At 38.2% G+C, this 57,671-nt stretch carries 52 protein-coding genes, 3 pseudogenes and 2 riboswitches (2 of these 57 only partly in view); of the genes and pseudogenes, 51 read left to right on the top strand and 4 right to left on the bottom strand.

What is annotated here, in order from left to right:
• Positions 1-789 carry the 5' portion of a YdcF family protein gene (locus IGJ63_RS06680; protein ID WP_002382358.1) on the bottom strand. It extends 246 nt beyond the left edge of the window, so 789 of the gene's 1,035 nt are visible here — the first part of the coding sequence; it begins with the start codon at positions 787-789; its stop codon lies beyond the left edge, outside the window.
• Positions 790-1,071: 282 nt separating this feature from the next.
• On the opposite strand from IGJ63_RS06680, the gene ptb reads away from it, so the two are divergent.
• The 8 genes and pseudogenes from ptb (at position 1,072) to IGJ63_RS06640 (ending at position 8,933) form a co-directional block, all read left to right on the top strand.
• Positions 1,072-1,893, top strand: coding sequence for a branched-chain phosphotransacylase (ptb, locus tag IGJ63_RS06675; protein WP_002360223.1), 822 nt, complete (start codon positions 1,072-1,074; stop codon positions 1,891-1,893).
• 18 nt (positions 1,894-1,911) lie between these two features.
• Entirely contained in the window at positions 1,912-2,994 is a 1,083-nt protein-coding gene (gene buk / locus IGJ63_RS06670; RefSeq protein ID WP_002369343.1) for a butyrate kinase, read from the top strand.
• A 5-nt stretch (positions 2,995-2,999) separates the two neighbouring features.
• Positions 3,000-4,404: pseudogene (gene lpdA, locus IGJ63_RS06665) on the top strand (dihydrolipoyl dehydrogenase).
• Positions 4,405-4,414: 10 nt separating this feature from the next.
• Positions 4,415-5,407 carry a thiamine pyrophosphate-dependent dehydrogenase E1 component subunit alpha gene (locus IGJ63_RS06660; protein WP_438746133.1) on the top strand — a complete coding sequence of 331 codons (993 nt, stop codon included), beginning with the start codon at positions 4,415-4,417 and terminating at the stop codon, positions 5,405-5,407.
• A 21-nt stretch (positions 5,408-5,428) separates the two neighbouring features.
• The gene (locus tag IGJ63_RS06655; protein WP_002357475.1) at positions 5,429-6,415 is read left to right on the top strand and encodes an alpha-ketoacid dehydrogenase subunit beta; all 987 of its coding nucleotides are present in this window, start codon (positions 5,429-5,431) and stop codon (positions 6,413-6,415) included.
• A 23-nt stretch (positions 6,416-6,438) separates the two neighbouring features.
• Positions 6,439-6,609 (top strand): annotated as a pseudogene (locus tag IGJ63_RS06650) (biotin/lipoyl-containing protein); the annotation flags it as partial.
• Positions 6,610-6,804: 195 nt separating this feature from the next.
• Positions 6,805-7,737, top strand: a pseudogene (locus IGJ63_RS06645) (dihydrolipoamide acetyltransferase family protein); the annotation flags it as partial.
• 143 nt (positions 7,738-7,880) lie between these two features.
• Positions 7,881-8,933, top strand: coding sequence for a PTS sugar transporter subunit IIC (locus tag IGJ63_RS06640; protein ID WP_002384478.1), 1,053 nt, complete (start codon positions 7,881-7,883; stop codon positions 8,931-8,933).
• 8 nt (positions 8,934-8,941) lie between these two features.
• Here the strand turns inward: IGJ63_RS06640 and IGJ63_RS06635 are convergent, their stop codons facing one another.
• Positions 8,942-9,832: a LysR family transcriptional regulator gene (locus IGJ63_RS06635; RefSeq protein ID WP_002357478.1), complete on the bottom strand. Its 891-nt coding sequence runs from the start codon at positions 9,830-9,832 to the stop codon at positions 8,942-8,944.
• A gap of 176 nt (positions 9,833-10,008) precedes the next feature.
• Between IGJ63_RS06635 and IGJ63_RS06630 the strand changes: the two genes are divergently transcribed.
• The 12 genes from IGJ63_RS06630 to IGJ63_RS06575 all read left to right on the top strand — a co-directional run bounded on the left by IGJ63_RS06630 (position 10,009) and on the right by IGJ63_RS06575 (position 23,010).
• Positions 10,009-10,950, top strand: a complete 942-nt coding sequence (locus tag IGJ63_RS06630) for a 2-dehydropantoate 2-reductase (RefSeq protein ID WP_002369351.1) — start codon at positions 10,009-10,011, stop codon at positions 10,948-10,950.
• Between the two features lie 275 nt (positions 10,951-11,225).
• Positions 11,226-12,077 carry a ribosome biogenesis GTPase YlqF gene (ylqF, locus tag IGJ63_RS06625; RefSeq protein ID WP_002357480.1) on the top strand — a complete coding sequence of 284 codons (852 nt, stop codon included), beginning with the start codon at positions 11,226-11,228 and terminating at the stop codon, positions 12,075-12,077.
• 1 nt (position 12,078) lies between these two features.
• A complete protein-coding gene (locus IGJ63_RS06620; RefSeq protein WP_438746131.1) occupies positions 12,079-12,846 on the top strand; it encodes a ribonuclease HII in 768 nt (255 codons plus the stop codon).
• Between the two features lie 60 nt (positions 12,847-12,906).
• Positions 12,907-13,770 (top strand): DNA-processing protein DprA, encoded by an 864-nt coding sequence (gene dprA, locus IGJ63_RS06615; RefSeq protein WP_002382350.1) that lies wholly within the window; start codon positions 12,907-12,909, stop codon positions 13,768-13,770.
• A 90-nt stretch (positions 13,771-13,860) separates the two neighbouring features.
• A complete protein-coding gene (locus tag IGJ63_RS06610) occupies positions 13,861-14,514 on the top strand; it encodes a CPBP family intramembrane glutamic endopeptidase (protein ID WP_002369353.1) in 654 nt (217 codons plus the stop codon).
• Between the two features lie 184 nt (positions 14,515-14,698).
• Positions 14,699-16,777, top strand: coding sequence for a type I DNA topoisomerase (topA, locus tag IGJ63_RS06605; RefSeq protein WP_002357484.1), 2,079 nt, complete (start codon positions 14,699-14,701; stop codon positions 16,775-16,777).
• A gap of 107 nt (positions 16,778-16,884) precedes the next feature.
• Positions 16,885-18,192: an FADH(2)-oxidizing methylenetetrahydrofolate--tRNA-(uracil(54)-C(5))-methyltransferase TrmFO gene (gene trmFO, locus IGJ63_RS06600; RefSeq protein ID WP_016633228.1), complete on the top strand. Its 1,308-nt coding sequence runs from the start codon at positions 16,885-16,887 to the stop codon at positions 18,190-18,192.
• A gap of 211 nt (positions 18,193-18,403) precedes the next feature.
• The gene (gene xerC / locus IGJ63_RS06595; RefSeq protein WP_163327331.1) at positions 18,404-19,303 is read left to right on the top strand and encodes a tyrosine recombinase XerC; all 900 of its coding nucleotides are present in this window, start codon (positions 18,404-18,406) and stop codon (positions 19,301-19,303) included.
• Positions 19,304-19,331: 28 nt separating this feature from the next.
• Positions 19,332-19,880, top strand: coding sequence for an HslVU peptidase proteolytic subunit (gene hslV, locus IGJ63_RS06590; RefSeq protein WP_002357489.1), 549 nt, complete (start codon positions 19,332-19,334; stop codon positions 19,878-19,880).
• A gap of 14 nt (positions 19,881-19,894) precedes the next feature.
• Complete coding sequence (gene hslU, locus IGJ63_RS06585; protein ID WP_002396306.1) at positions 19,895-21,298, top strand: ATP-dependent protease ATPase subunit HslU; 1,404 nt, start codon at positions 19,895-19,897, stop codon at positions 21,296-21,298.
• Between the two features lie 20 nt (positions 21,299-21,318).
• A complete protein-coding gene (codY, locus tag IGJ63_RS06580; protein ID WP_002357492.1) occupies positions 21,319-22,101 on the top strand; it encodes a GTP-sensing pleiotropic transcriptional regulator CodY in 783 nt (260 codons plus the stop codon).
• A 33-nt stretch (positions 22,102-22,134) separates the two neighbouring features.
• A complete protein-coding gene (locus tag IGJ63_RS06575; protein ID WP_002363997.1) occupies positions 22,135-23,010 on the top strand; it encodes an aldose 1-epimerase family protein in 876 nt (291 codons plus the stop codon).
• A gap of 41 nt (positions 23,011-23,051) precedes the next feature.
• Here the strand turns inward: IGJ63_RS06575 and plsY are convergent, their stop codons facing one another.
• Positions 23,052-23,681, bottom strand: coding sequence for a glycerol-3-phosphate 1-O-acyltransferase PlsY (gene plsY / locus IGJ63_RS06570; protein ID WP_002360243.1), 630 nt, complete (start codon positions 23,679-23,681; stop codon positions 23,052-23,054).
• Between the two features lie 205 nt (positions 23,682-23,886).
• Positions 23,887-24,046: riboswitch (cobalamin riboswitch) on the top strand.
• 186 nt (positions 24,047-24,232) lie between these two features.
• Between plsY and IGJ63_RS06565 the strand changes: the two genes are divergently transcribed.
• From IGJ63_RS06565 to IGJ63_RS06425, 29 genes are all read left to right on the top strand, one after another.
• Positions 24,233-25,192: an ABC transporter substrate-binding protein gene (locus tag IGJ63_RS06565; RefSeq protein ID WP_002414499.1), complete on the top strand. Its 960-nt coding sequence runs from the start codon at positions 24,233-24,235 to the stop codon at positions 25,190-25,192.
• Entirely contained in the window at positions 25,185-26,192 is a 1,008-nt protein-coding gene (locus IGJ63_RS06560) for a FecCD family ABC transporter permease (RefSeq protein WP_438746127.1), read from the top strand. Before IGJ63_RS06565 ends, IGJ63_RS06560 begins: the two co-directional genes overlap by 8 nt.
• Positions 26,189-26,956 (top strand): ABC transporter ATP-binding protein, encoded by a 768-nt coding sequence (locus IGJ63_RS06555; RefSeq protein ID WP_002357498.1) that lies wholly within the window; start codon positions 26,189-26,191, stop codon positions 26,954-26,956. Before IGJ63_RS06560 ends, IGJ63_RS06555 begins: the two co-directional genes overlap by 4 nt.
• Before the next feature lie 141 nt (positions 26,957-27,097).
• Positions 27,098-27,541, top strand: a complete 444-nt coding sequence (locus tag IGJ63_RS06550; RefSeq protein WP_002363995.1) for a EutP/PduV family microcompartment system protein — start codon at positions 27,098-27,100, stop codon at positions 27,539-27,541.
• A complete protein-coding gene (locus IGJ63_RS06545; RefSeq protein WP_002408470.1) occupies positions 27,538-28,119 on the top strand; it encodes a cob(I)yrinic acid a,c-diamide adenosyltransferase in 582 nt (193 codons plus the stop codon). The genes IGJ63_RS06550 and IGJ63_RS06545 overlap by 4 nt, the downstream gene beginning before the upstream one ends.
• 44 nt (positions 28,120-28,163) lie before the next feature.
• Positions 28,164-28,313: riboswitch (adenosylcobalamin (AdoCbl) riboswitch) on the top strand.
• A 292-nt stretch (positions 28,314-28,605) separates the two neighbouring features.
• Complete coding sequence (locus tag IGJ63_RS06540; RefSeq protein ID WP_438746125.1) at positions 28,606-29,736, top strand: 1-propanol dehydrogenase PduQ; 1,131 nt, start codon at positions 28,606-28,608, stop codon at positions 29,734-29,736.
• 159 nt (positions 29,737-29,895) lie between these two features.
• Positions 29,896-30,243 (top strand): ethanolamine utilization microcompartment protein EutS, encoded by a 348-nt coding sequence (gene eutS / locus IGJ63_RS06535; protein ID WP_002345864.1) that lies wholly within the window; start codon positions 29,896-29,898, stop codon positions 30,241-30,243.
• Between the two features lie 27 nt (positions 30,244-30,270).
• Positions 30,271-30,843, top strand: coding sequence for an ANTAR domain-containing response regulator (locus IGJ63_RS06530; RefSeq protein ID WP_002357503.1), 573 nt, complete (start codon positions 30,271-30,273; stop codon positions 30,841-30,843).
• Positions 30,844-32,277 carry a sensor histidine kinase gene (locus IGJ63_RS06525; RefSeq protein WP_016626659.1) on the top strand — a complete coding sequence of 478 codons (1,434 nt, stop codon included), beginning with the start codon at positions 30,844-30,846 and terminating at the stop codon, positions 32,275-32,277.
• A gap of 66 nt (positions 32,278-32,343) precedes the next feature.
• Positions 32,344-33,792: an ethanolamine ammonia-lyase reactivating factor EutA gene (eutA, locus tag IGJ63_RS06520; protein ID WP_016626660.1), complete on the top strand. Its 1,449-nt coding sequence runs from the start codon at positions 32,344-32,346 to the stop codon at positions 33,790-33,792.
• A gap of 17 nt (positions 33,793-33,809) precedes the next feature.
• Positions 33,810-35,174, top strand: coding sequence for an ethanolamine ammonia-lyase subunit EutB (locus tag IGJ63_RS06515; protein WP_002357506.1), 1,365 nt, complete (start codon positions 33,810-33,812; stop codon positions 35,172-35,174).
• Between the two features lie 17 nt (positions 35,175-35,191).
• On the top strand, positions 35,192-36,103 hold the full coding sequence (eutC, locus tag IGJ63_RS06510; RefSeq protein ID WP_438746123.1) for an ethanolamine ammonia-lyase subunit EutC: 912 nt from the start codon (positions 35,192-35,194) through the stop codon (positions 36,101-36,103).
• Between the two features lie 13 nt (positions 36,104-36,116).
• Complete coding sequence (eutL, locus tag IGJ63_RS06505; RefSeq protein ID WP_002357509.1) at positions 36,117-36,770, top strand: ethanolamine utilization microcompartment protein EutL; 654 nt, start codon at positions 36,117-36,119, stop codon at positions 36,768-36,770.
• A gap of 13 nt (positions 36,771-36,783) precedes the next feature.
• Positions 36,784-37,302, top strand: coding sequence for a BMC domain-containing protein (locus tag IGJ63_RS06500; RefSeq protein WP_438746121.1), 519 nt, complete (start codon positions 36,784-36,786; stop codon positions 37,300-37,302).
• Positions 37,293-38,771, top strand: a complete 1,479-nt coding sequence (locus tag IGJ63_RS06495) for an acetaldehyde dehydrogenase (acetylating) (RefSeq protein ID WP_002357511.1) — start codon at positions 37,293-37,295, stop codon at positions 38,769-38,771. The genes IGJ63_RS06500 and IGJ63_RS06495 overlap by 10 nt, the downstream gene beginning before the upstream one ends.
• A 123-nt stretch (positions 38,772-38,894) precedes the next feature.
• Positions 38,895-39,185: a BMC domain-containing protein gene (locus IGJ63_RS06490; protein WP_002357513.1), complete on the top strand. Its 291-nt coding sequence runs from the start codon at positions 38,895-38,897 to the stop codon at positions 39,183-39,185.
• A 67-nt stretch (positions 39,186-39,252) separates the two neighbouring features.
• A complete protein-coding gene (locus tag IGJ63_RS06485; protein ID WP_438746119.1) occupies positions 39,253-39,819 on the top strand; it encodes a hypothetical protein in 567 nt (188 codons plus the stop codon).
• Between the two features lie 3 nt (positions 39,820-39,822).
• Positions 39,823-40,458 carry an ethanolamine utilization phosphate acetyltransferase EutD gene (gene eutD / locus IGJ63_RS06480; RefSeq protein WP_002357516.1) on the top strand — a complete coding sequence of 212 codons (636 nt, stop codon included), beginning with the start codon at positions 39,823-39,825 and terminating at the stop codon, positions 40,456-40,458.
• Positions 40,459-40,472: 14 nt separating this feature from the next.
• Positions 40,473-41,072 carry a TIGR02536 family ethanolamine utilization protein gene (locus IGJ63_RS06475; RefSeq protein WP_156248437.1) on the top strand — a complete coding sequence of 200 codons (600 nt, stop codon included), beginning with the start codon at positions 40,473-40,475 and terminating at the stop codon, positions 41,070-41,072.
• 12 nt (positions 41,073-41,084) lie between these two features.
• On the top strand, positions 41,085-41,348 hold the full coding sequence (locus IGJ63_RS06470) for a EutN/CcmL family microcompartment protein (protein ID WP_002357519.1): 264 nt from the start codon (positions 41,085-41,087) through the stop codon (positions 41,346-41,348).
• Between the two features lie 12 nt (positions 41,349-41,360).
• Positions 41,361-42,461, top strand: coding sequence for an ethanolamine utilization protein EutH (gene eutH, locus IGJ63_RS06465; RefSeq protein WP_002357520.1), 1,101 nt, complete (start codon positions 41,361-41,363; stop codon positions 42,459-42,461).
• 12 nt (positions 42,462-42,473) lie between these two features.
• A complete protein-coding gene (locus IGJ63_RS06460; protein ID WP_002357522.1) occupies positions 42,474-42,917 on the top strand; it encodes an ethanolamine utilization protein EutQ in 444 nt (147 codons plus the stop codon).
• Positions 42,918-43,005: 88 nt separating this feature from the next.
• The gene (locus IGJ63_RS06455) at positions 43,006-43,434 is read left to right on the top strand and encodes a CoA-binding protein (RefSeq protein ID WP_002360261.1); all 429 of its coding nucleotides are present in this window, start codon (positions 43,006-43,008) and stop codon (positions 43,432-43,434) included.
• Positions 43,435-43,638: 204 nt separating this feature from the next.
• A complete protein-coding gene (gene parE, locus IGJ63_RS06450) occupies positions 43,639-45,696 on the top strand; it encodes a DNA topoisomerase IV subunit B (RefSeq protein WP_002381887.1) in 2,058 nt (685 codons plus the stop codon).
• Between the two features lie 12 nt (positions 45,697-45,708).
• Positions 45,709-48,171, top strand: coding sequence for a DNA topoisomerase IV subunit A (parC, locus tag IGJ63_RS06445; protein WP_002357527.1), 2,463 nt, complete (start codon positions 45,709-45,711; stop codon positions 48,169-48,171).
• A 289-nt stretch (positions 48,172-48,460) separates the two neighbouring features.
• A complete protein-coding gene (gene pflB / locus IGJ63_RS06440; protein WP_002357529.1) occupies positions 48,461-50,707 on the top strand; it encodes a formate C-acetyltransferase in 2,247 nt (748 codons plus the stop codon).
• A 76-nt stretch (positions 50,708-50,783) separates the two neighbouring features.
• Entirely contained in the window at positions 50,784-51,548 is a 765-nt protein-coding gene (gene pflA / locus IGJ63_RS06435) for a pyruvate formate-lyase-activating protein (RefSeq protein ID WP_002357530.1), read from the top strand.
• A gap of 95 nt (positions 51,549-51,643) precedes the next feature.
• Positions 51,644-52,570, top strand: coding sequence for a manganese-dependent inorganic pyrophosphatase (locus tag IGJ63_RS06430; RefSeq protein ID WP_002360265.1), 927 nt, complete (start codon positions 51,644-51,646; stop codon positions 52,568-52,570).
• 71 nt (positions 52,571-52,641) lie between these two features.
• Positions 52,642-53,526, top strand: a complete 885-nt coding sequence (locus IGJ63_RS06425; protein WP_173950984.1) for a DUF1803 domain-containing protein — start codon at positions 52,642-52,644, stop codon at positions 53,524-53,526.
• Positions 53,527-53,584: 58 nt separating this feature from the next.
• Here IGJ63_RS06425 and IGJ63_RS06420 read toward each other — a convergent pair whose 3' ends face one another.
• A complete protein-coding gene (locus tag IGJ63_RS06420) occupies positions 53,585-54,136 on the bottom strand; it encodes a DUF2179 domain-containing protein (RefSeq protein WP_002361848.1) in 552 nt (183 codons plus the stop codon).
• A gap of 180 nt (positions 54,137-54,316) precedes the next feature.
• Between IGJ63_RS06420 and cls the strand changes: the two genes are divergently transcribed.
• A complete protein-coding gene (gene cls / locus IGJ63_RS06415; RefSeq protein ID WP_002371124.1) occupies positions 54,317-55,777 on the top strand; it encodes a cardiolipin synthase in 1,461 nt (486 codons plus the stop codon).
• A gap of 282 nt (positions 55,778-56,059) precedes the next feature.
• A protein-coding gene (locus tag IGJ63_RS06410; RefSeq protein ID WP_438746116.1) for a beta-glucoside-specific PTS transporter subunit IIABC crosses the window boundary here: on the top strand, positions 56,060-57,671 show its 5' portion. Its footprint extends 269 nt past the window's final position; 1,612 of the gene's 1,881 nt are visible here — the first part of the coding sequence; the start codon lies at positions 56,060-56,062; its stop codon lies beyond the right edge, outside the window.

Below are 57,671 nucleotides of genomic sequence, written 5' to 3'. Positions count from 1 at the left end.
CATCTTTTGCCAATCTGCCTGAATTATTGCTTTAGAAAACAACATATTTTCATAAGTGGTTGTGGATTGGTCCTCCATCAAAATTGCTTCTGCAGGAATATTTTGTGAAAGCAAATATTTTTTCATTGCGAAAGCTTCGGCCACAGGTTCGTCAGGACCTTGACCACCGCTGACTACAAATTTAGCAGTGGGATTTTTTTCATAATATTCAATCCCTTTATCTAACCGACTCTTCAAAAGTGGAGGTACTTCCTCGCTACGAATTCCCGAACCTAAAACAATGATATAATCAACCGCTTTTTTTAAAGGAATCATTTGGTACATCCATGAATACAAGACGTAAGCAGCAAATAGAAAGGTCAGCAAAAGATCCATTAACAATAGAAAAAGTAAGAACAGAAAAAGCACATAAGGTATTTGCGCTGTGCCAACTGATAATAAATATAGAAAGGCTGGTAAAGCAATTAATAAGTTCAGCCCTAAGCCCGCCGACAATTTAGCCGTGACACTTTTGCCTTCTTTCGTTTGCATCGTACGTGAGTTAAAAATAAAGTAAAGGCAAATGCCGATAAACACAGCGGGAATTAATAGATAAGCAATGGCCAAGGTAATTAGGTCGCCATTCTTAAAATGTAAATAAATTTTGTCTAATCCGATAAATAGTAAGGTGACTAATGACAATAAGGTGCCGGAAGCCAGAGTGATACCGCCGAGGATACTGCGGTTATTAATTTTTAATATACCAAATCCTAGTAGGGCGATAAACAAAAAGAATAGTAGTAGTGCCATTTAATTCCTCCTAAAAATAAGTATCTAAAGTATAACATGCTTTAGGATCTGACATAAATAAACAGCTGTGCCGAAGCATAAGTTTTCCTTTCATTCTTAGAAAAGAAGTTTTTTCATGAAAAGTAAATTAGATAACAATTGTTTAGAGAAAGAAAAGCTTGATTTACTAAGCTTTTCCTTCTCTATAAAAAATATTAATGAGGACATAAAAATTAACAATTTGTATGCGTTTACATACTAAGGTAGATTTAAAGTGTAAAGAAGAAAAAATGAGGTGAGAAAATGATCACTGTTTCAATTGCAGGAGGTTCACAACCAGAGATTTTACAGTTAGTTAAAAAAGCACTAAAAGAAGCCGAGCAACCGTTGCAGTTTATTGTATTTGATACAAATGAAAATCTTGATACTGAAAATCTTTGGAAATATGTTCATTGCTCAGATGAGGCCGCGGTAGCACAGGAAGCTGTCAGTTTAGTTGCAACCGGTCAAGCACAAATTTTATTGAAAGGAATTATTCAGACCCACACATTACTGAAAGAAATGTTGAAAAGTGAGCATCAATTAAAAAATAAACCGATTCTTTCCCATGTAGCAATGGTGGAGCTGCCTGCGGGAAAAACCTTCTTGTTAACCGATTGTGCGATGAATATCGCCCCCACTCAAGCGACCCTCATTGAAATTGTTGAAAATGCTAAAGAAGTCGCCCAAAAATTGGGACTGCATCACCCGAAAATTGCTTTGTTAAGCGCAGCGGAAAATTTCAATCCTAAAATGCCTTCGTCTGTTTTAGCAAAAGAAGTCACGGCACATTTTAATGATCAACAAGAGGCTACGGTTTTTGGGCCACTTTCGCTTGATTTAGCGACCTCTGAAGAAGCGGTTGCGCATAAACGTTACAGCGGTCCTATCATGGGGGATGCAGATATTTTAGTGGTCCCAACTATTGATGTTGGAAATTGTTTATACAAATCATTAACCTTGTTTGGGCACGCCAAGGTGGGAGGAACGATTGTTGGCACAAAAGTCCCAGTTGTTTTAACATCTAGAAGCGATTCGACAGAAAGCAAATTCCATTCATTAAGATTTGCCATGAGACAAGTTTAAAAAAAGGAGCAGAAAACAATGGAAACAGTATTGGTTATTAATCCTGGCTCGACCTCCACGAAGTTAGCGCTTTTTGCTAATCATGATTGCTTGGCAGAAGAAACGCTTAGACATAGCGTCCAAGAATTGGCACCTTTTGAAAATGTTGTCAGTCAAACATCATTTCGAAAACAAATGATCGCGGAATTTTTAGAAACACATAACATCATACAATTAGCCGCTGTTGTAGGGCGTGGTGGTTTGCTTAAGCCTATTCCTGGCGGTACGTATCTTGTCGACCAACAAATGCTAGAAGACTTGCGGACAGAACGCTTTAATACCCATGCTTCAAATTTAGGGGCGATTTTAGCTAATGAGTTTGCAGAAAAATATCACGTGCCAGCCTTTATTGTCGATCCTGTTGTTGTAGATGAGCTACAGCCATTAGCCAGGATTTCTGGATTAAAAGGCATTCAGCGGCGTAGCGTTGGTCACGCCTTAAATCAAAAAGCGGTCGCTCGAAAAATCGCTGAGGATTTAGGGAAAACATATGAGCAAAGCAATTTTATCGTTGTTCATTTAGGTGGGGGCATTAGCTTGGGGGCGCATCAAAAAGGCCGCATGGTGGATGTGGTAAATGGGCTTGATGGTGAAGGTCCTTATACGCCAGAACGCAGTGGTGCCTTACCGCTCGTTGAATTTGCGCAATGGATACTTGAACAGGAGTTAACGATTAGCCAAGTGAAAAAGCTAATTGCGGGGAATAGCGGTCTTAAATCATACCTAGGTGAAACAGATTTACGGCATATCCAAGCACAAATAGCTGCAGGTGATCAAACAGCAAATTACTATTTAAAAGGAATGTGTTACCAAATCGCAAAAAGTATTGGCGAGATGGCCGTGGTTCTTGAAGGCACAATTGATGCAATTATTTTAACAGGGGGCGCAGCCTATTCGCAAACCGTTGTTCAAGAAATTAGTCAAAAAGTCACTTGGATTGCACCAATTAAGGTTTACCCAGGTGAAATGGAGATGGCTGCTTTATATGAAGGCGTCAATCGAGTATTAACAGGGGAAGAACAAGCTTTAAATTATAGTGAAGCAAAAATTGAGCAGGAGTGATCAAAATGGCGGAACAAACAGATTTACTGATTTTAGGTGGCGGAACAGGAGGCTATGTAGCAGCAATTCGAGCTGCACAAAAAGGGCTAAACGTCACAATTGTTGAAAAATACAAATTAGGTGGCACTTGTTTGCACAAAGGCTGTATCCCTACAAAAGCTTTATTAAGAAGCGCAGAGGTTTTTGATACCTTAAAACAAGCGGCTTCTTTTGGGATTGAAACAGAGGCAGCGTCCATTGATTTTTCTAAAATACAACAACGGAAAGAAGGAATTATTGAGTAGTTACACAAAGGTGTTGAAGGCTTATGCAAGAAAAATAAAATCAAAATTTTAGCAGGCGAAGGTTTTAGGTCCCTCCATTTTTTCACCAGTCTCTGGCGCAGTGGCAGTTACGTTTAATGATCCAACACGAGAAGAAGAAATTATCGTTCCTAAAAATGTCATTATTGCGACAGGCTCTAGTTCTAAAACGTTACCTAATTTGCCATTGGATGAAGAATTTATCTTATCTTCTGATGGGATGCTTGAATTAGAAGAGCTACCAGAATCAATTGCAATTATTGGTGGTGGCGTTATTGGTGTCGAGTGGGCTTCTTTATTAAATAGTTTAGGTGTCAACGTAACTATCATTGAATTTTTGGATCGTTTACTTATAAATGAGAGTGCAACAATTTCTAAAGAATTAAAGAAACGTTTAGAGCAACGAGGAATTAACATTTTATTAGGAAGCAAAGTCCAAGAAGCGAAAGTTACTGGACAAAAGGTTCAAGTAGAAGTTGCAGGACAAGAAACCCTCACCGTTGACAAAGTCATGGTAGCAATTGGACGTCAGCCCAATATCAATAAGTTAGGGTTACAGAATACCTCAGTGAAATATACTGACAAAGGCATTGAAGTAAATGAATTTTATCAAACCACAGAAGGACATATTTATGCGATTGGTGATTGTATCGATACACTCCAACTAGCACATGTGGCTATGAAAGAAGGAGAGTTAGCTGTTCAGCATCTTTTAGGCGAGACAGTTGAACCTTTAAATTATACAAACGTACCTCGAGGTGTTTATACAAATCCTGAAATAGCAAGTGTCGGCTATACTAGAGAAACTTTACCAGCAGAAAAAGAAGTAGTAATTGGCACCTTTAATTTTAATGGTAATGGTAAATCACTTGTTTATGGAGAAACAGATGGCTTTATAGAAGTAATTCGTGACAAGAAGACCGATGATTTATTAGGGGTTTCTATGATTGGCCCACATGTCACGGATTTAATTGCCGAAGCAAGTACTGCCATGTATTTAGATGCCGCGCCCATTGAAATTGGTGAAGCAATCCATGCGCATCCAACAATGACAGAAGTATTGCAAGAAGCAGCCTTAGATACTTATGGCTTAGCGATTCACAAATAGAGAAAGGTTGATGAAAATGAAAGCGCTTAAAAAATCAGGTTTATCAAAAGAAGAATTGATTCAGGCATATCGTGAAGTACTAAGAGGACGTCGTTTAGACGAACGGTTGTGGCAATTAACAAGGATTGGTAAGACCTCTTTCAATATTTCTGGTCAAGGGGCAGAAGTTGCACAAGTAGCGATGGCGATGGCTTTTGATCCTCAAAAAGATTATTTTTTACCGTATTATCGTGATATGACCGCGTGCTTGGTTTGGGGCATGACCTCCAAAGATATTTTAATGGGTTCTTTTGGAAAAGAAGCGGATCCTTCTTCCCATGGTCGTCAAATGCCGAATCATTATGGTTCAAAAGAGCATAATATTGTTTCCTTCTCTTCAACAGTAAGTACACAAATGCCATTAGCGACAGGTGTTGGTTATGCAGCGCAACTTCAAAAAGCTGATTTTGTTGCATTGACCACCACTGGGGAAGGCTCTGCCAATCAAGGAGAAGTCCAAGAAGCTATGAACTTTGCAGGCGTAAAAAAATTGCCAGTCATTTTTGTTGTTGAAAATAATGAATATGCGATTTCTGTCCCAATCGAAGAACAGTATGCCAATAAACGAATGGCCGATCGCGCGAAAGCTTATGGCTTTGAAGGTGTGACCGTTGATGGTAGTGATTTTACTGAAGTCTATCTAGCGTTTAAAGAAGCAGTAAAAGCGGCTCGCGGGAAAAAAGGACCAAAATTGATTGAATTAATGGTTTCTCGCTTGACTTCTCATTCCGCTGACGATGATCAATCTGTTTATCGTTCAAAAGAAGAAATTGAAGAAATGAAAAAGAACGATGCAGTGAAGCTTTTTGAAAAACAATTATTAGAAGAGGGCTATTTAACAGACGAAGACATTACCCAAATTGATGAAGAAATTCGTGCAGAAATCAATCAAGCAACGGATGAAGCAGAAGCAATGCCAGATCCTGTACCGACATCAATTTTAGAAGAAGTGTATGCAAAATAAGAGAAGAGGAGAAGAAATATAATGGCTGAGATGACTTATTTAGAAGCAATTAACTTAGGAATTTCTGAAGAAATGGCTCGTGATGAAAAAGTAGTTATTTTTGGAGAAGATGTCGGCGGCGACAAAGGCGGCGTGTTCGGTGTAACAAAGGGTTTAGCTGCTAAATACGGTGACGAGCGTTGTTTTAATACACCGTTAACAGAAGGCTTAATTGGTGGTTTAGCTGTCGGCTTAGGTTTAATGGGCTATCGCGCAATTGGTGAATTTCAATTTGCGGATTACATTTTGCCTGCAACCAATCAATTGTTATCAGAGGCTCGGACAATGCGCTATAGAACAAAAGGCGATTGGACTGCGCCAATCGTTTATCGGACCCCTTATGGCGGCGGTGTTCGTGGTGGGCTGTATCATTCTCAGTCTACAGAAAAAGTTTTTTGTGGACAACCAGGATTAAGAGTGGTGACCCCCTCTAATCCTTATGATGCAAAAGGGATGATTAAAGCAGCGATTCGTTCCGATGATCCAGTCATTTTTTACGAACATAAGCGTTTATATCGTTTACTAAAAGATGAAGTGCCTGCAGATGATTATATCGTACCAATTGACAAAGCCAATGTCGTTAGAACGGGTAGTGATTTAACCGTGATTAGTTATGGCATGACCTTGCAATTAGCTTTAGCTGCGGCGGAAAAACTAGCCGCTGAAGGAATTGATGCCGAAATCGTCGATGTTCGCTCATTATATCCTTTAGATCGCGAAACATTAGTAGCTGCAGCTAAGAAAACAGGGAAGGTCTTACTCGTAACAGAAGACAATAAAGAAGGCAGCGTGATGAGTGAAATTGCGGCAATGATTTCAGAAGATGCTCTCTTTGATTTAGATGCACCGATTCAACGACTTGCAGGACCTGATTGTCCAAGCATGCCTTATGCATTACCTTTAGAAAGAGAATTTTTAATCAATGAAGAGCAAGTATTAGCAGCAATGAAAGAATTAGCAGAATTTTAATTGAAGCAAGGAGGAAAAAATAAATGGCCACAAAAGAAATCAAAATGCCTCATCTAGGCGAAAGTGTCACAGAGGCAGCCATTGTCCAATGGTTAGTTAAACCAGGAGATTCAGTGAAACGCTATGATCCCTTAATGGAAGTCGTTTCTGATAAAGTCACCACGGAAGTCCCATCAGATTTTGATGGTGTAGTAAAAGAATTTCTGATTTCTCTAGATACAGATGTGCCCATCGGAACAGCGGTGATGACGTTAGAGACAGAAGAAACAACCGAAAAAACAGAAGAAGCTACTTTAGCACCAGTGAAAGAAGCAAGTGCGGAACAAGTGCAAGAACATGAAACGGTTGCAACAACAAGCACTGCGACGTCCCATCAAAAAAATAATGGTCGTTATTCCCCAGCAGTCCTTAAAATTGCCCAAGAAAAAAAGATTGATTTAACACAAGTTACAGGGACAGGTCGTGATGGTCGAATTACTAGAAAAGATGTCACAAACTTTACACCAACACAGGCAAGAACACCTGAGAAAACAGTGAGTCCAGGAACTAGCCCTTCAATTTCAGAGGAGCCAGTTGCTTCGCAAAATGAAAGCGCCGCAACAGCTAGTCCAACTGAAACAACCACAGATAAAATTGTCTCTGCAGATCCTGTACGTAAAGCAATTGCTAAAAAAATGGTCCAAAGTGTCAACGAAATCCCTCACGCTTGGTTAATGGTGGAAGCGGATGTGACCAACTTAGTCCAACTTAGAAATTCATTAAAAGATGAATTTAAACAACAAGAAGGCCTGTCTCTAAGCTTCTTCCCATTTTTTGCCAAAGCAGTCATTCAAGCGTTAAAGAAAAATCCAAAAATCAATACATCTTGGGATGATGGCTCAATTATTTATCATAAAGATGTTAATTTATCCATAGCTGTAACGACAGACGAGCATCTTTATGTGCCAGTGATTCAACAAGCGGATAACTATTCAATTGCAGGGCTAGCTAAAGAAATCAATCGCTTGGCACAAGAAGTCCGACAAGGAACGCTAGCAAGCAAAGAAATGCAAGGAGGGACCTTTACTCTTAATAATACTGGAACACTAGGTTCCGTCCAATCGATGGGAATTATTAACCATCCACAAGCTGCGATATTACAAGTAGAGTCAATTAATAAACGCCTTGTGCCAACCGCAGATGGAGGCTTTAAAGTGGCAGATATGGTTAATTTATGTCTTTCTATTGATCATCGAATTTTAGATGGACAACAAGCAGGTAAGTTCTTGCGAGATGTTAAAGATAATTTAGCGAAATATAATGCGGATACGGATGTATATTAAAAATCGTTCCTTGCTTTAGTTAAATAAAAAGCGCCTCAAAGAAATAAGCGCTCTTCTTTGAGGCCGCTCTTTATCTAATAGAAAGTTCAATCATTCTCAAACTTGTTCTAAAAAAACAAAAATAATCAATAGGAGTGTTGAAAATGCCCACTGATAAACTGGATGCTCAATTAACCCCAAGAATATTTTTTAACAAAGTGTTAGCTGGAACAGCTTCCGGCACCATTATCGCCTTAATTCCCAATGCTGTATTAGGAGCCATTTTAAAATATTTTGCAGAATACAAGATTATCGAAATGATTATTCATGCGGCGCAAATTTTCCAACTAGCCACCCCTTTAATTATTGGTGGACTGATTGCTTTTCAATTTGGCTTAACGCCACAGAAAATGATGATTGCTGGCGGTGCAGCATTTGCTGGTTCTGGCGTGATTAAATTTAATTCAGAAGTGAAAGGCTTTATTGGTGCAGGCACTGGTGACATCATTAATATTATGATTACCGCTTCTGTTGCAGTCTTACTTTTATTAGTCATCGATAAAAAATTCGGTTCAGTGGAAATCATTGCTTTACCGATCGTTGTTGGAGTAGGTGCAGGTTTGTTTGGCATGTTGATTTATCCATATGTGACACAGATCACGGTCGCCATCGGGAAAGTGATTAACAATTTTACTGATTTCCAGCCAATTATCATGAGTATTTTAATTGCTTGTTCATTTGCTGCACTGATTATTTCACCAATCACTACTGTGGCAATCGGTTTGGCGATTCAGTTGAATGGCTTGTCTGCAGGTGCTGCCGCAATGGGAATTGCAGCCACAACTGTTGTTCTTGTGATTAATTCTTGGAATGTCAACCAATCGGGAGTGACACTGGCTGTCTCTTTGGGCGGTATGAAAATGATGATGCCTAACTTATTTAAATACCCAATTATTTTAATTCCTTGTTTATTTACAGCGACTATTTCAGCAATTCCTGTGGTTCTATTCAACATTTCAGGAACCCCACAATCGGCTGGATTTGGCTTGGTTGGACTCGTGGGGCCACTTGCTTCATTGGATGCGGGCTTAGGGATCTTACCTTTACTCTTTTCTTGGTTTGTTGTTCCAATTGTCGCGGGTTTATTCTCAAAATTCTTATTTGAAAAAGTGTTGAAACTTTATGATAGTAAAGTCGTCTTTGCTTATCAAGGCTAGATTATCCATTAATTTTCTTTAATGATTTGGATAAAATCTCTAACATCTTCTGTCATACTAAAATCGCGGCGCAAAGCAATGCCGATGGGGAAATAGTCAAACTTATCTTTTAAAGGAATCCATTTCAGTCCCTGACTTTTTCCCACTTCATAATATTCAATCGGCAGCAAACAAATCGAATTATTTTTTTGCAAACTATAAAGAAGTACTTGTAAATCATCGTTATGCAAAATGATATTCGGCTCATAACCGAAGCTCCGAGTCCGATCTAGTAGTAGGCGACCAATCATAAAATTATCACTTAACGATGAAAATCGTTGATCTTTCAAATCTTTAAAAGTTAATTTTTCATATTGGGAGAGAGGATTTGATTCTGGAACTACGACATAAACATGGTAGCCTTTGGTAGTCGTTTCTAAAGGTTCAATATGAATAATTTCAGGTAAGGTATTTGGGAAAGAAATTAGTCCCATATCAATTTCTTTATTTGCTAACATCGTTTGTAATTTTGGCGAGCCGTCTTGCTGTAATATTAAATTCACATGTGGATGGGTTGTTAAAAATCGTGAAATTTCTTTCATAAATTGTACAGCAAATAAAGTAGTTAACCCTAAACGCAATTGCTTTTTAACTGGTTTCTGGTTCATTTCACGAATATCTGTTACCAATTGATCGAATTGAAAAACAACTTCTTGGCCATGTTCATATAAATAAACACCAGTATCGGTCAATTGAAACGGTTGATCAGAATGATCAAACAACGCTGTGCCTAACTCAGATTCCATTTTTTTCAATGCTAAAGAAAGTGTTGGTTGGGTGACAAATAAATTGCGAGCGGCCGCCGATAAACTGCGGGTATTAACAATTTCAATGAAGTACTTTAAAAGCTGAATATTCATCAGAAACTCCCTTTCTTTTTAAAAGCGCTTACACAAATGTGCTTGGATAAAAAATAACAAATAGATCACTTATAATATAACATATGTTTTGCCTTTTTATTGCTATAAAAGTAAGAGATAGAGATTTTCTTAGCAGATTTTTACCTAAAAATAAAAAATTGAACGGAGGAAAAGAAATGAAGATTATTATCGCAGGTGCTGGCGCTATGGGCAGTCGCTTTGGACTAATGTTACATCAAGCAGGAAATGATGTTATTTTTGTCGATGGTTGGCCAGAACATATTGAAGCAATAAGAAAAAACGGGTTAGTTGCTGATTTTAATGGCGAAGTGGTGACCGCTAAAATTCCTATCTATCCTCAGACAGAAGTAGCAAGCATCGATTTTACAGCAGACTTAGTTATCCTATTTACAAAAGCAATGCAACTGGCAGGAATGCTTGAAGCATTAGAACATTTCCTTAATAAAAATACGAAAGTTTTATGCTTGTTAAATGGAATTGGGCACGAAGATATTATCAAAAAATACGTGCCTTACGAAAATATTTTATTAGGAAACACAATGTGGACCGCTGGGTTAGAAGGACCGGGCAAAGTAAAATTATTTGGTAATGGTTCGATTGATTTACAAAATTTAGGGGCGCAAAGTGAACAAGCAGCAGAAGCAGTCATTAAGGTATTAAATAACGCTGGCTTAAATGCTCGTTATTCTGAGAATATTTTATCATCCATTTATAAGAAGGCCTGTGTGAATGGAACAATGAATGGTTTATGTACTTTGTTGGATTGTAATATGGCAGACTTTGGCGAAACAGAGCAAGCAGATCAAATTGTTCAACAAATAGTTAATGAATTTTTAGCAGTCGCTGAAGCGGAACAAGTTACGTTAGATAAACAAGCAGTTCTTCAACAAATCCGCTCGTGTTATAATCGAGAAACAATTGGTTTGCACCATCCATCGATGTATCAGGACTTAATAACCAATCATCGTTTAACCGAAATTGATTATATCAATGGAGCAATTGTTCGCAAAGGGAAAGTCTATGGGATTGCTACACCGTACTGTCAGTTTTTAACAGAGTTAATTCATTGTAAAGAAAATTTACTTCATGCTAAATAACAAGTAAAAACAGAAATACTCTTGAGTCGGTCTTGAGAAGAGCTTGACCTACTTCTTTCTATACTTTGCCAGTGTACAAGGCTGAGACAAAATCCAAAGTGAGTTTGGCTCAGCTTTTTTGTTTTTTAAAGAACACTGCAGAAAATAAATCAAATCCGTGAAAAATATGTTAAACTAGAGAAGGTGTTTTTTCGCAAGAATCTACGCGGAACACAGGACTCGTTGAAGAATTGAATCAAAGAAACAATGTGTTAAAGAAGGGATTTGAACAGATTATGACCATTCAATGGTTTCCCGGCCATATGGCCAAAGCAAGAAGAGAAGTTTCTGAAAAAATCAAATATGTCGATATTGTATTTGAACTAGTTGATGCGCGGTTACCGCTTTCTTCCCGTAACCCAATGATGGACCAAATTGTCCAACAAAAACCACGATTAGTCCTTTTAAATAAAGGGGACTTAGCAGATAACGACCAAAATAAAAAATGGCAACATTACTTTCAAAAGAAAGGGTACCAAACCCTAGTTATCAATGCCCAACAAAATAAAGGAATCAATAAAATTGTGCCAGCAGCCAAGGAAGCGTTAAAAGAAAAATTGGCTCGTGAACAGGCGAAAGGCTTGAAACCGCGTGCGATTCGCGCCATGTGTATTGGGATCCCCAATGTTGGTAAGTCAACCTTAATGAATCGTTTAGTCGGAAAAAAAATTGCGCAAACTGGGAACAAGCCAGGTGTGACAAAAGGACAACAATGGTTACGCTCTGGTTCCCAATTGGAATTACTGGATACACCAGGGATTCTCTGGCCAAAATTTGAAGATGAAGAAATTGGAAAAAAATTAGCTTTAACTGGCGCTATAAAAGATCAATTATTGCATCTAGATGATTTGGCGATTTATGGATTAGAATTTTTTGCACGTTTTTATCCGCAACGTTTGACGGAACGATATGGTTTAACAGAGGAAGAGCTATTTTTACCTGCCCCAGAACAGTTGATGTTAATTAGCCAAAAACGTGGTTTTAGAGATGATTATAATCGAGCCAGCGAAATGATTATTTTAGAAATTCGCAGTGGAAAATTAGGTACGTATACTTTGGACCGCTGGGAAGAACTAGGAGACGAATAACATGGCAAAAGAGTCGATTCAGGCAATCAAAGAAGCGTTGTTAACTGTCACTGATGCAACCGATGAACGATTAGCAAGCTGGCGAGAAGATGAACGTTCAGGAGTGCAACAAGCGATCAAACAATGGGAACGTCGCCAGTTAGCCAAAGAAAAAGAGTGGCAACTTTTTAAAGAAATGAGTCAATTTGAGGAAGTGGCCTATAAAAAAGGCCATCGTTTAATTGCAGGAATTGATGAAGTAGGCCGCGGACCATTAGCTGGCCCTGTTGTGACAGCTGCAGTTATTTTACCGAAAGATTGTCAGTTATTAGGCTTAAATGATTCAAAAAAACTATCTGCTAAAAAACGGGAAACGTTATATAACCAGATTCAAGAACAGGCTGTCGCTATCGGGTTAGGTATCGCTGATCAAGGAGTCATTGATCAAATTAATATTTATCAAGCAACTAAACAAGCGATGAAAATGGCAATTGACGATTTAGCTTTTACACCAGATTATTTATTAATTGATGCAATGCAGTTAGACGTTCCCCAACCACAAGAAAGTTTGATTAAAGGGGATGCACGCTCCATTTCGATTGCAGCAGCCAGTATTATTGCAAAAGTAACAAGAGATCGATTAATGGAAGAATATGATGAATTATATCCTGGATATGGATTTAAAAACAATGCAGGTTATGGAACAAAAGAACATCTTCTCGGGTTAGAAAAATACGGTGTAACGCCCATTCATCGACGTACGTTTGCGCCAATAAAAGATATGATTTAAAAATAAAACACTTTTTTTACGTATTCTTATTTTAAGAAGATGTGAAAGAGGTGTTTTTTGTTGGAAATTTTACAACGACAATTATTATTTAAATTAGCGGTATGCCAAGGAATTGGCAATTTAGGGATCTTAAAAGTGTTACAAGAAGCTATCGCACAAAAGCGTGTTGATTTTTCCAGTACAGAAATTATTAGAATTGCTGAAATCAAGAAATATCGTGAATTATTTGAACAATCTTGGTTACACCATACGATTCATAGTGAAGCGTTATATATACGACAATGCCAACACCAATTTATGACAATTTTAGATGCCGTCTATCCTAAATTATTACGAGAAATTTATAATCCACCAGCAATTCTTTTTTATAGAGGAAATTTACAATTGTTAAGTAGAAGGAAAATTGGCATCGTCGGCGCTCGCTATGCCACTTCGTATGGGTTAAGAGTGACTGAAGCTCTGGTTCCTAAAATAGTCAAAGAAGGGTTCACAATCGTCAGTGGTCTTGCCAAAGGTATCGATAGTCGTAGCCATGAGATGGCCATCCAGAACGGGGGTCAGACAATTGGAATTTTAGGCACTGGATTAGATGTATATTATCCGTATGAAAAGAAAGAATTACAGCAAACTATGAAGCAGAATCAGCTTGTTTTAACAGAATATGTGAATGGGAGTGGGCCGAAAAAATATCATTTTCCTGCACGTAATCGCATTATTGCTGGATTATCTTTAGGGGTCTGCGTGATGGAAGCTCGTAAGAATAGTGGCTCTTTAATTACTGCACAAGCGGCGATGGATTACGGGCGCGAGGTATTTGCCGTACCGGGAAGTATTTTCCAGTCTTTTTCAACAGGCTGCCATGAATTAATTCAGGACGGCGCTAAATGTGTTCAGACAATTGATGATATTTGTGAAGAATTGTGACTTTTACTAATTGTGAATTGACAACCTACGTTCACTTCGGTACTATTTAATCAGATTTTAATCTTTTGGTTGTTAGTTAGGAGTGTCTAAATGGAAACGGTTGTTAGAAAAAGATGGTTGTTTGGTATGCAGCTACTGGGCTTTTTGATTTTGGATCAAATTCCTTTGATGATGGTCTCAGTTGTTCAATTTTCTACAGAAAATTTTTGGTTTCGCTTTGTTAGTGGATTAGTGGCTGTTGGACTTGGTGCCTATTTCGTCTATCTATTTGTTGCTTTTTTGAAAAAGAAAAAGCTCATAATTTGGACTTTTTTAGGAATCAAAGAAACCTTGCCAGTGGTCTTGTTAGGTTTGGTGATAATCTTTTGTGTGGGAATATTTGGTGATTTCTTATTACGTCTGGAAGGATTAGAGACGACCTCTAACCAACAAAGTGTTGAAGAAATTGTCCAATCTATTCCTAAAGGGCTTATACTTATTTTTGCAGGTGTGATTGGGCCAATTTTCGAAGAGGGAATTTTTCGTGTCGGGATTCAAGCGTTTTTCAAGCCAGCTTCAAAAATAGGCATACTCGTTTCTTCTATTTTATTTGCACTTGTGCACACGCCGACAGATATAGGTAGTTTTGTTATTTATTGGGGCATGGGTTTAGCTTTAAGTTGGGTCTATCTACGCACGGGTCGCTTTGAAGCTGCTGTCTTGACTCATTTTATTTGGAATGTTTTGGGTATTTTAATGCTTTAGGATAAAATCTATAAATCATAGGCATTTTTTATTTATAAATTCGGACAGTCAAACAGAAATGACAGAAATGTTAGAAAGCCTAGTCTTGACAAACCTATTCTATATAGCATATGATGTATTACGATTTGTGCGTTTTTTACATATATTATATAGTAGGAAAGCGAACGCGAAAGGAGCTAATTGAATGGCCTATAAGTATCTCGTGATTGTAGAATCACCTGCCAAAGCCAAAACAATTGAAAAATATCTAGGAAGAAACTACAAGGTGGTTGCCAGTGTTGGTCACATTCGCGATTTACCAAAAAGTAAAATGGGGATTGATATTGAAAATAATTATGAACCTCATTATATTTCGATTCGCGGAAAAGGCGATGTCATCAAAAGTTTAAAAGCGGCTGCAAAAAAAGCTGAAAAAGTCTATCTCGCAGCCGATCCGGACCGAGAAGGTGAAGCAATTGCTTGGCATTTAGCTTATCTTCTTGGCCTTGATTTAAAAGATAAAAACCGTGTGGTATTCAATGAGATCACTAAAGAAGCGGTAAAAGCGGCATTTAAAGAACCTAGAACCATCAACGTTGATTTAGTTGATGCACAACAAGCACGGCGCATTTTAGACCGTTTAGTTGGATATTCGATTAGTCCTATTTTATGGCGTAAAGTCAAAAAAGGTTTGAGTGCTGGTCGTGTGCAATCTGTTGCTTTAAAAATGATTATTGATCGAGAAAATGAAATTCGAGAATTTAAACCTGAAGAATATTGGAGCATTGATGGGAATTTCCAAAAAGGTCGCAAGAAATTCAAAGCAAATTTCTGGGGCGTAGATGGTAAAAAGAAAAAATTACCAAATGCAGAAGCGGTGAAAGAAATCACTTCTCGGATTGACGGTAAAGATTACGATGTTACAAAAGTTGAGAAAAAAGAACGGAAACGTAATCCTGCATTACCTTTTACAACCAGTAGTTTACAACAAGAAGCGGCACGTAAATTAAATTTCCGTACCCGTAAAACCATGATGGTTGCGCAACAATTGTATGAGGGAATTGCTTTAGGGAAACAAGGCACTGTGGGGCTGATTACCTACATGCGTACAGACTCAACCAGAATTGCTGATTCCGCCAAAGCAGAAGCTGCTGAATTCATTGAAAAGACCTACGGAGATGAGTTCTCAGCACATGGCGGCCGCAAAGCAAAAAATACGCAAGGTGCACAAGATGCCCATGAAGCGGTTCGTCCGTCAAGCGTTTTAAGAACACCCGATGAAATGAAGAAGTATTTAGATAAAGATCAATTAAAATTATATACTCTTATTTGGTCGCGCTTTGTAGCTAGTCAAATGACACCAGCGATTTTAGATACCATGAAGGTCACGCTTCAACAAAACGGCGTAACGTTTATTGCCAATGGCTCCAAAGTGAAATTTAAAGGGTTTATGCAAGTATATGTTGAAGGACGCGATGATGGTAAAGAAGACAAGGAAAATATTTTACCTGAATTAGTGGAAGGTGACGTTGTTAAATCGGTCGATATCGAACCGAAACAACACTTTACTCAACCACCGGCTCGTTTTAGTGAAGCCACGTTAATCCGGACTTTAGAAGAAAATGGTGTGGGCCGACCATCAACGTATGCGCCAACATTAGAAACCATTCAACGGCGTTATTACGTGAAGCTAACCAATAAACGGTTTGAACCAACGGAATTAGGTGAAATTGTGAATTCTCTAGTTTCAGAGTTTTTCCCACAAATTGTCGATACACATTTTACAGCGACAATGGAAACGGACCTAGATAAAGTCGGTGAAGGCCAAGAAAAATGGGTTGAAGTTGTCGATCGCTTCTACAAGCCCTTCGAAAAAGAATTAACAAATGCCGAAGAAAAGATTGAAAAAATCCAAATTAAAGATGAACCAGCAGGCTTTGACTGCGAACTATGTGGACATCCAATGGTGATTAAACTGGGTCGCTACGGAAAATTTTATGCATGTAGTAATTTCCCAGATTGTCGGAATACAAAAGCGATCGTTAAAGAAATTGGCGTGACGTGTCCTGTGTGTCACGAAGGACAAGTTATCGAACGCAAATCAAAGAAAAATCGGATTTTCTATGGCTGTAGTCGGTACCCAGAGTGTGACTTCACTTCTTGGGACAAACCAGTAGGCCGGCCATGTCCAAAATGTGGGCAATATTTAGTAGAGAAAAAAGTTAAAGGCGGCAAACAAGTCGTTTGTATCAATGGCGATTATGAAGAAAACGTCCAAAAATAAGAAAAATTGAGACCGAAGAATTTACTTCGGTCTTCTCTTTTAGTAAAATGAATTGAGTTTGTAAGAGACAGCTCTTAACTTCTTGACATAGAAAGGAATTTTTATACATGACAAAAAAAGTCACAATTATTGGTGCCGGTTTAGCCGGAAGTGAAGCGGCATGGCAAGTGGCCAATGCTGGCGTACCAGTTGATTTATATGAAATGCGCCCTGTCAAAAAGACACCAGCGCATCAAACAGAAAATTTTGCAGAGTTAGTTTGTTCTAATTCATTACGTGGAAATAGTTTAACTAATGCGGTAGGTGTTTTGAAAGAAGAAATGCGCCGTTTAAATTCAATCATTATTGGTAGTGCAGATCAAACCGCTGTACCAGCTGGCGGCGCCTTAGCAGTTGACCGTGATTCTTTTTCTGAAACAATCACTGAAAAAATTAAAAGTCATCCATTAATTACAATCAAAAATGAAGAAATCACCGATATTCCGGAAGGGATTGTAATTATTGCAACGGGTCCCTTAACCTCTGAAAACTTATCTCAAAAAATTCAAGAATTTAATGGTTCTGAAGGCTTTTATTTTTACGATGCAGCAGCACCAATTATTGATAAATCAACTATTGACATGGATAAAGTTTATTTAAAATCTCGTTATAACAAGGGAGAAGCGGCTTACTTAAACTGTCCGATGACTGAAGAAGAATTCAATGCTTTTCATGAAGCACTAGTCAATGCAGAAGTGGTTCCTTTACGCACGTTTGAAAAAGAGAAGTTTTTCGAAGGCTGTATGCCCATCGAAGTAATGGCGCAACGTGGTATTAAAACCATGTTGTTTGGCCCAATGAAACCTGTCGGACTAGAAGACCCTAAAACAGGTAAACGCCCTTATGCTGTAATTCAATTACGTCAAGACAATGCTGCAGCTTCTTTATACAATATTGTTGGTTTCCAAACGCATTTAAAATGGGGTGAACAAAAACGAGTATTCCGTATGATTCCGGGATTAGAAAATGCTGAATTTGTTCGCTATGGCGTCATGCACCGTAATAGTTTTATGAATTCTCCAGAGTTGCTAAAACCAACCTACCAATCAAAAAAACGTGACGATCTGTTTTTTGCTGGACAAATGACTGGTGTTGAAGGATATGTTGAAAGCGCGGCAAGTGGTTTACTCGCAGGTATTAACGCAGCTCGTCTTGCCAAAGGGGAAGAGCCGATTGAATTCCCTCGCGAAACGACTTTAGGAAGTATGGCTTATTATATTACACATGCAGAAGGCAAACATTTCCAACCAATGAATGCAAACTTTGGGCTTTTCCCAGAGTTACCTGAACGAATTCGTGACAAAAAAGAACGCTATGAAGCAATTGCTAATCGGGCCTTAGATGTCCAAGCTCAAGTTATCCAATCTTTAGACTAAAGTAGAAAAAATATGAGAAAAGACCGAGCATCATTGCTAAGAAATGCGATGATACTCAGTCTTTTAATTTTTAGAAAAAAATAACAAAAGCTAAAGAATAGTTAAAATTGTGAACATATTTAGAAATATTGATTAAATTCTGACAACTTAATTGTCTTTTGAAAAAGGTTATGCTAAAGTTACTTTGTAATCGAATGAGGAGGGCTATCACATGGAAGAAAAGAATTGGCCTGAGTTATTTGCTCGTTATCTTATTGTCGAAAGAGGCTATTCAGAAAAAACAAAAAAAGCATATCAAGAAGATATACAACATTTTTTTTCGTTTTTAAAGACTTCAGGTAATGACAATTATTTGACTGTGGAACATTTGGATGTTCGGGCTTATTTGAGCGAATTGTACGATCAGGAATATAGCCGTAATTCGATTAGTCGAAAAATTGCCAGTTTGCGTTCTTTTTATCAATTCTTATTAAAAAATGAAGCAATCCAAGAGAATCCTTTTTCCTATGTTCATATGAAAAAGAAACAGTTACGGTTGCCCCGTTTTTTTTATGAAAAAGAAATGGATGCATTATTTGAGAGCGCACAAGGGGAGCAACCGCTTGATTTGAGAAATCAAGCGTTGCTAGAAGTTCTGTATGGGACTGGTATTCGGGTCAGTGAATGTGCGAACTTAACGGTGGACGCAGTTGACTTTCAAGCTTCTGTTTTATTGGTTCACGGAAAAGGAAATAAAGACCGCTATGTGCCTTTTGGTTCATTTGCACAAGACGCCTTAAAGGATTACTTAGAGAATGGCCGCGCGCTATTAATGACAAAATATCAACAAAAACATCCGTATGTCTTTGTTAATCATCATGGTGAACAAATCACGCCAACAGGGATTGAATATGTCTTAAACCAACTAATTAAAAAAAGTTCATTAAATGCGGAAATTCATCCCCACATGTTACGCCATACATTTGCGACACATTTATTAAATAATGGCGCCGATATGCGGACAGTTCAAGAATTATTAGGACATGCTAATTTATCAACAACTCAGATATATGCGCATGTGACAAAAGAAAGTTTACAAAAAAATTATCGAACGTTTCATCCTCGTGCATAATGGAGGTAAACGTCTAGGAGGAACAATAATGGTTGAATCACAATTTCACTCTACAACAATTTGTGCAGTCGAAAAAGATGGAAAATTTGCAATGGCTGGTGACGGCCAAGTAACAATGGGCGAATCTGTCGTTATGAAAGGTACGGCCAAAAAAGTGCGCCGTATTTACAATGATGAAGTCGTTGTCGGTTTTGCAGGAAGTGTGGCAGATGCCTTTACATTAGAAGAAAAGTTTGAAGGAAAATTAAATGAATACAACGGAAACTTAACGAGAGCTGCGGTTGAGTTAGCCCAAGAGTGGCGAACACAACAGTCTATGCAAAAATTAGAAGCTATGCTGATTGTGATGAATAAGGAAGAAATGCTCTTAGTTTCAGGAACTGGGGAAGTCATCACACCAGACGATGGTATTTTAGCAATTGGTTCTGGCGGTAATTTTGCTTTGTCCGCTGCAAGAGCCATGAAAAACTTTGGTGATAAAGAAATGCCAGCGAAAGAGATTGCTAAAAATGCCTTAAATATTGCTGCAGATATCTGTGTATTTACGAATCATAATATCATTGTAGAAGAATTATAAGCGAGGGAAAATCCATGAATGAATTAAACAAAACACCAAAAGAAATAGTCAAAGAACTAGATCAATATATTGTTGGACAGCAAGCTGCCAAAAAATCAGTGGCGGTAGCTTTACGTAACCGCTATCGTCGCTTGCAATTAGAAGAAAATATGCAACAAGATATTACGCCTAAAAACTTACTAATGATTGGACCAACAGGTGTTGGTAAAACTGAGATTGCTCGTCGTCTCGCAAAAATTGTCAATGCGCCTTTTGTAAAAGTTGAAGCAACCAAATTTACAGAAGTAGGGTATGTCGGTCGGGATGTCGAATCAATGGTTCGGGATTTAGTAGAAAATGCGATCCAAATTGTTGAAAAACAACAATACAGTCGCGTGTACGCGCAAGCGTTGAAAAAGGCCAATCAACGTTTAGTCAAAGTATTAGTGCCTGGAATTAAAAAAGAACAAAAACAGGCTGGCGGTAATCAATTTGAACAAATGATGAACATGTTTAACATGGCTCAGCAACAGCAAGAAGCACAAGAAGAAGTAACGGAAGATATTCGAACGAATCGCCGAACAATTTTGGAACAGCTGGAAAAAGGTCTATTAGATAATCGTGAAGTAACAATTGAAATTGAAGAACCGAAGAAAACGATGCCAGCTATGAACAATGGCCTAGAACAAATGGGCATCGACTTAAATGAAACGTTAGGCGCTCTGTCACCAAAGAAAAAAATCGAACGTACTGTAACGGTGAAAGAAGCACAAGAATTATTAGTGAAAGAAGAATCAGCAAAAATTGTCAATGACGCTGATATTCATAGTGAAGCGATTCGTTTAGCTGAATCAAGCGGAATTATTTTTATCGATGAGATTGATAAAATCACCTCTAAAAGTCAACAAAGTTCGGGCGAAGTCTCTCGTGAAGGAGTACAAAGAGACATTTTGCCGATTGTTGAAGGCTCTCAAGTTAACACGAAGTATGGTCCTTTACAAACGGATCACATTTTATTTATCGCTTCAGGTGCTTTTCACTTGTCAAAACCAAGTGACTTGATTCCAGAATTACAAGGCCGCTTCCCAATTCGAGTTGAATTAGATGATTTAACGGCTGATGACTTCGTAAGTATCTTAACTGAGCCAAATAATGCTTTAATTAAACAATATGTAGCATTAATCGGTACAGAAAATGTTTCAGTCATCTTTACCAAAGAAGCAATTGAACGGTTAGCACACATCGCTTATGATGTAAACCGTGATACAGATAATATTGGGGCGCGTCGTTTACACACAATTTTAGAACGTTTATTAGAAGATTTATTATATGAAGCACCAGATATGCAAATGGGTGAAATTACGATTACCGAAGCATATGTCAATGAAAAATTGAATGACATTGTTCAAAATGAAGATTTAAGTCGTTACATCTTATAAAAAAGGCTGGAGGAGAAAAGATGGCTACATTATTAGAAAAAACACGTCAAGTGAACGAGCTTTTGCAAAAAAATAATCTGTTTGACGTACAAGCAGAACTTCCGTACAACAAAATGGCAATGATTTTAGGGGATATTTTAGAAAGTAATGCGTATATTATTAGCAGTTCAGGTGATTTGTTGGGGTATACTGAAAAATTAGATGTTAATAATGCCCGTATCAAAAATATGTTTAAAGAGAAAAAATTTCCTCAAGGATACACCGAGGCCGTGGATATGCTCAAAGTAACCGAAGCAAATATTCCAATAGACAGTGATTTAACTGCATTTCCTTTTGAATCACGAGAGCTGTATCCGTTTGGTTTAACCACTATTGTGCCTTTGTACGGTGCCGGCAAACGCTTGGGTACGATTATTTTAGCGCGTGTTGAAAAATCCTTTAACGAGGATGATTTAGTGTTAGCTGAATATAGTGCGACCGTTGTCGGCATGCAAATTTTGTATCATCAATCCAGAACAATTGAAGCAGAAGTTCGCAGTGCGACTGCCGTGCAAATGGCCATCAACACTCTTTCCTATAGTGAATTAAAAGCCGTCCATGCCATTTTTGAAGCCTTAGATGGCGAAGAAGGTCGTTTAACTGCTTCAAGTATTGCAGACGAAATAGGCATTACTCGTTCCGTAATTGTGAATGCCTTAAGAAAATTAGAATCAGCTGGAATTATTGAATCACGTTCTCTTGGTATGAAAGGGACTTATTTAAAAGTATTAAATCAACAATTTATTAAAGAGTTGGAAAAATAAGCAATTGCTCGTATCAACTAGGAGGACAACGCAATGACTGTACAAATTGAAAATGAATTTCTAATCGCAACATTTGCTGAAGAAGGAGCAGAATTAGTAAGTTTACAATCAAAAGAAACCGGCATTGAATATATTTGGCAAGGAAATCCTGAATTTTGGGCCCGCCATGCGCCCGTACTTTTTCCGATTGTCGGTCGTCTAAAAGAAGATACGTATATGTACCAAAATCAAGCGTATCATTTAACTCAACATGGTTTTGCTCGTGATCAAGTATTTGATGTGATTGAAAAAGGTGGAGAAGAAGTTTCTTTTTCACTAAAATCAACAAAAGAAACCAAGAAGAAGTATCCTTTTGATTTTGAACTAGTGATTACTTATACATTAGAACATCAAGAATTGACTGTAAACTACCAAGTAGAAAACACAGGGAAAGAAGAGATGTATTTTGGGATTGGTGGTCATCCAGCCTTTAATGTACCTTTAGAATCTTCACTAACGTTTGAAGATTATTATCTAAGTTTTTCACCTAAAAAATCACGGACACAAATTCCCTTAGCAGGCCCGTTTATTGATTTAGCGAATAAAACGCTAGCCCAAACGAATACCAGCTTTGACTTAACGCATCAATTATTTGAAAATGATGCAATGATTTTTGAAACAAAAGGTCAAACAGCAATTACGATTGCCACAGACGAAAGTGACCATCAAGTCACTTTGAGTTATCCAGAAATGCCTTTTGTGGGGATTTGGTCACCGACACCGAAAGAAGCGCCTTTTGTCTGTATCGAACCTTGGTGCGGGATTGCTGATGCTGTCGACGCAACTGGCCAACTTGCTGAAAAATTTGGCATCAATAAGTTACCAGCTAACGAACTATTTAAAACACAGTATATGATTAGTGTAAAATAAAGAAAAAGGCTGTGAACATTATTTGTTCACAGCCTTTTTCTTTATTTTTTTGCACGTAAGCCAAAAGAAAGACGACTTTCTGTTCCATTTTTAATTCGCTGAATGTTTTCACGATGACGGACAAAGATAAAAGTAGTCAAAGCAATCGCAATCACGGTTAATAACCAGTTAAATGTTGGTAAAATAGCTGGGACAGTGAAAGGCAAAATAATAGTAGAAAGTGTAATTAGTACAGCGCTAATCATACTTGTTAAACTCACCATACTGGTTAGATACAGACAAATCACAAAAATAAGAGCAGAATAAATAAAAAATGTGGGGCTGTATGCTAATAACATGCCAGCGCTAGTGGCTACGGCTTTACCACCTTTGAAATTGGCAAAAATAGGGAAGGTATGCCCTAAAACAGCTGCTACCCCAAAGAAGAGCGGGTTCACGCCTTGTAAACCAAACAAATAGGGTAATGAAGTGGCTAACGTTCCTTTCAAGATATCCATTAATAATACCGTGATTCCGGCAGGTTTCCCTAAGACACGAAATGTATTGGTTGTTCCTGTATTCCCACTCCCAAATTGGCGTATATCTTTTTTAAAGAAAAGTTTACCAATCCAAACACCTGAGGGAATCGAACCTAATAAATAGGCAACAAGTAACAAAATGACGATTTTCATCAAGTTAACCTCTTTCTTATTCAAACTAGGATTTATTTTATCATGAATAGAAAAACGGAACAACGTCTAATAACTAAAACAAGAAAAGTTTTTCTTTTGCTTGAGGAAGCGTTGACAAATGATTGATAACCGTTATAATAAATGTGTGTCATTAGACAAAGACGTCTAATCACTGGTTTGAAAATTAGTTATCAACGAAGATACAATATATATGTACTTATGAAGTGTCAGGGAAAGAGGTGCGAATCCTCTACAGACCTACCTACTGTATGGTGGATGAAACCAATAAGACCACAGATTATTCTGGAAGGATTGGGAGTAAGAAGAAGCTAAGTCAGGATACCGGCTTGATAAGTCTAATCATTCTTTTGTAGGAAAAAGAAGGGGCTTTGAAGATAACTGGCTGAGTATATCATTAGCATAGTTAAGTGACTGCTTTTTTTCTATTGGAGAAAAAAGTGGTTTTTTTGTATTGTTTTGACGTTGAGACAAAGGAGGTTCATTTCAGAAAATTTTCCCCAAAATAAAATAGACGAATGCGAGGATGAAAAATGAAAAAATTTACTTTAACAATGATGACTTTAGGTTTAGTAGCAACACTTGGCTTAGCAGGGTGTGGTAAACAGGAAAAGAAAGCAACTACCTCTTCTGAAAAAACAGAAGTAACGTTACCAACCAAAGACCGTAGCGGCAAAGAAATTACTTTACCCAAAGAAGCAACCAAAATTATTTCCCTAGTGCCATCAACAACAGAAGTGATTGAAGACTTAGGTAAAACCGATCAATTAATCGCAGTTGATACTCAAAGTAGCACAATGATGACTGATTTAAAAAAATTACCACAAATGGATATGATGGCTGTCGATGCCGAAAAATTGATTGCCTTGAAACCACAAATTGTTTATGTGAATGACATCAATTTAGCTAGCTCAGAAAGTGTTTGGAAACAAGTGGAAGATGCTGGAATTACAGTCGTTAACATCCCCACTAGTACAAGTATCAAAGCAATCAAAGAAGACGTCCAATTCATCGCGGATAGCTTATCTGAACATGAAAAAGGACAAAAGTTAATCAAAACAATGGATCAAGAAATCGACGAAGTAGCCAAAATTGGGAAAACTATTAAAAAACCAAAAACTGTTTTGTTTGAAGTGGCTGCCTTACCAGACATTTATAGCTTTGGTAATGGGACATTTTTAAATGAAATGATTGAAACAATTGGGGCAAAAAATGTTTTGGCAAATGAAAAAGGCTGGTTACCAGTGACAGAAGAAGCGGCCATTGCTGCAAAACCAGAAGTCATTTTAACCAATGTTAACTATATGAAAGATCCCGCCAAAGAAATTTTAGCTCGTAAAAACTGGGAAAACGTTCCTGCAGTTCAAAACAAAGAAGTTTTCGAAATCGATAACATGTCTAGCTCTTTACCAAATAACCACATTACCAAAGCATTAAAACAAATGGCAAAAGCTGTTTATCCAGAGGAATACAAGGATTTAAAAGATGAGTAAAAAAACGTGTCTCATACTGATGCTCTTGATCAGTATGAGCATGCTCTTTTTGGGTATTAAAATTGGAAGCGTTCAGATTTCGTTAACGGATTTGCTTCAAATTTTAGTGAAAAAGACGGTTTCAGAAGACGGGATTTTAGAGGGAATCATCTGGAATGTTCGGTTACCGCGTGTCGTGATGGCCTATCTCGTGGGCGCAGGCTTAGCAGTAAGTGGCACGGTGATGCAATCACTCTTAGGTAATCCTTTAGCTTCTTCGTATACTTTGGGCGTATCAGCGGGAGCATCTTTAGGCGCTGCGTTAATCATGGTAACTGGAGTAACTGCTTCGATCTTAGGGGCATTTTTATTGCCTTTAACTGGTTTTATCTTTGGCTTAGCAACGGTCTTTTTAGTTTTGTTATTTACGCAAACAATGGATAGTCAAATGTCCAATCAAACAGTTGTTTTAGTGGGAATGATTATGACCTTGTTTGTCGGTGCTATTTTGACGTTGATTACAGCACTTTTCCAAGATTATTTGAAACAATTAGTCTTTTGGCAAATGGGTAGTTTTTCTGGCAGTAATTGGCAAAAAATTGCTATTTATTGTCCAATCTTGCTTGTCAGCAGTCTGTTTCTTTGGTTTGATGCCAACGCATTGGATGTTCTTGGCTTAGGAGAAGAACATGCGATGTTAGCGGGAGTAGAAGTCAAAACAGCAAAACTACGCATTATTCTTTTGGCTAGTTTATTAGCAGGAAGTGCGGTTTCATTTGTCGGTGTGATTGGTTTTGTTGATTTAATAGCACCACATATTGTCCGTCGCTATTTAGGGGCGACTCATCGCTGGCTGATTCCCGGTTCAGCAATCTTAGGTGGGACCATCATGGTACTAGGGGACACAATTGCCCGCACGATTTTATCACCAAGAGAAATTCCCATTGGGGCCGTAACAGCCTTGATTGGAGCGCCATTCTTCTTGTATATTTACTTTAAAAAAAGGAGAGTTGCTGCATGATTGAATTAAAAAAAACAGCTGTAACACTCCAACAAACCCCCATTTTAAAAGATATTTCCCTCGTTTTTCCGACAGGTAGTAAAACTTGTATTTTAGGTCCAAATGGTTGCGGTAAAACGACACTTTTAAAAACGATTGCCGGACTTGTCCCTTATAGTGGTTCTGTTTTAATTGATGGTCAAGAAGTTCATGGACAAAAGCGGAAGGAATTGGCAACGAAAGTAGCGATGATGAGTCAATTCACGACAGTTGCTTTTGATTATACGGTTTACGAAACAGTTTTGATGGGGGCGTATCGACAACAAGCACAACGTTTTTTACCGATTGTTTCTAAACAAGAAAAAGAACGAGTCCTTTATTATTTAGAACGCACGGGTTTATTGCCTTTAAAAGATAAAGTTGTCAATCAGCTTTCAGGAGGACAACAACAACGAGTATTTTTGGCTAAATTATTTGTACAAGATCCAGAAATTATTTTATTGGATGAACCCAATAATCATTTGGATATTCGGTATCAACAAGAATTGATTCAGCAGTTAAATGAGTGGAGTGCGCAAGAAGGGAAAACGTTAATCGGGGTGTTTCATGATATCCGTTTAGCGTTAACGCTAAGTGAAAAAATTGTGTTTATGAAGCAAGGGAAAGTGGCCGCGCAAGGTGATTTTCAAACGTTGGCTTCAAAAGAATTTTTACAAACGATTTTTGAAACAGATATTGTTTCCTATTTTCAGAAACAACATAAAGTTTGGGAAACTATTCAATAACTTTGACAAGTTTTTTGGAAACAGGTAAGATAAAGGCAAAGAATCAGAAACACAATGGCGTGTTTTAACAAATCGGCAAAGGGGCCCAAGACTAAGTACGTAATGGTACTTGCTTTGGGCTCCTTTTTTATGGAGGTAGCGATGAAACGAATCATTTTAATGGGAGCTATCGGTTGTGGCAAAACCACGTTATGTCAAGCTCTGCAAGGCAAAGAATTAATTTATGATAAAACACAGGCGGTGGAATTTCATACAGAAATGATTGATACACCAGGCGAGTTTATTTTGCATCGGCAATATTATAATGCATTAAACGTCACAGCGGCAGAAGCAGATGTGATCGGTTTGGTCCAAAGTGCTGTAGAAACACAACAAGTTTTTTCACCAGGATTTGGTAGTATTTTCCCGAAAGAAATCATTGGTATTTTAACCAAGATTGATTTAGCACAAGATTCTCAACAGTTAGAGATTGTTCGGCAACAATTAAAAAGTGCGGGTGCAACAAGAATTTTTGAAATTTCTTCTGTTGAAAAAATTGGCTTGCAAGAATTAGTAGATTATTTAGAGGAGGATGAAGCAGAATGAAAATTTATACAAAAACTGGCGATAAGGGAATGACGAAATTAGTCGGCAGCTCAACCGTCGCTAAGGATTCTGATCGAGTTGAAAGTTATGGAACAATTGATGAATTGAATTCTTGGGTCGGCTATATTATCAGCCAACTTCCACAAGAAAATCAAGAAATTAAAGAAGAACTAGAAGCTTTACAACATTTACTTTTTGATGCGGGAACAGATTTGTCAACACCGATTGAAGCACAACGACCATTTAAATTACAAAAGGAAAGTGTGCATTGGCTAGAACAGCGGATTGATTTCTACACTGCACAATCACCAGATATTGATCGTTTTATTTTACCTGGCGGAACCTCAGCAGCCAGTATGGTTCATGTTGCTCGGACGATTGCACGGCGCGCAGAACGCATCATTGTGCGTTTAAATTGGACAGCCAAAATTAACGAAGAGGTATTAATTTTTACCAATCGTTTATCAGATTATTTTTATGCGTTGGCTCGCTATTTAAATGTTCAAGCACAACGACCTGATGTTTTTTATGAACGAAGCGAAAAGGTTTTCCATAAAATTAAAGAAGATGGATTGTAAACAGTTGCTTTTCTAAAAAACTTATGGTAAATTTCAGATAGATTAAACGAATATTTTATGAAAAATATGAATGGAAGCCAGTGAGAATCTGGCACGGTCCCGCCACTGTGAAGAAGCAAGGTTGCTTTTAAGTCAGGTCTTTTCATTTTTTCATTATTGGGCATGCTGTTTCGAGGCAAAACAGGATGTTTCTTAACAACGCTTGTGTTGAAAATCCAGCCCAAGATATTTGTATTAATCCAATTAATGGCACGAGGAAGTGCTTTTGGGAATTTTGGGCTGGTCTTTCAATGTTGAAGGAGATTTCAGGTACAATGACGTACTGCTATATTCCCTTTTTTTATTGACAATTAATTAAAGGCGTTGTACTCTATGGATAAGGTTTCGTGTACAATGGCGTATACATAAGGAAGCAAAGACGCTTCAGACAGATGATTTTTCGTTTGTTTGAAGTGTCTTTTTGTATTTTATTAAGGAGGAATTGTGATGAGAACAATTCATTTCCCTACCGAACTATGGGTAGGAGAAGGCGCATTAGCCAATTTGGAAACACTTCATGATAGACGTGTTTTCATTGTCACAGATCCATTCATGGTTGATTCTGGATTTGTGAATGAAGTGACAAAGCATTTAACAAAAAGTGAATGGCAAATTTTTAGTGACATCATCCCCGATCCACCAATTGATAAGATTGCTGCGGGAATTAAGCAGTTAGCGGCATTTCAAGGAGATACGATATTAGCTTTAGGTGGGGGATCCGCTATTGATGCGGCCAAAGCAATGAAATTTTTTGGCAAACGTACTTTGCAAACTCAGATTGCTGAGTTTATTGCGGTTCCTACAACTAGTGGAACTGGTTCAGAAGTTACGAATTTTTCAGTGATTACGGTTGCTGAGACTGGCACCAAAATCCCGCTTGTAACGGATGAAATTCAACCAGAAATTGCGATTTTAGATACAAATTTAGTGATGAGTGTCCCACCAAAAATCACAGCGGATACAGGAATGGACGTCTTAACGCATGTTATTGAAGCTTATGTTTCAACAGAAGCAAATCCGATTTCAGATGCGTTGTGCGAAAAAGTCGTTCGCCTGGTATTCGACAATTTAGAAATAGCCTTTAATGATGGCAGCAACCAACAAGCCCGGGAAAATATGCATTTAGCTTCATGTATGGCAGGGATGGCGTTTAATGTTACTTCGTTAGGCTTGAATCACGGTATTGCTCATGCGGCCGGTGCGCGTTTACATGTGCCACATGGACGAATGAATGCAATGCTCTTACCTGAAGTCATTGCATATAACAGTGGCTTAGCGAATGGCAAAGTCACCAACGAACCAACAGCTAAACGTTATGCGCAGTTAGCAAATTGTCTAAATGATACACAGACAACCAATGCACGGATTGGTGTTCAACAATTTATTCGACAAATCAAGCAACTCCGTCAAAAATTAAACATGCCTGCCACTTTTAGTGACTATGGTTTACCAAAAGAAGAAGTCCAAGCTGCGATCCCAAAAATAGCTGAAGGCGCATTGATGGATGGTTGCACCAAAACAAATCCTGTCCAACCAACAGCAGCAGAAGTGACAAAAATTTTAAATTCTATCTTATAAGCGATTGACAGGATGAAATCGATAACATATAATGTGGGTAGCACAACGGCGTGCTTCAAAATTTAAGAGCAAAGAAGCTCCTTAGTAGAAAGCGAAAGTGGAACCTTTACGTTTTTTATTGAGGATTTTTTATTTGCTAAATTAAAGGAGCGAGTCTGGTTGGAAGAAAAACAACGAATGATTCAAGAATATGTTCCTGGGAAACAAGTAACGTTAGCGCACATCATTGCTAGTCCTAATAAAGAAATTTATACAAAATTAGGGTTGCCAGAAGGCACCAGCAATGCACTAGGTATTTTGACAATCACTCCGAGCGAAGCGGCAATTATCGCTGTTGATATTGCGACTAAAAGCGGAGATATCCAAATCGGTTTTATTGATCGTTTTTCTGGATCGGTAGTCATTTCTGGTGACGTAAGCTCAGTGGAAGCAGCCTTACAAGCGGTGATTGAAGGTTTACAACAGATTTTAAACTTTTCTGTAACTTGTAAAATTACCAGAACATAGCGTTGAAAGGACAAGGGCGTGAAGAAAATGGATGGACGAATTGTAATAGTCGATGATGAACCTATTACGAGACTCGATATTCGTGATATTGTGATAGAAGCAGGGTACGAAGTAGTCGGTGAAGCAGCCGATGGTTTTGAAGCAATTGAAGTATGTAAAAAAACACAACCTGACCTAGTATTAATGGACATTCAAATGCCAATTTTAGATGGTCTAAAAGCAGGTAAAAAAATTGTTCAAGACCAACTAGCCAGTAGTATAGTCTTTTTATCTGCATACAGTGACGTACAAAATACGGACAAGGCTAAAAAATTAGGCGCACTGGGTTATTTAGTTAAACCTCTAGATGAAAAATCATTAATACCTACAATTGAAATGAGCATTGAACGAGGCAAACAAACGCAGCTGTTACTAAATCAAATCGATAAATTAAGTTTAAAATTAGAAGAACGTAAAATTATCGAAAAAGCCAAAGGTATTCTTGTAAAAGAAAATCATATATCGGAAGAAGAAGCCTACCAAATGTTGCGTACGTTAAGTATGAACAAACGCGCACGTATGAGTGAAATTGCAGAATTGATTGTAATGGATGATGAATAAATGAAACGATTAGAGCAATTATGTCACCAATATACCAATCTTTCAGAATCAGACATTAAAGAATTACAACGTACAGCACGTTATCTTTCTTCGACGACACTCTATCAAAGTGCAGATGTTTTTATTGATGTGTATAAGGAAATGTCACAGCAAGCACTAGTCGTTTATCATAAGCCGCCTGCGAAGACAACTTCTTTATATAGCGGAGATGTCGTCGGGATGGAAGCTTTATTAAAAAATGAACCTGGTGTTCTGCGTACCATGCAAACTAGCTTAAATAGCATTGGTTTGTTAGCAGTGACTCAGGAAAATCGTTTGATTAAGCAAAATATCTATCCCATTCGCAATGAACATCGAACGATTGGTGTCATTATTGTCGAGATTGCGGCAGATGAAGAGATTCAAGCGGACTTACAAAAAGAGGAGCTAAATAACTGCCAGTTAGCAAAAGTAGCGAAATCAACTAGTCAAGTCGACGCGTTATTTATTGATCAATTGGCAGAAGCCGTTTTGATTTTTGATGCGGCGGGTCACTTATTAATTACCAATCACAATGCACAAGAGCTTTATCGCAAACTTGGTTATCGGGACAATATCATTGGAATGAGCTATGACAATTTGTCCATCGATTATACAACTTTTGAATATGTGTTGTATCAAATGAAATATAAAATGAGTAATCAACCAATTGAAAGCAAAACGACCTACCTTAATTATTATTTTAAGGTTCGGAAAGTGTGGTTGGCATCAGAAGAACAACTGATTATGATTATTCAAGACAATACAGAATTTAAAGAAAAAGAAGCGGAAATTATTTCCAAATCTGTTGCGATTCGTGAAATTCATCATCGTGTTAAAAATAACTTGCAATCGGTGGTTTCCTTATTGCGTATTCAAGAACGGCGAACGCAAAGCCCCGAAGCAAAGAAAGTCCTTCATGAAAGTGTCAATCGAATTATGGCGATTGCAGCCACCCATGAATTGCTGTCAAAACAAGTCAAAGATGACGTTGCTTTACGGCAAACATTGGAAGCAGTGATGTATAATTTTAGACATCTTTTTCAAGGCGCACAACCCATTGAGATGATGATGGATGTTGATCCAGCCATTATGGTTTCTAGCGAACAAATGGTCACCATTTCCCTTGTTGTCAACGAACTATTACAAAACATTTTTGATCACGCATTTGAGCCACAAACAAGTGGCGTTGTTAAACTTAGTGGAACATTAGATAATAAAATGATTACCATTACTGTTACAGATAATGGTAAAGGCTATGACATTCATCAAAGTAACGAGACCAGTTTAGGTTTGATGATTGTCAAAAGCTACGTAAAAGATAAATTAAAAGGAAAAATTACAATTGAATCCAATAAACAGGGAACTAAAACCTGTTTCTATTTCGAACAGAACACCAGTGATGTTGTTCATTGATTAAGCAAAGGCGCTTAAAGAAAAGTAGAAAGAAATTTTCTAACGATTCTTTAAGTGCCTTTTTGTATGCAAAAGGAGGCGAGTCAGGCGATGTCGAAGGAAACACTTTTAACCGTAGGGATTGATTTAGGGACGTCTACAACCCAATTAGTCTTGTCAGAATTAACTGTTGAAAATTTTGCCTCTGCGTTTACAGTACCACGTATCAGCATTTCTGATAAAAAAGTCATTTACCGAAGTGACATTATCTTTACACCCTTACTTAACCAATCAGAAATTGATGCAGAACCTATCAAAGCGTTTGTAGCGGAGCAATATCGCCAAGCAGGTATTCATAAACAAGATATTCAAATGGGTGCGGTAATTATCACAGGTGAAACTGCTCGAAAAAGCAATGCCAACAATGTTCTACGAGCACTTAGTGGCTATGCAGGTGATTTTGTCGTTGCTACGGCTGGTCCTGATTTAGAAAGTATCATTGCCGGGAAAGGCGCTGGTGCTCAAACTTATTCTGAAACGAAACGCAAACCGGTGGTTAATTTAGACATTGGTGGTGGAACGACAAATTTAGCTGTCTTTAAAGATGGCGAAGTGATTGACACGGCTTGTTTTGACATTGGCGGACGCTTAATTAAATTAGATCAACAACAAAAAATCACCTATATAGCTCCGAAGATTCAAGAAATTATAAATAAAAAAGGGCTAACCTTGCACCTTGGTGACCAAGCCACCGAACAAAACTTACTGCCAATTATTTCGGAATTAGTTGCCGTGTTAGAAAATAGCATTTGCTTGGGGACGCAAAGTCCGTTCTACCAGTTATTAGTAACCAACCATCCACTACGAAAAGGTGAGGAATTACCAATTGTAACATTTTCTGGTGGTGTGGCTGATTGCTTAAATACGACAAGTACGAATCTCTTTAAATATGGGGACATCGGCTTACTTTTAGGGAAATACTTGAGAAAGTCACTGATTTTTTCGGAAAAAGAAGTCTTAGAAAGCGCAGAAACAATCCGAGCGACGGTCGTCGGAGCAGGTTCACATACTGCTGAAATTAGCGGAAGTACGATCGCTTATCGTGAGCAAATTTTGCCGGTAAAAAATATCCCAATTCTAAAATTAGCGCAAGAGGATGAAACCCTTACTGTGACAGAATTAGGCCAGCGAATCCAAGAAAAACTCAATTGGCATCGTATTGAAGAAACACCCCAGATTGCCCTAGCAATTAGAGGCATGAGCAATCCAACATTTGCTGATATTCAACGCTATGGTCAAGGGATTGTGGAAGGATTAGCTAGTTTAGTTGCTGAACAAATTCCCATTATTGTTATGGTGGATGAAGACATGGCGAAAGCTTTAGGGCATGCCTTAAGTGCCCATCTGCCAAAAGACTATCCGTTTATCTGTCTTGACTCGGTCAAAGTAGAAAACGGTGATTATGTAGATATCGGCTTACCAGTGGCAGAAGGGGCCGTCCTTCCAGTCATTGTTAAGACCTTAGTATTTAATTAAAAAGGAGCGACACAAAGATGATTTTAAAAACCAAACTATTTGGCAAAGTCTATCAATTTACATCCGTTAAAGAAGTCTTAGCCAAAGCCAATGAAGAAAAGTCTGGCGACAAGTTAGCTGGCGTAGCTGCTAATTCAGCCGAAGAACGCGTGGCGGCGAAAGTCGTTTTATCGGAATTGTCCTTAAATGACTTGTTTAACAATCCCGTTGTTGATTATGACGAAGACGAAGTGACACGCATTATTATTGACCAAGTCAATATGCGAATTTTTGAAAGTATTAAACATTGGACAGTCGCAGAATTACGCGAATTTATCTTATCTTCGGAAACAACCGATTTTGATATCAAACGAATTTCCCGTGGACTCACTTCAGAAATGATTGCTGCTGTCTGTAAATTAATGTCCAACATGGATCTAATTGTTGGCGCAAAAAAAATCAATATTGAAAAAACCGCCAACACAACGATTGGCCGTCCCGGAACTTTTTCAAATCGTTTACAGCCGAACCATCCAACCGATAATGTCGATGGCATTATGGCTTCAGTTATGGAAGGTCTTTCTTATGGCGCCGGTGATGCCTTAATTGGTTTGAATCCTGTTGATGATTCTACAGAAAGTGTTAAACGGATCTTAAACAAATTTGAAGAGTTCCGCAGCGAATGGGAAATTCCAACACAAACTTGCGTGCTTGCTCACGTAACGACACAAATGGAAGCCATGCGTCAAGGCGCGCCAACTGGCTTAGTCTTTCAATCCATCGCTGGTTCAGAAAAAGGGAACACAGCATTTGGTTTAAATGCAGAAATTTTAGCTGAAGCACAAGATTTAGCGCTTCACAGTGGTCAAGCAGCTGGTCCTAATGTGATGTATTTTGAAACAGGTCAAGGCTCAGAACTTTCTTCTGAAGCGAACTTTGGTGCAGACCAAGTCACAATGGAAGCGCGTTGTTATGGCTTAGCCAAAAAATTTGATCCGTATATTGTAAATACCGTTGTCGGCTTTATTGGACCAGAATATCTTTACGATTCAAAACAAGTCATCCGCGCTGGTTTAGAAGATCATTTCATGGGCAAATTAACAGGAATTTCAATGGGTTGTGATGTCTGCTACACCAACCATATGAAAGCTGATCAAAATGATATGGAAAACTTAGCAATGTTATTAGCAACAGCTGGTTGTACGTATATCATGGGGATTCCTCATGGCGATGATGTCATGTTAAATTATCAAACAACTGGGTTCCATGAAACTGCGACGATTCGTGAAACATTAGGCTTACGTCCAATTAAAGAATTTGAAGAATGGATGGAAAAAATGGGCTTAATGGAAAACGGAAAATTAACAAGTCGCGCTGGCGATGCATCTGTATTTATTAAATAAACGAGGTGAGAATACAAATGAACGAAAAAGAATTAAAAGAAATGATTGCCGGAATTTTAACAGAAATGGTCGCTGACAATCAAGCGGTTTCGACTGCCACTGTGACTGCTGAAGAAAAACCAGTCACAACACACGTCACTGAAACGACAGAAATTGAAGAAGGCCTAATTCCTGACATTACTGAAGTAGATTTACGTAAACAATTACTATTGAAAAATGCCGTAGATCCTGAAGCACTATTAAAAATGAAAGCTTTCTCGCCAGCTCGTTTAGGCGTTGGTCGTGCAGGGACGCGTTATATGACTAGTTCAACATTACGTTTCCGAGCGGACCATGCGGCAGCACAAGATGCGGTCTTTTCAGACGTAAGCGAAGACTTGGTAAAAGAAATGAATTTTATTTCTACAAAAACAATCTGTAACAGTAAAGATGAATATTTAACACGTCCAGATTATGGTCGTCAATTTGATGAAGAAAATAGTGAAATCATTCGGAAAAATACGACACCAAAAGCCAAAATCCAAATGGTCGTAGGGGATGGCCTTAGTTCAGCTGCTATCGAAGCGAATATTAAAGAAGTCCTACCAGCAATTAAACAAGGATTAAACATGTACAACTTAGATTTCGACAATGTAGTTTTTGTTAAATATTGTCGTGTGCCAGCAATGGATAAAATTGGTGAAATCACTGACGCTGATGTTGTTTGCTTGCTAGTTGGCGAACGTCCTGGTTTAGTAACAGCAGAATCTATGAGTGCCTACATTGCTTACAAACCAACTGTCGGTATGCCAGAAGCCTGGCGGACAGTTATTTCAAATATTCATAAAGGTGGGACACCGGCTGTTGAAGCAGGGGCGTACATTGCCGAAATTATTAAAAAAATGTTAGACAAGAAAAAATCTGGTATTGATTTAAAAGAAGCTGAATAAAGGAGGATTTCTCATGAAAAATGATCGTCTAGGCGCAAATGTCCTAAGTATGAAAGTCATTCCCAATGTCGATCCGGCATTAGCAAAAGAATTATCATTGAAACCAGAACATCGCTCATTAGGAATTGTTACTTCCGATTGTGATGATGTCACTTATGTTGCATTAGATGAAGCAACTAAAGCCGCCGATGTTACTGTAGTTTACGGTAAAAGTATGTATGCTGGCGCAGCAAATGCTTCAACCAAATTAGCCGGTGAAGTGATTGGCATTATTGCTGGTCCGAGTCCTGCCGAAGTCAATAGTGGCTTGAGTGTCATTACGCAAGTCATTGAAGAAGAAGCCAGCTTCTATAGTGCTAACGAAGATGACAGCATTGTTTATTTTGCACATGTAGTATCAAGAACGGGTAGCTTTTTATCTGAACAAGCGAATATTCCTGAAGGTGAAGCGATTGCTTATCTGATTGCACCACCGCTAGAAGCAATGGTTGGCTTAGATGCAGCAATGAAAGCTGCCGATGTTCAAATGGGTGTCTTTTATGGCCCACCTTCTGAAACGAACTTTGGCGGCGCCTTATTGACAGGTAGTCAATCTGCATGTAAAGCTGCTTGCAGTGCGTTTGAACAAGTCATTCAAAATATCGCTGACAATCCGTTGAGTTATTAAGGATGTGACCTGAATGAAAGCATTAGGAATGGTCGAAGTCAAAGGATTTTTAGGTGCCATTAGTGTGGCCGATGCGGCATTGAAAGCCGCCGACGTTACTTTGTTAAAAGCTGAAATTATTAATGGCGGTTTAACAACTGTGGAACTGATTGGTGACGTTGCCGCGGTCCAAGCTGCCGTTGAAGTAGGCACGGAAGTAGCTAAAGAATTAAATTGTTTAATTGCTCATCATGTGATCTCACGGGTTGATGCTCAAACGGAAGTAATTTTATCAGATTCAGAACCCAAGTCAGCACCTGAACCGATGGAACAAATAGAAGTAATTGAAGAAGAGATTGAAACACCAGATTTGGAAGAACACACAGGCACACGCCAAAAATTAGAAACACAACGCGTGGTTGATTTACGCAAACAAGCCTACAAAATGAACCTAAGTAGTTTAAAGAAAAGTGAGATTAAATTTGCCAATAAAGAAGCTTTAATTCAAGCAATCATGGCTGAAATAGAAAGAAGTGAAGACGAGTGGAATTAGTAGATAAAGACTTACGTTCCATCCAAGAAACAAGAAATTTAATCAGAAAAGCCAAAGAGGCACAGCAAGTATTAGCAACATTTTCGCAAAAACAAATCGATGCGATTGTCCAAGCAGTTTCAGAGGCTACGTTTAACCAACGAGAAAAGTTAGCGAAAATGGCCAATGAAGAAACAGGATTTGGTATCTATGAAGATAAAATCATCAAAAATGCTTTCGCTTCAAAAGTAGTATATGACGAAATGAAGGACAAAGCTACAGTTGGTGTGATCCATGATGATGCTGCCAAAAAAGTCACTGAAATTGCTGTCCCAGTTGGTGTAATTGCAGGATTAATTCCTTCTACCAACCCGACATCAACAGTCATTTACAAAGCATTAATTTCATTAAAAGCTGCCAACAGCATTGTTTTTTCACCACATCCCAATGCGTTGAAATCGATTATTGAAACAGTGGAAATTATCCAAAAAGCGGCTATTGCTGCAGGGGCACCAGAAGGTTGTGTCTCGGTCATCAAAACGCCAACTATGCAAGCGACCAGCGAATTAATGAAAAATAAAGAAACAAATTTAATTTTAGCTACTGGTGGAAACGCAATGGTTAAAGCCGCGTACTCTTCTGGGACACCAGCAATCGGTGTTGGGCCTGGTAATGGACCAGCCTACATCGAACGAAGCGCAAATGTTCCTCATGCAGTGAAACAAATAATGGATTCAAAAACTTTCGATAACGGTACAATTTGTGCATCGGAACAATCAATTATTGTTGAAACTGTCAACCGTGAAGCGGTCAAAGAAGAGTTAATTAAGCAGGGAGCGTATTTCTTAAGTCCAGCCGAAGCCGACAAATTAGCTAAATTTATTTTACGACCAAACGGTACAATGAACCCGCAAATCGTGGGTCGTTCCGTTCAACATATTGCTTCATTAGTTGGTTTATCTATTCCAAAAGATCGCCGCTTAATTGTTGCCGAGGAAACACATGTAGGCTTGAAATATCCATTTTCAAGAGAAAAATTGGCACCGATTATTGCTTTCTATACAGTTGAAAACTGGGAAGCAGCTTGCGCGTTATCAATTGAAATTTTGAAAGGTGAAGGTGCGGGTCATACGATGGGTATTCACACAGAAAACAAAGAAGTCATTCGTGAATTTGGCTTAAGAAAACCCGTCTCTCGTTTGCTTGTTAACACCTCTGGTACACTTGGCGGAATTGGTGCTTCAACTAACTTAGTGCCAGCATTAACACTTGGTTGTGGCGCAGTTGGTGGCAGCTCAACTTCTGATAATATTGGGGTTGAAAATCTGTTCAATTTACGTCGTGTTGCTTATGGCGTGCGTGATTTAGAAGAGATTCGTCAAGAATTTGGTCAAACATCAACCACATCTGTGGCTACTTCTTGCGAAACAACCAATCAAGAAGAACTAGTAAATGCCGTGGTAGCCCAAGTTTTAGCTCGCTTAAACTAACAAGAAACGAGCGAGTAAGAGTAAAACAAATGAATTATTGGATTTAGGGTTTGGGACCTAAGTCAAATTGATAATTGTCCCAAATTTTTAAAAATAAAACATACATCTTAGGAGGAAATTATAATGTCAAGTACAAATGCTTTAGGAATGATCGAAACTCGTGGTTTAGTAGGTGCTGTTGAAGCAGCCGATGCAATGGTGAAAGCGGCAAACGTTACTTTAATTGGAAAAGAACAAGTCGGTGGCGGTTTAGTTACAGTAATGGTTCGCGGTGACGTTGGTGCCGTGAAAGCAGCAACAGATGCTGGTGCTGCTGCAGCAGAACGTGTTGGCGAATTATTATCTGTCCATGTAATTCCACGTCCACATACAGAAGTAGACGCTATTTTACCACACGCAACAACTGAATTATAATTTTGATTTTTTGGGGCAGAGGTAGGTTCATTACTTCTGTCCTAAACTTTCATTGAGGAGGGGTGTTATGACAGTTATTACAGAAGATATGCTTCGCATCAAAAGGCTAAAAAAAGAACTAGAAGATGGCACGGATTTTGTGTTTCCTGTAGGCAGTTTTCTGACGCCAGCCGCCAAAAGCTATCTACGCGAGCATCGGATTAATAGCAGCTTCTCTTCAACAAACCCATTGCTTTCTGAGGTTCATTCAGTGAAGGCCTCCTCACAAAAACAAAAACAAGAACATTTATCGAAAGAAACAATTTATGAGATTCGGCACTTAAGCCATCTATTGTATTTGCCTTTCTTAACGAATGAAGCGTTATCAACAGAAGGTTGGTTATATTTCGAACAACAACTGTGGTTAGAGAAATTTATTTTAGAACAGTCGCTTGTAATGGAACCAGTCATTTTGGAATCAAAGGTAACTATTCTAACTAACCAACAGAGACAATGGCGCTATTCCTCAAAAGAAATTCAATTACAACTAGATAAAATTATTCTCCAGTTAAAAGGAGAATCACAACTGTTCGGCATTTTTCAATCTTGGACTACAGAATTAATTAGCACCATGGCTGAAATATCACGAAACTAGGAGATGAACAAATTGGATTCAATGAATGAAATTGTTGAAGAAGTTGTTAAACGAATTCAGCAACAACAACAAAATACTTTTGAAGTTGAAGCATCTGGCCGACATGTTCATTTGTCTCGTCAAGAGATTGATGCATTATTTGGACCAGGATATCAACTAACAAAAGTGAAAGATTTATCACAACCTGGACAGTTCGTTTGTAAAGAACGAATTACGGTTGCTGGACCTAAAGGACTTTTTCAAAATGTGGTTATTTTAGGCCCTGAACGTAGCGAATCACAAGTCGAAGTTTCTATGACGGATACGCGTATTTTAGGAATTAATGCCCCAGTTAGAGAGAGTGGCAAGACAGAAGGGACACCAGGCGTCACGCTGATGAACGGATCAGCAGTTGTGACATTAAGTCACGGCTTAATTGTTGCCAAACGTCATATTCACATGACACCCGAAGACGCCTTGAAAAATAAAGTAAGCAATAGCCAAATTGTGCAAGTCAAAGTGGAAGGCACACGTCCGTTAATCTTTGATGATGTAGTTGTGCGAATCAGTCCGCGATTTGCAACGTACATGCACATTGACTACGATGAAGCCAACGCTTGCGGCTTAACCAAAGGAGCTCGTGGCTATATTCTTAAGTAAAAGGAGGAAGGACAATGAACGTTTCTGAAATGGAAAATTTGATTCAACAGATTACTGATCGAATTTGCCAACAATTGCTGTCGTCGTCTTATTCAGTGGCTTTAGCAGAAGCAAAAGAAGCATTTCCTGAAGAAATGTTTGTTCGTTTTCCTGATGTAAATTGGGTAACCAAGGAGCAGAAGCTAGCACGAGGTTTGGTTGTAAAGAGGCTAACGCTTTCCCAAGTAAATGCGATTGCGCATTTACAGGAAACGGATGAATTAGTCAAAAACATCTTAGCATTCTTATTTGAAGGTAAGCCGGTATTGGTTTTAACCCCAATACCTTCAGTGACTAAAAATTCACGATTGAAGTATCGTTTGAAACAAACGATTCAGGAAAACGTGGACATGTGCCAACAGTTTGGGCTGATTTTTTATCATGATTCAGAAAATTACGCTATGTTTCAGGCGGCCTGTCAAAAACAACTTCGTTCTTTGGCTGAGACCAAACGAACCTACATTACTGAAAAACAATTGATAAGAATGACAGAATCAGGTGTTTCTTTAAGTAAAAATGCCTATTTAACCCCGTTAGCGAAAGATTATGCTAGGAAACATCAATTGCTGACGTAAGGAGGAAAAACGATGCTTTTAGGAAAAGTGACTGGTAGCCTTTGGTCAACAAGAAAAGATGAAAAATTAAATGGCTGGAAATTTATGATGGTTGATATTTTGAATCAAGAGGACGAAAAGCAAGGATTTTTAATTGCTGCTGACAACGCTGGAGCTGGTGTCGGGGACAAAGTGTTAATTAGTCAAGGCAATGCTGCCCGTATTTCGGCAGAAGATCCGAATGTCCCAATTGATGCAATGATTGTTGGTGTCATTGATTCTACAGAGGAAGAATAGGGAGGACGAGACATGAGCATTAATGAAATTATTATGTATATTATGGTTCTTTTCATGATTATTGGAGGAATCGATAAATGTATTGGCAACAAACTAGGTTTAGGGGAGCAATTTGAGGAAGGGATTATGGCTATGGGTTCTCTAGCGCTTTCTATGGTAGGGATTATCACTTTAGCGCCTGTCTTAGCCAATCTTTTAAGTCCGATTGTCGTTCCTGTCTATGAATTACTAGGGGCTGATCCAGCAATGTTTGCCACAACCTTATTGGCTAATGATATGGGCGGCTTTGCGTTAGCGCAACAATTAGCCAATGATCCACAAGCTGGTTTATTTGCGGGGGCAATCTTAGGTGCAATGATGGGACCAACGTTAGTCTTTACAATTCCAGTAGCGCTTGGCATTATCCAAAAGGACGACCAGCAATTCTTAGCAACGGGTGTTTTGAGCGGGATTATTACAATTCCTTTTGGTTTATTAGCAGGTGGTTTAACAGCTGGCATGCCATTGTCATTGATTATTCCTAACTTAATTCCAATTATTATTGTTGCCGCTTTAATTATTTTAGGTTTATGGTTAGCGCCAAAAGGCATGATTAAAGGCTTCCAAATTTTTGGCCAAGGCGTAGTGATTGTCGCTATCTTTGGTTTAGTTGTGGGGGCGATTCAACTATTATTAGGAATTACAGTGATTCCTGGTATTGCACCAGTTACTGAAGGAATTGAAGTCGTTGGCGGGATTGCTTTAACTTTAGCAGGCGCTTTCTGTTTAGTAGCAGTGATTACGAAAGTCTTTAATAAACCATTGATGAAACTAGGAAAAGTTTTAGGAATGAATGAAGTAGCGGCTGCAGGAATGGTTGCTACATTAGCTAACAATATTCCCATGTTCCAAATGTTAAAAGACATGGATAATCGAGGAAAAATTATTAATATCGCTTTTGCTGTTTCGGCTTCTTTCGTTTTAGGTGACCACCTTGGTTTTACTGCAGGCGTAGCAAAAGAAATGATTTTTCCAATGATTGTTGGCAAATTAGTTGGAGGGATTACCGCCATTTTTGTGGCTATCTTTATGGCAAATCGAATGCTAGGGAAACCCGAAACAGAAGTGAAATAATGAGGTGTAAATATGACAGAATTAAATCGTGAAATGATTGAAACGCTTGTTCGACAAATTGTCACAGAAAAATTAATGCCGACTAAACAAGTGGATCCAAGTGGAATTATGTCCATCAAATTACCCGAAATCGACGTAACAGAAGACGATCGCTTAGATACAGGCAACCCGGCGGACATTGTTTACACAAAAGATCTGTTTTCTTTAGAAGAAAGCCCGCGCCTTGGTTGCGGTTTAATGGTGATGAAAGATACCACCTTCGATTGGACACTAGAATACGATGAAATTGATTATATTATTTCAGGACAATTAGATATACTGATTGACGGACGTAAAATTTCTGCAACAGCTGGTGAAATTATTTTAATCCCGAAAAGTAGCAAAATTCAATTTTCAGTGACGGGTGATGCCCGCTTTGTCTACGTGACTTATCCAGCAGATTGGCAAAGCCAATAATTATTTGACCGGTATTCAGAGAATAATTTTGCCAAAACCCTTTACTCAGCGTTATAATAGATAAGAACGAAAAAAAGGGGTTGAGTGAATGACATTTGAGAATCCAAGTCAAAATCAAATTTTTGATATTCTAAAACAAGCAAAAAATATTGCGGTGGTTGGTTTGAGTAACAAGCCCGACCGCACGAGTTACAAAATTGCGGAAATTTTACAGCAACATGGCTATCGTGTATTGCCTGTCAATCCAGTTTTAAAAGGTGAAACGGTGCTTGGCGAAACGGTTTATGGGGCATTAACAGAGATTCCTGAAAAGATTGATATTGTTGATGTCTTTCGGCGGAGTGAATTTTTGCCAGAAGTGGCCGCAGAAACATTGAAAACAGAAGCACCTGTTTTTTGGGCCCAACTAGGTTTGGAAAACGAAGAGGCAGCGAACTTGTTATTAAATGAAGGTCGGCAAGTTATTATGAACCGTTGTATTAAAATTGAATTGGCAAAAATGGCAGATGCTGAATAAACACGTGTAATTTTATAAAGAAAGAGCGTCCTGAACGGAAAGCTCTTTTTTTTTTGACCCAGATAGAGTATTATTGTAATGATGGTTTTAGAAGGAGCGAACGGAAAACGCAAGAAACCCGCTCACTCTTCTTCTAATTCTTTAAGAAATAGTTAATGTACGCTTATTAACTAAACGAGAATCTAAGTATAAGGAGTTTTTTCTTTGGCTAAAAAAATTAACAATGAGTACAATGATGCCTCTATCCAAGTCCTAGAAGGATTGGAAGCAGTGAGGAAAAGACCTGGTATGTATATCGGTTCAACCGATAGCCGTGGACTCCATCACTTAGTCTATGAAATTGTCGATAACGCAGTCGATGAAGCGTTATCTGGCTACGGGAATGAAATCAACGTAACTATCCAAAAAGATAATAGTATTTGTGTTGCAGACTCTGGCCGCGGAATGCCAACAGGGATGCATGCTTCTGGTATCCCAACAGTAGAAGTAATTTTTACTGTCTTACATGCGGGTGGTAAGTTTGGCCAAGGTGGCTATAAAACTTCAGGCGGACTCCATGGGGTAGGTGCCAGTGTTGTTAATGCCTTATCTAAGTGGTTAGAAGTTCATATTGTTCGTGATGGCGTAGAATACATGGAACGATTTGAGGACGGCGGTAAACCAGTTGGTACCTTAAAAAAAATCGGCAAAACAAAAAAACGCAACGGTACCTCCGTTACTTTTTTACCTGACGACACCATTTTCTCTACGACAAATTTTTCTTACGAAATTTTAGCAGAACGTTTGAGAGAATCAGCTTTCTTATTAAAAGGCGTCAAAATTACTTTAACAGATGAACGTGGGGAAGAACCCAAAGAAGAAGTCTTCCACTACGAAGAAGGTATTAAAGAATTTGTTGCCTATCTAAATGAAGAAAAAGATACATTAACACCCGTTGTTTATTTTTCAGGAGCCAAAGAAGGTATTGAAGTTGAATTAGCTTACCAATACAACGATGGCTATTCTGAAAATGTTTTATCTTTCGTTAACAATGTCCGCACAAAAGATGGCGGTACCCACGAAGTCGGTATGAAAACGTCAATGACAAAGGCGTACAATGAATATGCACGTAAAGTAGGACTATTAAAAGAAAAAGATAAAAATTTAGAAGGTAGCGACTTCCGTGAAGGCTTAGCAGCCGTCCTTTCTATTCGAGTACCAGAAAACTTACTACAGTTCGAGGGCCAAACCAAAGGGAAATTAGGTACACCTTTAGCAAGAACCGTTGTCGATAACGTCGTAGGCGAACAAATGGGCTTCTATTTACAAGAAAACAGTGAAATGAGTCAATCATTAATTCGGAAAGCGATTAAAGCCCGTGAAGCCCGTGAAGCGGCTCGTAAAGCCCGTGAAGAAAGCCGGAACGGTAAAAAACGGAAAAAAGGTGAATCGTTACTTTCTGGAAAATTAACCCCGGCTCAATCCAGAAATCCTAAGAAAAATGAACTATATCTTGTCGAAGGAGACTCGGCCGGTGGTTCAGCAAAACAAGGACGCGATCGGAAGTTTCAAGCCATTTTACCGCTACGAGGAAAAGTCATTAATACGGAAAAAGCGAAAATGCAAGACATCTTGAAAAATGAAGAAATCAATACTATGATCTATACGATTGGCGCAGGCGTTGGTCCTGAATTTTCAATTGAAGATTGTAATTATGATAAAATCATCATCATGACCGATGCGGATACCGATGGTGCCCATATTCAAGTGTTGCTATTAACGTTCTTCTATCGTTATATGAAACCATTAATTGAAGCTGGCAAAGTCTATATTGCCTTACCACCTCTTTATAAAGTCTCTAAAGGAACTGGAAAAAAATCAGTCATTGAGTATGCTTGGACCGATGGTGAATTGGCAGAAGTGATTGATAAAGTTGGTAAAGGCTATATGCTCCAACGCTATAAAGGTCTGGGGGAAATGAATGCAGAACAACTTTGGGAAACAACGATGGATCCTGAAACTAGAACCTTAATTCGTGTTCGGATTGATGATGCAGCTCAAGCAGAACGCCGTGTGACCACATTAATGGGCGACAAAGTCGAACCTCGTCGAAAATGGATTGAGCAACATGTTCAATTTACGTTGGAAGAAGATGGCAGTATTTTAGATCGTTCAGAAGAAGACACTTCTGCACCAACAGGAGAAAGTCTTTTAGATGCGGAAAAAACAAAAGAAGCAGAACAAACCGATGACACTGAAATCAGTTTGTTTGACATAGAGTAGGGAGTGACAATTTTGGAAAAACGCCAAGAAGTTCAAGAATTAACCCTTGAAGAAGTAATGGGCGATCGTTTTGGAAGATATTCCAAATACATCATTCAAGAACGGGCCCTACCAGATATTCGAGATGGGCTAAAACCAGTACAACGCCGCATTCTCTTTTCAATGAATAAAGACGGCAATACCTTTGATAAAGGCTTTCGTAAATCAGCAAAATCTGTCGGAAACATTATGGGGAATTATCATCCCCATGGCGACAGTAGTATTTATGAAGCGATGGTGCGTCTAAGTCAAGACTGGAAATTACGGGAAGTACTAATTGAAATGCACGGAAACAACGGAAGTATGGATGGCGACCCACCAGCGGCGATGCGTTATACAGAAGCTCGTTTATCACAGTTAAGTGGTGAGTTGTTAAAAGATATCGACAAAAATACCGTCGATTTCGTCTGGAATTTTGACGATACAGAAAAAGAACCCACTGTTTTACCAGCCAAATATCCTAATTTATTGGTAAACGGCTCAACGGGGATTTCAGCAGGCTATGCAACAGAAATTCCTACGCATAATTTAGCGGAAATCATTGATGGAACTGTGTATTTAATTGATCATCCTAATGCAAGTTTAGAGAAATTAATGGAATACATTCCAGGACCAGATTTCCCAACAGGTGGGATCCTACAAGGAAAAGCAGAAATTAAAAAAGCCTACGAAACCGGCCGTGGTAAAGTAATTTTACGTGCGAAGACAAAGATTGAGCCCTTAAAAGGCGGCAAACAACAAATTGTCATTTCTGAAATTCCTTATGAAGTCAACAAAGCAACGCTAGTGAAGAAGATGGATGAAATCCGTTTAAATAAAAAAGTAGACGGCATTGCCGAAGTTCGTGACGAAAGTGACAGAACTGGCTTGCAAATTGTTGTTGAACTAAAAAAAGATGTCAATGCAGAAGGTATTTTAAATTATCTATTTAAAAACACTGAATTGCAAATCAATTACAACTTTAACATGGTAGCCATCGACAACATGACCCCGCAACAAGTGGGCCTAAAACGGATTTTAGAAAGTTACATTACGCACCGCAAATCAGTTATCATTAACCGTTGTCAATTTGAGTTGGACAAAGCTCGCAAACGTGAGCACATTGTTGCTGGTTTAATTAAAGCATTGTCTATCTTAGATAAAGTGATTGCAACAATCCGTGGAAGTAAAGATAAAAAAGATGCGAAGAAGAACTTAGTATCCGACTATGCGTTTACTGAAGAACAAGCTGAAGCAATCGTTACTTTACAGCTATACCGTTTAACCAATACGGATATTACTGATTTACAAGAAGAAGCGAAAACTTTAGAACAACAAATTGCTGAGTTATTGAACATTTTAAACAATGAAAAAGAACTATTCTCAGTCATGAAAAAAGAACTTCGCGAAGTTAAAAAGCAATATGGCAATCCGCGCTTAACTCAAATTGAAGAGGAAATCCAAGAAATCAAGATTGAAACAGCCGTGTTAGTTGCGCAGGAAGACGTGGTCGTAACCGTGACGCACGAAGGCTATATCAAGCGGAGTAGTATTCGTTCTTATACAGCATCAAAACCAGAAGAAATCGGCATGAAAGAAGGCGACTTTTTACTATATGCTGGCGAAGTCAATACATTAGATCATCTTTTACTAGTAACAAATAAAGGGAATATGATCTATCGCCCCGTCCATGAGTTGCCAGATTTACGCTGGAAAGAAATTGGCGAACATATTTCTCAAACCATTTTAAATCTTGCTATCGATGAATCGATTATTGCTGTATATCCTTATAAAGAGTTAAGTCCGACAAAAACCTTTGTTTTCATTACAAAAGCTGGCATGATTAAACAGACCAAAATGGCTGATTTTGAGCCTTGGCGCACTTATAAGAGCCGCCCGACATCTTGTATGAAATTAAAATCAGACCAAGATGAAATTACCAATGTTTATTTAACAAATGATCAAGACTTATTGGATGTTTTCCTCGTTAGCAATCGCGGTTTTGGCTTACGTTATCCATTATATGAAGTACCAGTCGTGGGTAGTAAAGCGGCTGGAGTTAAATCAATGAACCTCAAAGAAGACGATTATGTCGTTAATGGTTTGCTGGTTCATTCTGAAGGGGATACACCGATTGTCATCGTTACCCAACGTGGCGGTGTTAAACGCATGTTAGCCCAAGAATTAACACAATTAGGACGAGCAAAACGTGGATTAATGGTCTTACGGGAATTGAAGAAAAATCCACATCGTGTTGTCTTTATGTCTGAAAGTACCGATTTAGATTTATTAGTTACTACGCAAAAAGGCACACAAGAAGTTATTCAGTCGAAAAACTATCCAATCAGTGAACGAACATCCAACGGTTCCTTTGTCATCGATGAACAAAAAGATGGCCAAGTAATGGAAGTCCACGAGATGCATTCTGCAGTGATTGAAGAAGAACAAACAAACTAAACTGTGTTATAAATATCTCCACAGCAGCCATCTGTATTAATACAGATGGCTGCTGTTTTTAATACAGTAGTACATTTTTCACAAGTGATAACAACTATAAATCGTTCTTATTTTCACAAGTATAAATGTTTATATATCAGCGTTTAGAATCTTCGATCCCTATTTATTTATTAAGAAAGTGCAATAAATAATAAAAAAACGCTTGCATCTAAAAGGTTATGTGTTATACTAATCACATAAAGCTGTTACATACAATCAAGTAGCAGTTAACTAAGGAGGCAAACACTTCATGAAACAATGGGAAGGCTTTAAAGGCGACAAATGGAGAACAAGCGTTGACACTCGTGATTTTATTCAAAACAACTACACAGAGTACAAAGGCGACGACAGTTTCTTAGAACCAATCGCTCCGAGCACTGACAAATTATGGACAAAACTACAAGAATTATTTGAAATCCAACATGAAAAAAATGGCGTTTATGACATGGATAGCGATATCCCAGCAACTATTACGTCACATGAACCTGGTTACTTAATCAAAGAAGAAGAAAAAATTGTCGGTTTACAAACAGATGTACCATTAAAACAAGCATTTATGCCATTCGGTGGTATTAAAATGGCGAACAATGCCTTAGTTTCAAATGGTTATGAAACTGACGAAGAAATGACAAAAATCTTCACAGAATACAGAAAAACACATAACCAAGGTGTTTTTGATGCCTACACAGCTGAAATGCGTTTAGCACGTAAAAACAAAATCATTACTGGTCTTCCAGATGCTTATGGCCGTGGCCGTATTATCGGTGACTATCGTCGTATCGCATTATATGGTATCGACTACTTAATGGAACAAAAGAAAAAAGATCATGATAACACTGGTAACAAAGAAATGACAGACGATGTTATTCGCTTACGTGAAGAAATTTCTGAACAATACCGTGCGTTAAATGACTTAAAACAAATGGCTGCTTCTTATGGTTTCGATATTTCTCGTCCTGCTGCAAATGCGCAAGAAGCAATCCAATGGTTATACTTTGGTTACCTAGGTGCCATTAAATCTCAAAATGGTGCGGCAATGTCAATTGGTCGTATCTCAGCATTCTTAGACATCTATATCCAACGTGACTTAGAAGCTGGTTTAATCACTGAATTTGAAGCACAAGAAATGATTGACCATTTAATCATGAAATTACGTATGGTTAAATTTGCACGGACACCAGAATACAACCAATTATTCTCTGGTTATCCAATTTGGGCAACATTATCTATTGCTGGTATGGGTATTGACGGTCGTTCATTAGTTACCAAAAATGACTTCCGTATCTTACACACCTTAACAAACATGGGACCATCTCCAGAACCGAACTTAACTGTATTGTATTCTTCTCACTTACCAGAAGGCTTCAGAACATATGCAGCTAAAATCGCGAAAGAAAGCTCATCTATCCAATTTGAAAACGATGACTTATTACGTGAAAACTGGGGTTCTGACGACTGCGCAATCGCATGTTGTGTTTCTGCAACAGTTATGGGTAAAGATATGCAATTCTTCGGCGCTCGTGCGAACTTAGCGAAAGCTGTTCTTTATGCAATTAACGGCGGAGTCGACGAAAAAACTAAAATGCAAGTAGCACCAAAATATCGTCCAATGACTGGTGACAAATTAGATTACCACGAATTCATGGAACGCTATAAAGACATCTTAGACTGGTTAGCTGAATTGTACGTTAACACATTAAATATTATTCATTACATGCATGATAAATATGCATATGAAGCACCACAATTAGCTTTAATGGATACTGATTTACAACGGACATTCGCAACTGGTATTGCCGGAATCTCTCATGCGACTGATAGTATCATGGCAATTAAACACGGTGAAGTAGAAGTAATCCGTGACGAAGATGGTATGGCAATTGATTATGTACCAACAAAAGAATTCCCAACATACGGAAACGATAACGAAGAAGCCGATGCAATGGCTAACTGGATTTTAGATTACTTTATGACACAAATTAAACGTCAACACACATACCGTAACTCTAAACCAACGACTTCATTATTAACAATCACTTCAAACGTTGTTTATGGTAAAGCAACAGGGAACACGCCTGACGGACGTCGTGCCGGCAAACCTCTTGCACCAGGTGCGAACCCAAGTTATCAAGACGGTAAATTCTTAGGTGAGAAAAATGGCTTGTTAGCTTCATTAAACTCAACAGCTCGTTTAGAATATACAATCGCTTTAGATGGTATTTCTAATACACAAACCATCAACCCTAATGGTTTAGGTAAAGACGACGATACAAGAATTAACAACTTACGTAACGTATTAGATGGCTACTTCGATAAAGGTGGTTACCACTTAAACGTAAACGTATTTACAAACGAATTATTATTAGATGCACAAGCACATCCAGAAAAATATCCAAACTTAACTATCCGTGTATCTGGATATGCCGTGAAATTCCGTGACTTAACTCCTGAACAACAAGCAGACGTTATCTCAAGAACTTCACACGACAGACTATAAAAAACATTTACATTATTTAACTGAAAGGGTGACATTCAACGTGTCATCCTTTTCGTTTGAAAGAAGAGGGATCATTATGACAACACCAGTTACAGGTAGAATTCATTCAACAGAAAATTTTGGTACCGTTGATGGCCCAGGTGTCCGTTTTATCGTATTTACACAAGGGTGTCGCATGAGATGTCAATTCTGTCATAATCCAGATACTTGGAAAATTGGTTCCGGTGGTCGTGTGGTGACGACTGACGAAGTATTAGAGGAAGCATTACGTTTTCGCTCTTATTGGGGCGAAAAGGGTGGTATCACTGTCAGTGGTGGTGAGCCGCTATTGCAAATGGACTTTTTGATTGATTTATTTAAAAAAGCCAAAGCACAAGGCATTCATACAACCTTAGATACGTGTGGCAAACCTTTTACTCGGGAAGAACCCTTCATTAGTCAATTTGATGAATTGATGAAGTATACAGATTTACTCTTATTCGACATCAAACATATTGATAACGAGCAGCATAAACTGTTAACAACGCAATCAAATGATAATATTTTAGAGATGGCTACCTATTTATCTGAAATTGACAAACCTGTTTGGATTCGCCACGTATTGGTGCCTCAACGTAGTGATTACGACGAATATTTAATCCGTCTGGATGCCTTCATAAAAACATTAAACAATGTAGATAAAGTTGAAGTGCTTCCTTACCATACGATGGGCAAGTACAAATGGGAAGAACTAGGTATTCCTTATCCATTAGAAGGAATTGAGCCTCCTAAAAATGATCGTGTTGAAAATGCGAAAAAACTACTACATGTCGAGGACTATCAAGGTTATCTAGCACGTTAACAAACGAAAAAATAGAAAAGAAGACAATTTTTTTGTTGTTTCTTTTCTATTTTTTGTTATCATTAAGAGTGAATCAAAACCAAGGAGTGTGTATTATGTCAAAAATTTTAGTTTTTGGACACCAAAATCCTGATACAGATGCTATCGGAGCAGCAATTAGTTTTGCTTACTTACAAAAAGAATTAGGAAAAGAGACAGAAGCTGTCGCTTTAGGAACACCAAGTGAAGAAACTCAATATGCCTTAGATTATTTTAATATTGAAGCACCACGTGTTGTCACTGAAGCAGCTAGCGAAACAAACCAAGTCATGTTAGTGGATCATAACGAATTCCAACAAAGCATTTCAGATATCGCTGAAGTAAACATTTTAGCAGTAGTGGATCATCACCGGATTGCCAACTTCGAAACAGCAGATCCATTGTATTATCGTGCAGAACCAGTAGGGTGTACCAGTACAATCATCTATAAAATGTTTAAAGAAAATAACGTGACAATTCCAGCTCAAATTGCTGGTATGATGGTCTCAGCGATTATTTCTGATACATTATTATTTAAATCACCAACTTGCACACAAGAAGACATCGATGCAGCGCACGCCCTAGCTGATATTGCTGAAATTAATTTAGAAGGCTATGGTCTTGACTTATTAAAAGCAGGAACAAATTTAAGCGATAAATCAGCTGAAGTCCTTTTAGATTTAGACGCTAAGAGCTTCCCAATGAACGGCAAAACAGTTCGCGTTGCCCAAGTAAATACTGTCGACTTAGCAGAAGTTTTAGATCGTCAAGCTGAATTAGAAGCAGCTATGGCTGCAGAAAATGCAGCCAATAATTATGACTTGTTTGTCTTAATTATTACGAATATCCTAGACAGTGATTCTGAATTATTAGCGATTGGTGCGGAACAAGCTAAAATTGAAGCAGCGTTCAATGTAACATTAGTTAACAATCGTGCGTTCTTACCAGGCGTTGTTTCTCGTAAAAAACAAGTAGTACCACAATTAACAGAAGTCTTTAACTAAAACCGTAAGCGCCTAAGCAACGCGATAAATTCCTTGTTGCTTAGGCGCTTCAATAGTAAAGGGGCGTTAACATGAATGATTTAGCAATTTACTATCATTCTCCGCAACAAACGAAACAATACAATCATTTGCTCAACCAATCACTTTTTTTCCCTCTTGTTACTTTTATGTATGAACATCGGGAAGAAAGAATCATTTTAAGACAATTAAAAGCGGCCTTTGCAACAGAAGCCAAGTTAGAACAATTTTTATCAGAAATGATTGATTGTCAGTTAATCATTCGGGAAAATCGTCAATATCGTTTGAATTTTCCTATTTATACGGCAGCTGAAGTTGCGAGTTTGCCCTTGGCTGAAGACGAACTTCCTAAGTTTAAAGGAACTGTAACAGAGCAATTATTTTGGCTAGCTGAATCTTTTTGGCCACAAGTGTTTCCAGAAGAGGAAGACTATTTTTTTGGCGTGAGCGGTGGCCTCTCATTTTATCAAAAACAAAGATTGGCCTCGGCACAACTATCTATAATTACGCTTGAAAAAGAAAAGACAGAGGTTCCAACAATGCCTCGTTATTTTGATTATTTGGGCAAAGAGGAAGCCTTGCCAGAAGCCTTCAGCGCTTTATATGACTTGCTAGGGGACGTAAATCCTGAATACTATCTTTCGCAAGCGAGAAGAGTCATTAAACAAGCTCTGCGAGGCCGCAAAGTCAGTACTGTGCCTAATATTTTTCAAGAAAGTTTGCACTTGACCCAAGTGATTACGATTGACCAGGACCACTTAAAACTCCTTTTACCAGTAGCAACGGAACAAGCCGAGCCTTTAGAAGCACAGTCGGATATTCTAGCATTTTATTATGAAAAAATTGCTAACCGATCGGCCATCGAACGCTTAGTTTTTATGCAACAATTGATTGAGCAACTAGGTACGAACTCTCTAAGTTATCTTAGAATAAATTAAAGTTACGATAATTTTATTATGTAAACTAAAAATCAATAACAAGAAATGACGCCGCTTCTTAGTGAGAAATGGCGTCATTTCTTTTGCGAACTTTTTTCGTCCAAAACCCACCGGAAATGAACTTAGGCTCATAGGAAATGATAAATGCTCTCGGCTCTAATTGATTGATTAATTTGTACAATGTACGTTCGTTTTTTCTTGGGGAAAGAATTTCTAAAACCATTCGTTCTCCTTCGCGTCCGTAGGCAACACTTTGTGTAACACCATAGCCGTGTTCACGAAGTGTTTCTGGTAAATGAAATTGTTCAGTAGTAGAAGGGAGGATAACCGATACCATAATATAACCCAAGGCCAAATAGTCTTCGATTTTAATTCCTACACTAATGCCAACAGCGTAACCAAGCGCATAAACAAGTAAATTTAAAGGATTGTCTAACCGATTCAGAACCATACTTAGCCCTAAGACATAAATTGTTATTTCAGCCATACTAACCAGCGGTGCAATAACCCGATAACCTTTCATCGTTAACATAAAACGAATAGTATTTAAGGTAATATACGCAAAATTAATGATAAAAATCATAGCTAACATTTTCAAATCAACGACCATAAAATAAGTACCTCTTTTCAAAATCTTTACATCCAGCCCTCATTATAGTACAGAAAAACTGAGAATCAAAGGCGAAACACTTATAGAAATGAATTCTTTTTTGAATACTCGCTCATATTATTCGCCTAATTTAACTGTTATTTGATATAATCTTAGTATGAAGTAAGAAGGAGGTAAGCGATGAAAATTTTTGTTTGGATTTTGTTATTTTTATTAGTAATTAACGTTATTGCTGCCTTAATTACTGTTTTTAGAAAACCTCGTAGTATTTCCAGCGTTTTAGCATGGATGATGACGTTGATTTTCTTGCCTGGTATCGGCTTTATTATTTACTTATTCTGTGGGCGAGGTATCGATGGACAAGAAGTTTTTAAATTGTCTGATGATGAAAAACAAATGGTTCAACGAATTAAAGAAAAAGTGGACGTTGATAACAAAAAAGCAGGGCGCGATAAACGTTATGATTTACTTTATGATGCGAAAGTTTTAAATCGTTATTTCCGGAATATGGACGCATCACCGTTGGCCAAAAGAAATAGTTTGCAATTATTCACAGATGGCCAAGAAAAATTCCAAGCATTATTTGAAGATATTCGTGCAGCGAAAGAAACCGTTCATGTGGAGTATTATGCGTTTTTTAATGACACAATTGGCAATCAATTTTTAGATGTATTAATCGAAAAGTTGCATGAAGGCGTGGAAGTTTACTTAATTTACGATCCTTGGGGTTCACCCGGCGCAAATAAAAAGTTTTTTGCTCGTTACGTTGACGCTGGAGGAAAAGTAGCTCCCTTTATTACTTCTCGTGATATGATCCGTAAAACACGTCTAAATTATCACTTGCATCGAAAAATTGTTGTCATCGATGGGAAAATTGGCTGGACCGGCGGGTTCAATGTTGGGGATCAATATTTGAATGTCACCGAAAAATTTGGTTACTGGCGAGATACCCATATTCGTTTGGTCGGGACGGCCGTATTTTCATTGCAAGAGATATTTATCATGGATTGGAATGCTTCAGTCAAATATCCTGAAGAACGTATGACGTATCATGAAAAATATTTTAAATTACCAGAAGATCATGAAGTGGAGCATTTGTCCTTACAAGTTGTTTCAGATGGTCCTGATTCAGAAGAAGAAATTTTGAAAAGCGGGTTTGTTCGGATGATTTTCTCTGCAGAAAAGAGTGTCTGGATTCAAACACCGTATTTAATCCCTGATGATAGTATGATTAATGCGTTGTTAGTGGCGGTTCGTTCAGGTGTCGACGTGCGAATTATGATTCCTTGTATGCCTGACCATCCCTTTATTTACCGCGCGACACAATATTACGCAAATTACTTACACAAACGCGGCATTAAAATTTATATTTATGATAGTGGGTTTATTCATGCAAAAACAATGGTGATTGATGATGAATTAGCTATGGTTGGGACAACAAACCAAGATATTCGCAGTTATTCATTGAATTTTGAGGTAAGTACGTTTATTTACAATCCCGACATTGCGTGGATGTTAGCGCAAGTCTTTGAAGAAGATATAGAAAAAAGTGTCTTACTAACCGACGAGATAATTAAAAAACAAGGGTACTGGCTACGATTCAAGCAAAACTTTTCACGCTTGTTGTCCCCAGTCTTGTAATCAAATAAATCAGCAGTGAATGTAGTAAACTACTATTTTCACTGCTGATTTTAGTAACAAAACACTGAGTTGCTCTACCTAATTCATTGATAATCCCTCTAAATAATGGTAAATTAAAAATAAATTCAATCAGCTATTCTATCGTGAGAAACATAGTTATTACGTAGATCAGATCAAAGGGACATTCACGACGAGCAAATATTGAGTGTGTTTGCTGAAACGTGCATGTGTGATTTGGTCTTTTTTATTGAGCTGTTATTTTATAGATAAGGAGTGGTCACCATGGACTACCAAGCAATAGCAAAAGAAATTTTGAAAGACGTAGGTGGCAAAGACAATATCGTGGATGTCACACATTGTTATACACGATTGCGTTTCGTATTGAAAGATACGAAACAAGCGAACAAAGAAGCCTTACTACAAACAGAAGGTGTCATTTCTGTTGTTGAAAGCGGCGGGCAGTATCAAGTGGTTTTAGGCAATAAAGTCGCGCATGTCTATAATGCTCTAGAACCTTTGTTGGCTCAGCAACTTACGACCAAAACATCTACAAAAGAAAAAAATTCATTAGGTAATCGAATTTTAAATACTGTTGCGGCGATTTTCACACCTGTCGTACCAGCAATTGCCGCTTCAGGCATGTTAAAAGGAATTCTAGCTATTGCTGTGATGGTCGCAAACAATTTTTACCAGGTCGATTTAAAACCTTTGAATACGTATATTATTTTAAGCGCCGCTTCCGATGCACTTTTTTATTTTATGCCAGTTATTTTAGGTTATTCAGCTGCTAAGGTTTTCAAAACAAACGAATATATCGCCATGGTAATTGGTGCCACCTTATGTTATCCAACCATCGTTTCATTAATGACTGAAGAATCAGCGGTTACCTTGTTTGGATTACATGTGACCAAAGCCAATTATGTTTCCACAGTAATTCCTATTATTCTTGCAATTTTTATGTTAGCTTATGTGCAACGCTTTTTGGAAAAAGTCATTCCAGAAGTTCTAAAAATTATTATGGTTCCTACGCTGTCATTACTTTTAATGATTCCAGCCACTTTATTATTATTTGGACCGATAGGGATTTATTTAGGTGACGGCGTGAATTGGTTGTATTATTATATAATGAATTTGAGTCCCATCTTGTTAGGCGGTTTTATCGGGGGAATTTGGTGTGTCTTAGTCATTTTTGGGGCTCACCGTGGGCTTGTGCTAATTGGGATTAATGATGTCGCTCGAACAGGACGGCAAAATTTGCTAGCGTTTGCTGGTGCAGCAAACTTTTCTCAAGCGGGCGCCGCATTTGGCGTGTTTGTCCGCACAAAAAATAAAGACTTGAAAGCTGTTGCTGCCTCTGCAACAGTGACTGCATTATTTGGTATCACAGAACCAGCCATTTATGGTGCAAACTTGCGGCTAAAAAAACCGATGATTTATGCGGTGGCTAGCGGAGCAGCAGGCGGGGCCTTAATGGGCTGGGGCGGTTCCTACGGGACAGCCTTCGCTAACCAAGGACTCTTGACCATCCCAGTTTACGCAGAAGCAGGAACCAAAGCCTTTATTTGTTATTTATTAGGTTGTGGTATTGCTTTTTTTGGTGCATTTCTATTAACGATTTTTCTAGGCTTTAATGATTTACCGCTTGACGAGTCACGTCAAGAACCCGGCTTCAAGACAGAGGCAGGGACAGTCAAAGAAAAACAACGGATTCAAGCACCTATTCAAGGACAACTCGTATCTTTAGACCAAATCAACGATGAAGTCTTTGCTTCTCAACAAATGGGAAAAACGCTAGCTATTTATCCGACAGAGGAACAAATTGTTTCACCAGGAAATGGGCAAGTGACGGCTTTATATCCAACTCATCATGCAATTGGCTTAAAGTTAGACAATG

Origin of the sequence: Enterococcus sp. DIV1375a, assembly GCF_051712205.1 — a bacterium.
GTDB lineage: Bacteria > Bacillota > Bacilli > Lactobacillales > Enterococcaceae > Enterococcus > Enterococcus faecalis.
The sequence above is the reverse complement of the archived record's forward strand: the minus strand, read 5'-3'. Positions and strand labels throughout refer to the sequence as shown.

Bases quoted from the DNA above. Each gene is read 5' to 3' on its own strand.
- IGJ63_RS06475 (WP_156248437.1), top strand. From the start codon at position 40,473: ATGAACGTTTCTGAAATGGAAAATTTGATTCAACAGATTACTGATCGA.
- buk (WP_002369343.1), top strand. From the start codon at position 1,912: ATGGAAACAGTATTGGTTATTAATCCTGGCTCGACCTCCACGAAGTTA.
- eutD (WP_002357516.1), top strand. From the start codon at position 39,823: ATGAACAAATTGGATTCAATGAATGAAATTGTTGAAGAAGTTGTTAAA.
- IGJ63_RS06545 (WP_002408470.1), top strand. From the start codon at position 27,538: ATGAAAATTTATACAAAAACTGGCGATAAGGGAATGACGAAATTAGTC.
- IGJ63_RS06455 (WP_002360261.1), top strand. From the start codon at position 43,006: ATGACATTTGAGAATCCAAGTCAAAATCAAATTTTTGATATTCTAAAA.
- IGJ63_RS06550 (WP_002363995.1), top strand. From the start codon at position 27,098: ATGAAACGAATCATTTTAATGGGAGCTATCGGTTGTGGCAAAACCACG.
- IGJ63_RS06430 (WP_002360265.1), top strand. From the start codon at position 51,644: ATGTCAAAAATTTTAGTTTTTGGACACCAAAATCCTGATACAGATGCT.
- eutA (WP_016626660.1), top strand. From the start codon at position 32,344: ATGCAAAAGGAGGCGAGTCAGGCGATGTCGAAGGAAACACTTTTAACC.
- IGJ63_RS06565 (WP_002414499.1), top strand. From the start codon at position 24,233: ATGAAAAAATTTACTTTAACAATGATGACTTTAGGTTTAGTAGCAACA.
- eutC (WP_438746123.1), top strand. From the start codon at position 35,192: ATGAACGAAAAAGAATTAAAAGAAATGATTGCCGGAATTTTAACAGAA.
- IGJ63_RS06500 (WP_438746121.1), top strand. From the start codon at position 36,784: ATGAAAGCATTAGGAATGGTCGAAGTCAAAGGATTTTTAGGTGCCATT.
- cls (WP_002371124.1), top strand. From the start codon at position 54,317: ATGAAAATTTTTGTTTGGATTTTGTTATTTTTATTAGTAATTAACGTT.
- IGJ63_RS06425 (WP_173950984.1), top strand. From the start codon at position 52,642: ATGAATGATTTAGCAATTTACTATCATTCTCCGCAACAAACGAAACAA.
- IGJ63_RS06640 (WP_002384478.1), top strand. From the start codon at position 7,881: ATGCCCACTGATAAACTGGATGCTCAATTAACCCCAAGAATATTTTTT.
- IGJ63_RS06575 (WP_002363997.1), top strand. From the start codon at position 22,135: ATGACTGTACAAATTGAAAATGAATTTCTAATCGCAACATTTGCTGAA.
- hslV (WP_002357489.1), top strand. From the start codon at position 19,332: ATGGTTGAATCACAATTTCACTCTACAACAATTTGTGCAGTCGAAAAA.
- IGJ63_RS06530 (WP_002357503.1), top strand. From the start codon at position 30,271: ATGGATGGACGAATTGTAATAGTCGATGATGAACCTATTACGAGACTC.
- IGJ63_RS06540 (WP_438746125.1), top strand. From the start codon at position 28,606: ATGAGAACAATTCATTTCCCTACCGAACTATGGGTAGGAGAAGGCGCA.
- IGJ63_RS06610 (WP_002369353.1), top strand. From the start codon at position 13,861: ATGGAAACGGTTGTTAGAAAAAGATGGTTGTTTGGTATGCAGCTACTG.
- hslU (WP_002396306.1), top strand. From the start codon at position 19,895: ATGAATGAATTAAACAAAACACCAAAAGAAATAGTCAAAGAACTAGAT.
- IGJ63_RS06470 (WP_002357519.1), top strand. From the start codon at position 41,085: ATGCTTTTAGGAAAAGTGACTGGTAGCCTTTGGTCAACAAGAAAAGAT.
- IGJ63_RS06525 (WP_016626659.1), top strand. From the start codon at position 30,844: ATGAAACGATTAGAGCAATTATGTCACCAATATACCAATCTTTCAGAA.
- ptb (WP_002360223.1), top strand. From the start codon at position 1,072: ATGATCACTGTTTCAATTGCAGGAGGTTCACAACCAGAGATTTTACAG.
- pflB (WP_002357529.1), top strand. From the start codon at position 48,461: ATGAAACAATGGGAAGGCTTTAAAGGCGACAAATGGAGAACAAGCGTT.
- xerC (WP_163327331.1), top strand. From the start codon at position 18,404: ATGGAAGAAAAGAATTGGCCTGAGTTATTTGCTCGTTATCTTATTGTC.
- IGJ63_RS06655 (WP_002357475.1), top strand. From the start codon at position 5,429: ATGGCTGAGATGACTTATTTAGAAGCAATTAACTTAGGAATTTCTGAA.
- IGJ63_RS06635 (WP_002357478.1), bottom strand. From the start codon at position 9,832: ATGAATATTCAGCTTTTAAAGTACTTCATTGAAATTGTTAATACCCGC.
- topA (WP_002357484.1), top strand. From the start codon at position 14,699: ATGGCCTATAAGTATCTCGTGATTGTAGAATCACCTGCCAAAGCCAAA.
- trmFO (WP_016633228.1), top strand. From the start codon at position 16,885: ATGACAAAAAAAGTCACAATTATTGGTGCCGGTTTAGCCGGAAGTGAA.
- IGJ63_RS06485 (WP_438746119.1), top strand. From the start codon at position 39,253: ATGACAGTTATTACAGAAGATATGCTTCGCATCAAAAGGCTAAAAAAA.
- IGJ63_RS06630 (WP_002369351.1), top strand. From the start codon at position 10,009: ATGAAGATTATTATCGCAGGTGCTGGCGCTATGGGCAGTCGCTTTGGA.
- IGJ63_RS06555 (WP_002357498.1), top strand. From the start codon at position 26,189: ATGATTGAATTAAAAAAAACAGCTGTAACACTCCAACAAACCCCCATT.
- pflA (WP_002357530.1), top strand. From the start codon at position 50,784: ATGACAACACCAGTTACAGGTAGAATTCATTCAACAGAAAATTTTGGT.
- IGJ63_RS06490 (WP_002357513.1), top strand. From the start codon at position 38,895: ATGTCAAGTACAAATGCTTTAGGAATGATCGAAACTCGTGGTTTAGTA.
- IGJ63_RS06515 (WP_002357506.1), top strand. From the start codon at position 33,810: ATGATTTTAAAAACCAAACTATTTGGCAAAGTCTATCAATTTACATCC.
- IGJ63_RS06620 (WP_438746131.1), top strand. From the start codon at position 12,079: ATGGCAAAAGAGTCGATTCAGGCAATCAAAGAAGCGTTGTTAACTGTC.
- IGJ63_RS06560 (WP_438746127.1), top strand. From the start codon at position 25,185: ATGAGTAAAAAAACGTGTCTCATACTGATGCTCTTGATCAGTATGAGC.
- IGJ63_RS06660 (WP_438746133.1), top strand. From the start codon at position 4,415: ATGAAAATGAAAGCGCTTAAAAAATCAGGTTTATCAAAAGAAGAATTG.
- IGJ63_RS06420 (WP_002361848.1), bottom strand. From the start codon at position 54,136: ATGGTCGTTGATTTGAAAATGTTAGCTATGATTTTTATCATTAATTTT.
- IGJ63_RS06460 (WP_002357522.1), top strand. From the start codon at position 42,474: ATGACAGAATTAAATCGTGAAATGATTGAAACGCTTGTTCGACAAATT.
- plsY (WP_002360243.1), bottom strand. From the start codon at position 23,681: ATGAAAATCGTCATTTTGTTACTTGTTGCCTATTTATTAGGTTCGATT.
- codY (WP_002357492.1), top strand. From the start codon at position 21,319: ATGGCTACATTATTAGAAAAAACACGTCAAGTGAACGAGCTTTTGCAA.
- ylqF (WP_002357480.1), top strand. From the start codon at position 11,226: ATGACCATTCAATGGTTTCCCGGCCATATGGCCAAAGCAAGAAGAGAA.
- eutH (WP_002357520.1), top strand. From the start codon at position 41,361: ATGAGCATTAATGAAATTATTATGTATATTATGGTTCTTTTCATGATT.
- eutL (WP_002357509.1), top strand. From the start codon at position 36,117: ATGAAAAATGATCGTCTAGGCGCAAATGTCCTAAGTATGAAAGTCATT.